General features: G+C 66.5%; 58 protein-coding genes (2 of these 58 running past the window's edge). 33 read left to right on the forward strand and 25 right to left on the reverse strand.

The genetic code is table 11. The features are described 5' to 3' along the window. The 4 genes from ACPT9U_RS02890 to ACPT9U_RS02905 all read left to right on the forward strand — a co-directional run. Positions 1-276, forward strand: the 3' portion of a protein-coding gene (locus ACPT9U_RS02890) for an MlaD family protein (protein WP_418362673.1). 663 nt of this gene lie to the left of the window's left edge; the window shows 276 of its 939 coding nt (coding positions 664-939); its start codon lies off the left edge, out of view; the stop codon is at positions 274-276. Positions 277-328: 52 nt separating this feature from the next. After that, a complete protein-coding gene (locus tag ACPT9U_RS02895) occupies positions 329-964 on the forward strand; it encodes an ABC-type transport auxiliary lipoprotein family protein (RefSeq protein WP_435749814.1) in 636 nt (211 codons plus the stop codon). A gap of 64 nt (positions 965-1,028) precedes the next feature. Beyond that, positions 1,029-1,829: an enoyl-CoA hydratase gene (locus tag ACPT9U_RS02900; RefSeq protein WP_435749815.1), complete on the forward strand. Its 801-nt coding sequence runs from the start codon at positions 1,029-1,031 to the stop codon at positions 1,827-1,829. Positions 1,830-1,876: 47 nt separating this feature from the next. Next, on the forward strand, positions 1,877-2,647 hold the full coding sequence (locus ACPT9U_RS02905; RefSeq protein WP_435749816.1) for a TatD family hydrolase: 771 nt from the start codon (positions 1,877-1,879) through the stop codon (positions 2,645-2,647). 1 nt (position 2,648) lies between these two features. Here the strand turns inward: ACPT9U_RS02905 and ACPT9U_RS02910 are convergent, their stop codons facing one another. Then, complete coding sequence (locus ACPT9U_RS02910) at positions 2,649-3,245, reverse strand: TetR/AcrR family transcriptional regulator (protein WP_418362677.1); 597 nt, start codon at positions 3,243-3,245, stop codon at positions 2,649-2,651. A 169-nt stretch (positions 3,246-3,414) separates the two neighbouring features. On the opposite strand from ACPT9U_RS02910, the gene ACPT9U_RS02915 reads away from it, so the two are divergent. The 4 genes from ACPT9U_RS02915 to ACPT9U_RS02930 are packed head-to-tail and all read left to right on the forward strand — an operon-like array spanning position 3,415 to position 7,615. After that, positions 3,415-4,164 (forward strand): electron transfer flavoprotein subunit beta/FixA family protein, encoded by a 750-nt coding sequence (locus tag ACPT9U_RS02915; protein WP_435749817.1) that lies wholly within the window; start codon positions 3,415-3,417, stop codon positions 4,162-4,164. Positions 4,165-4,166: 2 nt separating this feature from the next. Beyond that, the gene (locus ACPT9U_RS02920; protein WP_435749818.1) at positions 4,167-5,096 is read left to right on the forward strand and encodes an electron transfer flavoprotein subunit alpha/FixB family protein; all 930 of its coding nucleotides are present in this window, start codon (positions 4,167-4,169) and stop codon (positions 5,094-5,096) included. Positions 5,097-5,118: 22 nt separating this feature from the next. Beyond that, a complete protein-coding gene (locus ACPT9U_RS02925) occupies positions 5,119-5,784 on the forward strand; it encodes an energy-coupling factor ABC transporter permease (RefSeq protein ID WP_435749819.1) in 666 nt (221 codons plus the stop codon). Positions 5,785-5,818: 34 nt separating this feature from the next. After that, positions 5,819-7,615, forward strand: coding sequence for an acyl-CoA dehydrogenase (locus ACPT9U_RS02930; RefSeq protein WP_435749820.1), 1,797 nt, complete (start codon positions 5,819-5,821; stop codon positions 7,613-7,615). A gap of 173 nt (positions 7,616-7,788) precedes the next feature. Here the strand turns inward: ACPT9U_RS02930 and ACPT9U_RS02935 are convergent, their stop codons facing one another. From ACPT9U_RS02935 to ompR, 6 genes are read right to left on the reverse strand one after another with little or no spacing between them, the layout of a single operon-like run. After that, complete coding sequence (locus ACPT9U_RS02935; RefSeq protein ID WP_435749822.1) at positions 7,789-8,571, reverse strand: peptidylprolyl isomerase; 783 nt, start codon at positions 8,569-8,571, stop codon at positions 7,789-7,791. Positions 8,572-8,581: 10 nt separating this feature from the next. Beyond that, entirely contained in the window at positions 8,582-8,869 is a 288-nt protein-coding gene (locus ACPT9U_RS02940) for a BolA family protein (protein ID WP_435749823.1), read from the reverse strand. Continuing rightward, on the reverse strand, positions 8,866-9,165 hold the full coding sequence (locus ACPT9U_RS02945; RefSeq protein ID WP_435749824.1) for a YciI family protein: 300 nt from the start codon (positions 9,163-9,165) through the stop codon (positions 8,866-8,868). The genes ACPT9U_RS02940 and ACPT9U_RS02945 overlap by 4 nt, the downstream gene beginning before the upstream one ends. After that, complete coding sequence (locus ACPT9U_RS02950; protein ID WP_418362685.1) at positions 9,165-9,773, reverse strand: septation protein A; 609 nt, start codon at positions 9,771-9,773, stop codon at positions 9,165-9,167. Before ACPT9U_RS02950 ends, ACPT9U_RS02945 begins: the two co-directional genes overlap by 1 nt. Continuing rightward, positions 9,770-11,197, reverse strand: coding sequence for an ATP-binding protein (locus ACPT9U_RS02955; RefSeq protein ID WP_435749825.1), 1,428 nt, complete (start codon positions 11,195-11,197; stop codon positions 9,770-9,772). The genes ACPT9U_RS02950 and ACPT9U_RS02955 overlap by 4 nt, the downstream gene beginning before the upstream one ends. A gap of 10 nt (positions 11,198-11,207) precedes the next feature. Next, positions 11,208-11,987: an osmolarity response regulator transcription factor OmpR gene (gene ompR / locus ACPT9U_RS02960; RefSeq protein WP_435749826.1), complete on the reverse strand. Its 780-nt coding sequence runs from the start codon at positions 11,985-11,987 to the stop codon at positions 11,208-11,210. Between the two features lie 241 nt (positions 11,988-12,228). Here ompR and ACPT9U_RS02965 point away from each other — a divergent pair, with 241 nt between their 5' ends. The 4 genes from ACPT9U_RS02965 to ACPT9U_RS02980 all read left to right on the forward strand — a co-directional run bounded on the left by ACPT9U_RS02965 (position 12,229) and on the right by ACPT9U_RS02980 (position 14,743). Then, a complete protein-coding gene (locus ACPT9U_RS02965) occupies positions 12,229-12,600 on the forward strand; it encodes a hypothetical protein (protein ID WP_418362688.1) in 372 nt (123 codons plus the stop codon). A 129-nt stretch (positions 12,601-12,729) separates the two neighbouring features. Then, positions 12,730-13,422, forward strand: coding sequence for a tRNA (adenosine(37)-N6)-threonylcarbamoyltransferase complex dimerization subunit type 1 TsaB (gene tsaB, locus ACPT9U_RS02970; protein ID WP_435749827.1), 693 nt, complete (start codon positions 12,730-12,732; stop codon positions 13,420-13,422). Continuing rightward, a complete protein-coding gene (rimI, locus tag ACPT9U_RS02975) occupies positions 13,419-13,868 on the forward strand; it encodes a ribosomal protein S18-alanine N-acetyltransferase (protein WP_418362690.1) in 450 nt (149 codons plus the stop codon). Before tsaB ends, rimI begins: the two co-directional genes overlap by 4 nt. Then, complete coding sequence (locus ACPT9U_RS02980; RefSeq protein ID WP_435749828.1) at positions 13,868-14,743, forward strand: uracil-DNA glycosylase; 876 nt, start codon at positions 13,868-13,870, stop codon at positions 14,741-14,743. Before rimI ends, ACPT9U_RS02980 begins: the two co-directional genes overlap by 1 nt. Positions 14,744-14,860: 117 nt before the next feature. Here the strand turns inward: ACPT9U_RS02980 and lplT are convergent, their stop codons facing one another. Further along, positions 14,861-16,111, reverse strand: a complete 1,251-nt coding sequence (gene lplT / locus ACPT9U_RS02985) for a lysophospholipid transporter LplT (protein ID WP_435749829.1) — start codon at positions 16,109-16,111, stop codon at positions 14,861-14,863. A 235-nt stretch (positions 16,112-16,346) separates the two neighbouring features. Between lplT and ACPT9U_RS02990 the strand changes: the two genes are divergently transcribed. From ACPT9U_RS02990 to ACPT9U_RS03000, 3 genes are read left to right on the forward strand one after another with little or no spacing between them, the layout of a single operon-like run. Continuing rightward, a complete protein-coding gene (locus tag ACPT9U_RS02990; protein ID WP_435749830.1) occupies positions 16,347-17,264 on the forward strand; it encodes a LysR family transcriptional regulator in 918 nt (305 codons plus the stop codon). A 4-nt stretch (positions 17,265-17,268) separates the two neighbouring features. Further along, positions 17,269-18,684, forward strand: a complete 1,416-nt coding sequence (gene radA / locus ACPT9U_RS02995; protein ID WP_435749831.1) for a DNA repair protein RadA — start codon at positions 17,269-17,271, stop codon at positions 18,682-18,684. 50 nt (positions 18,685-18,734) lie between these two features. Beyond that, entirely contained in the window at positions 18,735-20,528 is a 1,794-nt protein-coding gene (locus ACPT9U_RS03000) for a M61 family metallopeptidase (protein ID WP_435749832.1), read from the forward strand. Between the two features lie 27 nt (positions 20,529-20,555). Here ACPT9U_RS03000 and ACPT9U_RS03005 read toward each other — a convergent pair whose 3' ends face one another. The 5 genes from ACPT9U_RS03005 to ACPT9U_RS03025 all read right to left on the reverse strand — a co-directional run bounded on the left by ACPT9U_RS03005 (position 20,556) and on the right by ACPT9U_RS03025 (position 24,597). Beyond that, complete coding sequence (locus tag ACPT9U_RS03005; protein WP_435749833.1) at positions 20,556-21,176, reverse strand: hypothetical protein; 621 nt, start codon at positions 21,174-21,176, stop codon at positions 20,556-20,558. A gap of 201 nt (positions 21,177-21,377) precedes the next feature. Further along, the gene (locus ACPT9U_RS03010; protein ID WP_435749834.1) at positions 21,378-22,961 is read right to left on the reverse strand and encodes a Y-family DNA polymerase; all 1,584 of its coding nucleotides are present in this window, start codon (positions 22,959-22,961) and stop codon (positions 21,378-21,380) included. After that, positions 22,862-23,746, reverse strand: a complete 885-nt coding sequence (gene imuA / locus ACPT9U_RS03015; protein ID WP_435749835.1) for a translesion DNA synthesis-associated protein ImuA — start codon at positions 23,744-23,746, stop codon at positions 22,862-22,864. Before imuA ends, ACPT9U_RS03010 begins: the two co-directional genes overlap by 100 nt. 25 nt (positions 23,747-23,771) lie before the next feature. Beyond that, the gene (gene lexA / locus ACPT9U_RS03020; protein WP_435749836.1) at positions 23,772-24,380 is read right to left on the reverse strand and encodes a transcriptional repressor LexA; all 609 of its coding nucleotides are present in this window, start codon (positions 24,378-24,380) and stop codon (positions 23,772-23,774) included. A 1-nt stretch (position 24,381) separates the two neighbouring features. Further along, positions 24,382-24,597, reverse strand: a complete 216-nt coding sequence (locus ACPT9U_RS03025; protein WP_435749838.1) for a hypothetical protein — start codon at positions 24,595-24,597, stop codon at positions 24,382-24,384. A gap of 192 nt (positions 24,598-24,789) precedes the next feature. Between ACPT9U_RS03025 and ACPT9U_RS03030 the strand changes: the two genes are divergently transcribed. The 3 genes from ACPT9U_RS03030 to ACPT9U_RS03040 are packed head-to-tail and all read left to right on the forward strand — an operon-like array spanning position 24,790 to position 27,800. After that, complete coding sequence (locus ACPT9U_RS03030; protein WP_418362700.1) at positions 24,790-25,287, forward strand: peroxiredoxin; 498 nt, start codon at positions 24,790-24,792, stop codon at positions 25,285-25,287. Next, the gene (locus ACPT9U_RS03035; protein ID WP_418362701.1) at positions 25,262-25,750 is read left to right on the forward strand and encodes an FKBP-type peptidyl-prolyl cis-trans isomerase; all 489 of its coding nucleotides are present in this window, start codon (positions 25,262-25,264) and stop codon (positions 25,748-25,750) included. The genes ACPT9U_RS03030 and ACPT9U_RS03035 overlap by 26 nt, the downstream gene beginning before the upstream one ends. After that, positions 25,722-27,800: an ABC transporter ATP-binding protein gene (locus ACPT9U_RS03040; RefSeq protein WP_435749839.1), complete on the forward strand. Its 2,079-nt coding sequence runs from the start codon at positions 25,722-25,724 to the stop codon at positions 27,798-27,800. Before ACPT9U_RS03035 ends, ACPT9U_RS03040 begins: the two co-directional genes overlap by 29 nt. 23 nt (positions 27,801-27,823) lie before the next feature. Here ACPT9U_RS03040 and ACPT9U_RS03045 read toward each other — a convergent pair whose 3' ends face one another. Next, positions 27,824-29,320: a transglycosylase SLT domain-containing protein gene (locus ACPT9U_RS03045; protein WP_435749840.1), complete on the reverse strand. Its 1,497-nt coding sequence runs from the start codon at positions 29,318-29,320 to the stop codon at positions 27,824-27,826. Positions 29,321-29,327: 7 nt separating this feature from the next. Continuing rightward, complete coding sequence (gene gloB / locus ACPT9U_RS03050) at positions 29,328-30,101, reverse strand: hydroxyacylglutathione hydrolase (protein WP_435749841.1); 774 nt, start codon at positions 30,099-30,101, stop codon at positions 29,328-29,330. A gap of 27 nt (positions 30,102-30,128) precedes the next feature. Between gloB and ACPT9U_RS03055 the strand changes: the two genes are divergently transcribed. Genes ACPT9U_RS03055 through dnaQ form a run of 3 tightly spaced genes read left to right on the forward strand, consistent with a single transcriptional unit; the run spans position 30,129 to position 32,048 of the window. Further along, the gene (locus tag ACPT9U_RS03055; protein ID WP_435749842.1) at positions 30,129-30,848 is read left to right on the forward strand and encodes a class I SAM-dependent methyltransferase; all 720 of its coding nucleotides are present in this window, start codon (positions 30,129-30,131) and stop codon (positions 30,846-30,848) included. Between the two features lie 2 nt (positions 30,849-30,850). Further along, positions 30,851-31,309, forward strand: a complete 459-nt coding sequence (rnhA, locus tag ACPT9U_RS03060) for a ribonuclease HI (RefSeq protein WP_418362706.1) — start codon at positions 30,851-30,853, stop codon at positions 31,307-31,309. A gap of 13 nt (positions 31,310-31,322) precedes the next feature. Then, entirely contained in the window at positions 31,323-32,048 is a 726-nt protein-coding gene (gene dnaQ / locus ACPT9U_RS03065; protein WP_418362707.1) for a DNA polymerase III subunit epsilon, read from the forward strand. Positions 32,049-32,072: 24 nt separating this feature from the next. Here the strand turns inward: dnaQ and ACPT9U_RS03070 are convergent, their stop codons facing one another. The 5 genes from ACPT9U_RS03070 to ACPT9U_RS03090 form a co-directional block, all read right to left on the reverse strand. Next, positions 32,073-32,480, reverse strand: a complete 408-nt coding sequence (locus ACPT9U_RS03070) for a CBS domain-containing protein (protein WP_435749843.1) — start codon at positions 32,478-32,480, stop codon at positions 32,073-32,075. 18 nt (positions 32,481-32,498) lie between these two features. After that, complete coding sequence (gene nqrM, locus ACPT9U_RS03075) at positions 32,499-32,696, reverse strand: (Na+)-NQR maturation NqrM (RefSeq protein WP_418362709.1); 198 nt, start codon at positions 32,694-32,696, stop codon at positions 32,499-32,501. 82 nt (positions 32,697-32,778) lie between these two features. Then, positions 32,779-33,549 carry a fused MFS/spermidine synthase gene (locus ACPT9U_RS03080; protein ID WP_418362710.1) on the reverse strand — a complete coding sequence of 257 codons (771 nt, stop codon included), beginning with the start codon at positions 33,547-33,549 and terminating at the stop codon, positions 32,779-32,781. Continuing rightward, a complete protein-coding gene (gene mutS / locus ACPT9U_RS03085; RefSeq protein ID WP_435749910.1) occupies positions 33,546-36,152 on the reverse strand; it encodes a DNA mismatch repair protein MutS in 2,607 nt (868 codons plus the stop codon). Before mutS ends, ACPT9U_RS03080 begins: the two co-directional genes overlap by 4 nt. A gap of 94 nt (positions 36,153-36,246) precedes the next feature. Beyond that, positions 36,247-37,059 carry an inositol monophosphatase family protein gene (locus ACPT9U_RS03090; RefSeq protein WP_418362711.1) on the reverse strand — a complete coding sequence of 271 codons (813 nt, stop codon included), beginning with the start codon at positions 37,057-37,059 and terminating at the stop codon, positions 36,247-36,249. A 133-nt stretch (positions 37,060-37,192) separates the two neighbouring features. On the opposite strand from ACPT9U_RS03090, the gene ACPT9U_RS03095 reads away from it, so the two are divergent. The 11 genes from ACPT9U_RS03095 (at position 37,193) to iscX (ending at position 45,799) form a co-directional block, all read left to right on the forward strand. After that, positions 37,193-37,930, forward strand: a complete 738-nt coding sequence (locus tag ACPT9U_RS03095) for an RNA methyltransferase (RefSeq protein WP_418362712.1) — start codon at positions 37,193-37,195, stop codon at positions 37,928-37,930. A gap of 143 nt (positions 37,931-38,073) precedes the next feature. Next, positions 38,074-38,829 (forward strand): serine O-acetyltransferase, encoded by a 756-nt coding sequence (cysE, locus tag ACPT9U_RS03100; protein WP_418362713.1) that lies wholly within the window; start codon positions 38,074-38,076, stop codon positions 38,827-38,829. A 260-nt stretch (positions 38,830-39,089) separates the two neighbouring features. Further along, positions 39,090-39,572, forward strand: a complete 483-nt coding sequence (iscR, locus tag ACPT9U_RS03105; RefSeq protein WP_418362714.1) for a Fe-S cluster assembly transcriptional regulator IscR — start codon at positions 39,090-39,092, stop codon at positions 39,570-39,572. A 29-nt stretch (positions 39,573-39,601) separates the two neighbouring features. Next, positions 39,602-40,765 carry a cysteine desulfurase family protein gene (locus ACPT9U_RS03110; RefSeq protein WP_418362715.1) on the forward strand — a complete coding sequence of 388 codons (1,164 nt, stop codon included), beginning with the start codon at positions 39,602-39,604 and terminating at the stop codon, positions 40,763-40,765. 54 nt (positions 40,766-40,819) lie between these two features. Next, entirely contained in the window at positions 40,820-42,031 is a 1,212-nt protein-coding gene (locus ACPT9U_RS03115; RefSeq protein WP_435749844.1) for an IscS subfamily cysteine desulfurase, read from the forward strand. A gap of 51 nt (positions 42,032-42,082) precedes the next feature. Beyond that, the gene (gene iscU, locus ACPT9U_RS03120; protein ID WP_418362716.1) at positions 42,083-42,466 is read left to right on the forward strand and encodes a Fe-S cluster assembly scaffold IscU; all 384 of its coding nucleotides are present in this window, start codon (positions 42,083-42,085) and stop codon (positions 42,464-42,466) included. 26 nt (positions 42,467-42,492) lie between these two features. After that, on the forward strand, positions 42,493-42,816 hold the full coding sequence (gene iscA, locus ACPT9U_RS03125; RefSeq protein ID WP_418362717.1) for an iron-sulfur cluster assembly protein IscA: 324 nt from the start codon (positions 42,493-42,495) through the stop codon (positions 42,814-42,816). Between the two features lie 10 nt (positions 42,817-42,826). Then, the gene (gene hscB / locus ACPT9U_RS03130) at positions 42,827-43,363 is read left to right on the forward strand and encodes a Fe-S protein assembly co-chaperone HscB (protein ID WP_435749845.1); all 537 of its coding nucleotides are present in this window, start codon (positions 42,827-42,829) and stop codon (positions 43,361-43,363) included. Between the two features lie 18 nt (positions 43,364-43,381). Beyond that, complete coding sequence (hscA, locus tag ACPT9U_RS03135) at positions 43,382-45,250, forward strand: Fe-S protein assembly chaperone HscA (RefSeq protein ID WP_418362719.1); 1,869 nt, start codon at positions 43,382-43,384, stop codon at positions 45,248-45,250. 11 nt (positions 45,251-45,261) lie between these two features. Next, positions 45,262-45,603 (forward strand): ISC system 2Fe-2S type ferredoxin, encoded by a 342-nt coding sequence (fdx, locus tag ACPT9U_RS03140; protein WP_418362720.1) that lies wholly within the window; start codon positions 45,262-45,264, stop codon positions 45,601-45,603. Between the two features lies 1 nt (position 45,604). Next, entirely contained in the window at positions 45,605-45,799 is a 195-nt protein-coding gene (gene iscX, locus ACPT9U_RS03145; RefSeq protein ID WP_418362721.1) for a Fe-S cluster assembly protein IscX, read from the forward strand. A gap of 111 nt (positions 45,800-45,910) precedes the next feature. On the opposite strand, the gene prmB is transcribed toward iscX, so the two are convergent. The 5 genes from prmB to dapC all read right to left on the reverse strand — a co-directional run bounded on the left by prmB (position 45,911) and on the right by dapC (position 51,500). Then, a complete protein-coding gene (gene prmB, locus ACPT9U_RS03150) occupies positions 45,911-46,858 on the reverse strand; it encodes a 50S ribosomal protein L3 N(5)-glutamine methyltransferase (RefSeq protein WP_418362722.1) in 948 nt (315 codons plus the stop codon). 153 nt (positions 46,859-47,011) lie between these two features. After that, entirely contained in the window at positions 47,012-48,151 is a 1,140-nt protein-coding gene (gene dapE / locus ACPT9U_RS03155; RefSeq protein WP_418362723.1) for a succinyl-diaminopimelate desuccinylase, read from the reverse strand. A 47-nt stretch (positions 48,152-48,198) separates the two neighbouring features. Further along, the gene (locus tag ACPT9U_RS03160) at positions 48,199-49,374 is read right to left on the reverse strand and encodes a PilT/PilU family type 4a pilus ATPase (RefSeq protein ID WP_418362724.1); all 1,176 of its coding nucleotides are present in this window, start codon (positions 49,372-49,374) and stop codon (positions 48,199-48,201) included. A 96-nt stretch (positions 49,375-49,470) separates the two neighbouring features. After that, positions 49,471-50,292 carry a 2,3,4,5-tetrahydropyridine-2,6-dicarboxylate N-succinyltransferase gene (dapD, locus tag ACPT9U_RS03165; RefSeq protein ID WP_418362725.1) on the reverse strand — a complete coding sequence of 274 codons (822 nt, stop codon included), beginning with the start codon at positions 50,290-50,292 and terminating at the stop codon, positions 49,471-49,473. A gap of 14 nt (positions 50,293-50,306) precedes the next feature. Beyond that, on the reverse strand, positions 50,307-51,500 hold the full coding sequence (gene dapC, locus ACPT9U_RS03170) for a succinyldiaminopimelate transaminase (RefSeq protein ID WP_435749846.1): 1,194 nt from the start codon (positions 51,498-51,500) through the stop codon (positions 50,307-50,309). Between the two features lie 126 nt (positions 51,501-51,626). On the opposite strand from dapC, the gene smc reads away from it, so the two are divergent. After that, positions 51,627-54,075, forward strand: the 5' portion of a protein-coding gene (smc, locus tag ACPT9U_RS03175) for a chromosome segregation protein SMC (RefSeq protein WP_435749847.1). 1,100 nt of this gene lie beyond the right edge of the window; only the first 2,449 of its 3,549 coding nucleotides appear in the window; its start codon is at positions 51,627-51,629; its stop codon lies beyond the right edge, outside the window.

A 54,075-nucleotide genomic window follows, 5' to 3' on the forward strand; every position in this document is an offset into this window, starting at 1 on the left:
GCCGCAGAGGTGAGTCCGGCGCTGGCCGACCTGCGCCGCCTGATGCAGCGCCTCGAGGTGGTTTCCTCCAGTCTGGACGAGGCCGCCACCTCGACTGCGCAGGGGCTGGCGGGTGAGACGCTGCCGCAGTTGAACACCTTGCTCCGTGAGCTCGTGGGCACTGCGCATCGGCTCGGGCGTTTTGCCGAGGAGATCGAAACCTCCCCGCAGATCCTGCTCACTGGCCGTGCTGCGGCCTTGCCGGGGCCGGGCGAGCCGGGGTTCGAAGGACGGTGATGATGTCAGTCTGCGTGCCTTCGTGTTCCGACCGAATTGCTATCAGGAACGCATGATGAATCTTCCCGCTCCGCTGGCTCGCACCCTGCTGATCGCGCTCTTCGCCTGGCTGCTCGGTGCCTGTTCCGCAATCGTGCCCAAGCCGGCAGTCATGGCGCAGTACGATCTCGGACCTTTCGCCCCGCGCGGTCTGGATGAGGCGTTTGCGCCCGTCCGGATCGAGGTGACGGCGGCGCCCTGGCTTGCGTCGTCTGCCATGCAGTACCGGCTCGATGCCTCCGATCCGGCCCAACGGCGGGTTTATGTGCATAGCCGCTGGGTGTCTTCGCCGCCGGCGATGCTGCGCCAGGCGCTTGCCCGCAGCCTGGGCTCGGTCGAGGGCCAAGGCGGGTGTCGCTTGCGCATTGAACTCGATGAGTTCATCCAGCGCTTCGACGATGCAGGCATGAGCCGGGCGGAGGTCCTTGTGCGCGCCAGTCTGCTGCCCGCGCGCGGTGATCGTATCCTCGCCGTGCGTGCCTTCGCGCTTGCGGCGCCCGCACCGAGCGCGGATGCAGCAGGGGGCGTACTGGCGCACCGTGAGGCGGTGGGTGGGCTCGTGCAGCGGCTTGAGGAGTGGATGCAGACCCTGGCGAGCGACATGACAGGCGGCACAGGATGCGGGGGGCTGGTGCAGCGGAGCGATTGACGTTAACGTTAACCTGCATCGGGGCGAAGGCTCCGGCACCTACAATTCCCGGAGGAGACCCATCATGACCGCACACGAAGAGCGTCCGAACGAACCCATCCTGCTGCGCCGCGACGAAGGTGGCATTGCTACGCTCACACTGAACCGGCCGCAGCAGTTCAACTCGCTGTCGATGGCGATGCTTGAAGCGCTGATTGGCGCCATCGACGACATCGCGCGGGACGAGAGCGTGCGTGCGGTCGTGATCGCGGGCGAGGGCAAGGCCTTCTGCGCCGGCCACGACCTCAAGGAAATGCGCTCGAGCCACGCGCTCGCCTTCCACCAGCAACTCTTCCGCCTGTGCGGCAGATTCATGATGAAGCTGACCGAGATACCGCAGCCGGTGATCGCCCGGGTGCACAGCATCGCCACCGCGGCTGGCTGCCAGCTGGTGTCGATGTGCGATCTGGCGGTGGCGTCCGAGAATGCGCGCTTCGCGGTGTCCGGAATCAACGTGGGCCTGTTCTGCGCTACGCCCAGCGTTGGCCTGTCGCGTAACGTCGGGCGCAAGGAGGCCTTCGAGATGCTCGTCACCGGCGACTTCATCGATGCTCGCGAGGCGCAGCGCCGTGGGCTGGTGAACCGTGTGGTGCCGCCCGATGAGCTCGATGCCGAGGTCGAGCGGCTGTGCGCGTCCATCCTCGCCAAGTCGCCGCTGGCGATCCGCATGGGCAAGCAGATGTTCTACAAGCAGCTCGAGATGGGACTCGATGCAGCCTATCAGCTCGCTTCCGAAACCATGGCGTGCAACATGATGTGCGAGGATGCGGGCGAGGGGATCGACGCCTTCGTGGCGAAGCGCAAACCCGAATTCCGTGGGCGCTGAAGGCGCAGCGTCGCGCAAGGGCCAGCCCGCTCCGGAGGGGGCAGTCGATGCTGATCGATTCGCACATCCACCTTGATGCTGCCGAGTTCGACCCGGACCGCACCGTGCTCATCGAGCGTGCGCGTGCGGTCGGGGTGCGCGGCTTCGTGGTGCCCGGCGTGGCGCGGGAAGGTTTCGCCGGGTTGCTGTCCCTGGCCGCCGCCCGCCGGGATGTGTGTGTCGCGCTCGGGATCCACCCTCTGTACGTGATGCGGGCCGCGATGGAAGACCTGGAGATCCTCGACGCCCATCTGGCGGCCGGCGAGGCGCATGCGGTGGGGGAGATCGGTCTCGATCACTTCGTCGCCGATGTCGACCCGGTGCGCCAGCTGGAATTCTTTCGTGCGCAGCTGCGTCTTGCACGCAGGCACGGACTGCCGGTGATCCTGCATGTGCGGCGGGCGGTGGACCCGATTCTGCGCGAGCTGCGCCGTGCGGGCATCTGCGGCGGCATCGCGCACGCCTTCAACGGCAGCCGGCAGCAGGCGGAGATCTTCATTTCGCTGGGCTTCAAGCTCGGTTTCGGCGGGGCGATGAGCTATGAGGGCTCCAGCCGGATTCGCACGCTGGCGCGCACGCTGCCCTTGTCCTCGATCGTGCTCGAGACCGATGCGCCCGATATTCCGCCAGCGTGGGCGCCTGGCAAGCGCAATCTGCCGGAAAACCTTGCCCGCTATGCACAGGTGCTCGCCGGGCTGCGGGACATCACGGAGGAGGAGGTAGTCGAGACCACCGGGCGCAACGTGCAGGAGACGCTGGGTGGCTGGCGCCCGCGCTGAGTCAACCCGTCTGGCGACAGGCGCTGGAGCGTGCGATGAGGTCGGCGATGTCGCGCTTGAGCCGCCCGACGTCGCTGTCGAATTTGTCGTAGATCATCAGCGAAACGCCGAACACATAGGCGTAGAGCAGCATGCAGCGGCTGGAGGCTTCTTCCATCGGCACCCCGCAGGCGAGGAAGAGGTCGCGCGCGCAGCGCAGGCGCACGTCGTCCACCTCGGCCACGATCGCCCCGGCTTCGGCGTCCCTGCGCGCCCAGTCACGGACAGCGAGTTCGATCATCATGCCGCGCCGGCTGCGGCTGGCGCTATACACGTCGATCACGTGGTAGATCTGCTCCAGCTCGCGACCAGGCTGCGCACGTGTCTGCTTGATGATGTCGCGGATGCGCCCGTCCTTCCAGTGCGTGAGTACGGCCATCAGCAGGTCGCGGCGGTCGGTGAAGTGCCAGTAGAAGCTGCCTTTGGTGACTTTCAGCCGTTTTGCCAGCACCTCCACGCGCAGGCCGGCGATGCCTTCCTCGGCGAGCACTTCGGTCGCGCCCGCGATCCACGCGTCGCGGTCGAGCTGGGTACGGGGTTTCTTGGCGCTTGTTTCCATACGCCGTAGTATTGACGATTCCGGGGCCATACGCTACCGTATGCGCGATACTTTTCCGTATGGCGATGTTGCCCTGCAGCAGTGCCATCGGTGGAGCGCGGTGACATAATCGATTCGTCCGGTCAGCAGAGCCGGTGTCCAGTCAGTAATCAGAGAGGAGTGCGGCAGAGTGAAAGTTCTCGTACCCGTCAAGCGTGTCGTGGATTACAACGTCAAGGTGCGCGTCAAGGCCGATGGCAGTGGCGTGGATCTGGCCAATGTGAAGATGAGCATGAACCCCTTCGACGAAATTGCCGTCGAGGAGGCCGTGCGCCTGAAGGAGGCCGGTGTCGCCACCGAGGTCGTGGCGGTCAGCTGCGGCGTGGGCGCCTGCCAGGAGACGCTGCGCGCGGCGATGGCCATCGGTGCCGATCGCGGCATCCTGGTCGAGACCGAGGTCGAGCTGCAGCCGCTGGCGGTCGCCAAGCTGTTGAAGGCGGTGTGCGACAAGGAGCAGCCGAGCCTGGTCGTGTGCGGCAAGCAGGCCATCGACGACGATGCCAACCAGACCGGTCAGATGCTGGCGGCGCTGGCGGGCTGGCCGCAGGCCACCTTTGCTTCGAAGGTCGCGATCGCCGACGGCAAGGCCTCGGTGACGCGCGAGATCGACGGCGGCCTGGAGACCTTGTCGGTCAAGCTGCCGGCGGTGGTGACCACCGATCTGCGTCTGAACGAGCCGCGCTACGCCACGCTGCCCAACATCATGAAGGCGAAGAAGAAGCCGCTGGAGACCGTCAAGCCCGAGGGTCTGGGCGTGGATGTGGCGCCCCGGCTGAGCACGCTGAAGGTGTCCGAGCCGCCCAAGCGCAGCGCGGGCGAACGCGTGGCGGACGTCGCGCAGCTGGTCGACAAACTCAAGAACGTTGCGAAGGTGATCTGAACATGACCATTCTCGTCATTGCCGAACACGACAACCAATCGATCAAGGCGGCCACCCTCAACACCGTGACCGCGGCCTCCCGGCTGGGGGGCGACCTTCACGTGCTGGTGGCCGGTGCGGGCTGCAGCGCGGCGGCCGAAGCCGCGGCCAAGATCGCCGGTGTGGCCAAGGTGCTGGTGTGCGATGCGCCGCAGTACGAAGCGCAGACGGCCGAGAACGTGGCCGAGCTGGTGAAGGGCCTCGCCGCCGGCTACAGCCATGTCCTCGCCCCGGCCACGCCGGCGGGCAAGAACATGCTGCCGCGCGTGGCTGCGCTGCTCGATGTGGCGCAGATCAGCGACATCGTCGCGGTGGAGTCTGCCGACACCTTCGTGCGCCCGATCTATGCCGGCAATGCGCTGGCCACGGTCAAGAGCGCCGATGCGGTCAAGGTCATCACCGTGCGCACCACCGCCTTCGACGCGGCGGGCGACGGCAATGCCGCGCCGGTCGAGGCCGTCGCCGCTGCGGCGGACCTGGGCGTGACCGCGCTTGTGGGGCGCGAGATCGTCAAGAGCGCGCGCCCGGAGCTGGGGGCGGCCAAGGTCATCGTATCGGGTGGTCGCGGCCTGGGCAGTGGTGAGAACTACCACCAGCTGCTCGAGCCGCTGGCGGACAAGCTCGGCGCGGCACTGGGCGCGAGCCGTGCGGCGGTCGATGCGGGCTACTGCCCGAACGACTACCAGGTCGGGCAGACCGGCAAGATCGTGGCGCCCCAGCTCTACATCGCGGTGGGCATCTCGGGCGCGATCCAGCACCTGGCCGGCATGAAGGACTCCAAGGTGATCGTCGCGATCAACAAGGATCCGGACGCGCCGATCTTCCAGGTAGCCGATTACGGTCTGGTAGGCGACCTGTTCCAGGTGGTGCCGGAACTGACCGGCGCGCTCTGAGCGGGTCCGCAGGGCAATCAGCATGGACCTCCCGGCCTCCCTCTATCCGGCGGCGTGGCAGGGGGGGCTGCTGATTGTCGCGATGCTCGGTCTGTACCTGACCGCGCGTCGTGCGCCATGGAGCAGGCTGGGCGAAGCCACGAAGCTGCATCTGGTGCTGGGCTTCGCGGTGGCGCTGACATTGGTGTGGAGCATGAAGGCAGGGGTTCAGCCGGGGCTGAACCTGCACCTGCTCGGCGCCATGGCGGCAACCCTGGTCCTGGGCGCGTGGCTTGCCGTCGTGAGCATGAGCCTGGCGCTGCTGGGGGTGCTCGCCAACGGGGGCATCGGGCTTGCGGACTGGCCGGTGAATTTCGTGCTGATGGCGCTGCTGCCCGTGCTCATCGCGAATGGGATCCGGCGCCTGGCCGAACGGGTGCTGCCCGCGCATTTCTTCATCTTCGTGTTCGTGGTCGGCTTCGCCGGCGCTGCGTTGACGGTGATGCTGCAGGGTGGGATCGCTGCGGCCTCGCTCGCCCTTGCAGGCGCGTACCCGGCGGGATTCCTGCTCGAAGAGTATCTGCCCTTCTTCCTGCTGCTCGGGTTTTCCGAGGGCTGGATCAGCGGCGCGGTGATCACGCTGATGGTGGTGTATCGGCCGGACTGGGTCGCTGCGTTCGACGATCGACGCTATCTGCTCAACAAGTAAGGCTTTCTAAACAATTTCGGAGCGCCAAAAAATCATGAGTCAATATAACGCCCCCATCCGCGACATGCAGTTCGTCATGCAAGAGCTTGCCGGACTGGACGAAGTGGTGAAGCTGCCGGGTAACGAGGAAGTCTCGGCAGATCTGGTCGATGCGATCCTCGAAGAGGCCGACAAGTTCGCCAGCGGCGTGCTGGCGCCCCTGAACTGGACGGGTGACCAGGAAGGCGCGAAGTGGAACGACGGCGAAGTGGCCACTGCACCGGGCTGGAAGGACGCCTACAAGCAGTTTGCCGAATCCGGCTGGACTGCGCTTGCCTGCGAGCCCGAGTACGGCGGTCAGGGCCTGCCGAAGTTGCTCGCCACGGCGGTCATGGAGATGTGGAAGTCGGCCAACATGGCCTTCTCGCTGTGCCCGATGCTTACCAACGGTGCGATCGAAGCACTGATGCTGCGCGGCAATGTCGAGCAGAAGAACATGTACCTGCCGAAGATGATCTCGGGTGAGTGGACCGGCACGATGAACCTGACCGAGCCCAACGCAGGCTCGGATCTTGCTGCGGTACGCACCCGCGCCGAGCCGCAGGGGGATGGCACCTACAAGATCTTCGGGCAGAAGATCTTCATCACCTACGGCGAGCACGACCTCACCGACAACATCATTCACCTCGTGCTGGCGCGGTTGCCGGACGCCCCCGAGGGCGTCAAGGGCATCTCGCTGTTCGTGGTGCCCAAGTTCATGGTGAACGCCGATGGGCTCCTGGGCGCCCGTAACGACGTGCACTGCGTGTCGATCGAGCACAAACTCGGCATTCACGCCAGCCCGACCGCGGTGCTCGCGTTCGGTGACAACGGTGGCGCGATCGGCACCCTGGTGGGTGAGCCGAACCGCGGCCTCGAGTACATGTTCATCATGATGAACGAAGCCCGCTTCGCGGTCGGCATGGAAGGTCTTGCACTCTCCGAGCGCGCCTACCAGCATGCGCTGCAGTACGCAAAGGAGCGCATCCAGGGAACCGAGGCCGGCGTGCGCGGTGGCCCCAAGGTCAGCATCCTCCACCACGCCGACGTCCGCCGCCTGCTCATGAACATGAAGAGCCGGACCGAGGCCATGCGTGCGCTCGCGTACGTGGTCGGCGCCGCAACCGATAAGGCACACAGCCACCCGGACGAAGCGGTGCGTGTCCAGAGCCAGGCTTTCGTTGATCTGATGATTCCGGTGGTGAAGGGCTGGTGCACCGAAAATTCGATCGACGTCACTTCGGACGGCGTGCAGGTTCATGGCGGGATGGGCTTCATCGAGGAAACCGGAGCGGCCCAGTTTTTCCGCGACTCCCGCATCACCACCATCTACGAAGGCACGACCGCGATCCAGGCCAATGACCTGATCGGACGAAAGATCGCTCGCGAGAACGGCGCCACCGTCGGAGCCGTGGTGCAGATGATGCGCGCCGTGGAAGCCGAACTCGAGGGCGTTCAGGATGCGTCCTTCGCCGCCATCGCGCGCTCGCTCAAGACGGGCATCTCCGCGGTAGAAGAGGCGGTGGCCTACATCCTTGCAACCTACGCCAAGGACATCAAGGCCGCTTCGGTCGGCTCGGTGCCGTTCCTGAAGCTGCTCGGTATCGTCACCGGCGGCTGGCAGATGGCCCGCGCTGCGCTGGTCGCCAAGCGCAAGCTCGAAGCGGGTGAGGGCGATGCGGGCTTCTACACGGCCAAGATCGTCACCGCACGCTTCTATGCGGATCATGTGCTGTCGCAGGCTTCGGGCCTGGCCTACACGGTGGTGAATGGTGCTGCAGGCGCGCTCGAGTTGAGCGAAGAACAGTTCTGATCCGCAGGGCCCCGGTCCTACCGGGGCCTTCGGTCGGATCGCTACCTGCAGAAGGGGCAAAAGGAAACGCCCGTCCGGCATGTACCGGGCGGGCGTTTCCTTTCCTGACCTAGGGGCAGGTTTCCCCGCCCCACAGCGTCATCTGCCAGCCCCGAAAGGGGCTGCCAGCGTACTTACTCGACCTTCGCCTTCTCGCGCAGTTCGAGAACGTGGCGCTCGACTTTCTGCTGTTGGAGGCGCTGCTCGAGTTGGGCCTTCACTTCCTCGAAGGGAGGCGCCTGTACGTCGCGGACGTCGTCGAGCTGAATCACGTGGTAGCCGAAGTCGCTCTTGACCGGAGTGCTGGTGTACTTGCCCTTCTCCAGCTTGACCATGGCTTCGGAGAACGGCTGCACGTACATGCCGGGGTTGCTCCAGCCCAGGTCGCCGCCGCGCTCACGCGAACCGGGGTCGCGCGAATCCTTGGCGACTTCCTCAAACGGCGTGCCGTTCTGCAGGCGGGCGATGATGGCCTTGGCTTCGTTCTCGGTTTCGACCAGGACGTGGCGCGGCTTATATTCCTTGTCGCCCATGCGGCCCTTGATCGCCTCGTATTCCTTCTTCAGGTCGGCTTCGCTGACCGGGTTGGTGCGCACGTATTCCTGCAGGTATGCGCGGATCAGGATGGCCTGGCGTGCCAACTCCATCTGCGCATTCACGTCTGCCTTCTTGTCCAGACCCTTTTTGCCCGCTTCCTGGCTCAGTACCTCGCGGCGGATGAGTTCCTCGCGCACCGCATTGCGGAGCTGCTCTCCCTCGGGAGCGCCCTGGGCACGCTGTTCGGCGAGCATGGCCTCAGCGCGGGCAGCGGGGATCATGGCCCCGTTCACCTTGGCGACAGAGTCGGCAGCGACGGCGGGAAGGGCGAGGAAGCCGGCGAGCAGGGTGATGGCGAGACGGCTCGGAAAATGTTTCATGGAGATTCCTTCAGTTTGCTTGTGAGTTGGCCTCGGTGGCCGAAAGCGCGCGAATGGCGAGGGCATGGACATCCCTCTTCATCATGTCGCCAAGCGCGTCGTAGATCATACGCTGTCGGAGCACTCTGCTACAGCCTTCGAATGCTTCCGACACGATGAAAACCCGGTAATGCCCACCTCCGTCGCGCGCGCCAGCGTGCCCGGCGTGGAGGGCGCTGTCATCCAGGATCTCGAGCTGCTGCGGCGACAACCGCTCGGCCAGGATCGTGTGGATGCGCGCAGCGGTCTCCGCGCTCATGGGAGGACCTTGCGGAAGGGGTGCACGCGCGTACGTGCGAATACGCCCTCGCGTACGTAGGGGTCTTCGGCGAGCCAGGCTTCGGCGCTGGCGAGCGAGTCGAACTCCGCCACGACCAGGCTGCCGGCAAATCCGGCCGGGCCTGGGTCGGGGCTGTCGATCGCCGGCATCGGGCCGGCCAGCAGCAGGCGGCCCGCGTCGCGCAGCGCTTCGAGCCTGGCGAGGTGCTCGGGGCGAACCGCCAAGCGTGTCTCCAGCGCCCCGGGCGCCTCCTCTCCGATCAGAGCGTAGTACATCAGTTGGTTTCCTCTTCCATGTAGCGGGACAGATAAAAGCCCTGGCCGAGCACGAAGGCAAGCATCAGCCCCATGCCGCCGAACATCTTGAAATTGACCCAGGTTTCCTCACTGAAACTGTAGGCGACATACAGGTTCAGCAGGCCCATCGCGATGAAGAAACCGGCCCAGGCGAGATTCAGGCGTCCCCAGATTTCATCGGGCAGCTTGATCTGCGCTTCGAGCATCTTGCGGATGAGGTTGCGCTGCAGCAGCGTGGCCGAGCCGAGTAGCACCGTGCCGAACATCCAGTACAGGGCGGTCGGCTTCCACTTGATGAAGGTCGGGTTGTGGAAGAACAGCGTCGCACCGCCGAAGACGACGATGATCGCGAGGCTGACCCAGAGCATGGTGTCGACCTTGCGGTGCTTGAGCCAAACGATCGCGATCTGCAGGAAGGTGGCGAGGATGGCCACGAAGGTTGCAATGAGGATCGGTGCCTGGGTGGGGGCGATGCCGTCGCCAAGCCAGCCGCTCGCGATGGCGTGGGTGGCTTCGGGGTTTGCGCCACCGATTTTGTAGGCGGCGAAGAAGAGGATGACCGGTAGCAGGTCGAAGAGGAATTTCATGATTTCTGACGATCGCCGTTCGTGACAGGGTGCATTCTATCGTGTTCCCCGACGCTCTCCGGCAGCGGCAGGCACAGGACGGCGCGCAGGCCGCCCCCCGGGCGCGCCAGCAGGTCGAGCCGCCCGCGGTGGGCACGCATCACCCGGTCCACGATGGCCAGCCCCAAACCGGCGCCCTTGGTGTTCGAGCGCGCCTGTTCGAGCCGGGTGAAGGGTTGGCGCAGACGTTCGACCTCATGCTCCGGAATGCCAGGTCCGCGGTCGGCGAGCTCGATGCATGCAAATCCGTCGGCACGGTCGACCTTCAGATCCAGGCCGGTGTTCCCTTCCGCGTAGCGCAACGCATTGTCGATCAGATTGGCTAGGGCGCGGCGGATCGAGAGGGCCCGCGCCGGGGCGATGACCGGCTCCGGCGCATCGAGGCGGATGTTGACGCCACGCAGGCGATAGGGCTCGCTGACTTCGCGTGCGAGCTGGGCGAGGTCGGTCGGGTGCGGGCTCTCCTGAGGGTCGCCACGGCCGAAATCGAGGAACTGCCCGATGATCCGGTCCATTTCCTCGATGTCGGTCACCATCGCGCTCACCTCGCTCTCCGGCGCGCCGGACATTTCGATGCCCAGGCGCAGGCGGGCGAGGGGGGTGCGCAGATCGTGCGACACGCCGGCGAGGATCAGGGCCCGGTCTTCGTCCATGCGCGCAAGGTTCCCTGCCATCTGGTTGAAGGCGCGGGCCACGACCGCAATCTCTTCGGCGCCATTGTCCAGGAGCGGAGGGGGGCGTTCCCCTTGCCCTACAAGGCGCGCCGCACCTGCGAGCTGTCGCAGCGGTGCGCTGATGTGGGCCACGATCAGGTACGCGCCGACCAGTGCAGCAAGCAAGGCGCCGCTGCCCCATCCAAGCCAGTTGAGGTTGTCTGGGCTGTCGATGCGCTCCGGAGGCAGCATGACCCAGTATTCGTCATGAGCGTCGTCCGGATCGAGCCGGAAGCTCACCCAGAAGCCGTCAAGCGACTTCCATCGGGTTGCAAATCGGGTGTGTTCGCCCAGTTGGCGGCGCACGTCCGCGGTCAGCAGCCGCATCGGGCGCGTATCGGGAAGCGGCATCAGCTCGTCACTGGCCTCGGCGGGGTAGATGCGGATTCCTTCCAGCGCGGCGAGCTCGATCAGCAGGTCCATGCGCCGTTCGAGATCGGCGTTGATCAGCGCGGTGCGGGTGAGGTTCACCACCGATACGACCATCTGCGCCACGTCGCGCGCGCGCGCAGGTTCCTGGAAATAGCGGAAGATCTGCGACCAGATACCGAGGGTGAGGATCAGCAGCAGCGCAATCAGCAGGAAGGTCTGGCCGAGCAGGGTCCGTGGCCGCGGGCTGGGACGGCGCTCGCCCGCCGTGCCCTGCGCGGCGGCAGCCTTGTGCCGGACCATTGCTGCCGGCTCAGCCTGCGGCCGAATCTTCGGCCTGGCCGGTGTCGGCGTCCTGCTCCTTCGTGTCCGCTTTCGGGTCGTCGGGCACGAAAACGTAACCGAAACCCCAGACGGTCTGGATGTAGCGCGGTTTGGCCGGGTCGTCCTCGACCAGCTTGCGCAGGCGCGAAACCTGTACGTCGATGGCGCGATCGAAGACGCCGTATTCCCGGCCGCGGGCCAGTTCCATCAGCTTGTCGCGCGACAGGGGCTGGCGCGGGTGGGTGAGCAGGACCTTCAGCAAGGAGAATTCGCCCGTCGTGAGCTGGATTTCCTCACCGTCACGCACCAGGATGCGAGTGCCCAGATTCACTGCCACGCGGCCGAAGGAGACCACCTCGTCTTCGGCAGCAGGGGCGCCCGGCAGCGTCTGTGGTTGCCTGCGCATGACGGCCTGGATGCGGGCGACGAGTTCTCGCGGGTTGAATGGCTTGGCGATGTAGTCATCCGCGCCCATCTCGAGGCCAACGATGCGGTCCACATCATCGCCCTTGGCGGTCAGCATGATGATCGGGATCTGGTTTTCCGCCGCGCGCAAGCGCCGGCAGATGGCCAGCCCGTCCTCGCCGGGCAGCATCAGGTCGAGCACGATCAGGTCGTAGTGCTCGCGGTGCAGCGCACGATCCATCATCGGCGCGTCTCCGACGGCCTTCACGGCGAATCCCTGTTCCTGGAGATAGCGCGAAAGCAGCTCGCGCAGGCGCGCGTCGTCGTCGACGACCAGGATGCGGTAGCGGTTTTTCAGGTTCATGCGTGAAATCCTAGCCTGACTCGCAGGGCCATGCCAGCACATCGCGCGGGTTGTGCTCCGTGCAGGCGGTAAGGCTTCGTAAGCCATGCACATGGCGGCAATATCACCTTACAAAAGTTCCTCTGGGAGGTGCCCGCGGGCTTCCTGCAGCCGCCGTATTCCCGTATGTTCGGGGCTGGACAGAAAACCACCCCGGTGGGGACGGACAGCCGCTTCGGCGCCGTCCGCACGGACACAGATCATGCGTCTTGCCGCCTTGCCCTCCCTGCGATCCAGCCCGCTGCCCTTTTCCGGCCGGTCGCGTCTTTGCAGCATCGCCGGGTTTGTCCTGCTCCTTGGCGTGAGCATGGGCGTTGACGCCCAGCCGGACGTGCCTGCCCGTTTCGCGCAGACGGCTGTTGATCCGTTGCCGCTGGAGCGCGTGGAGAAGCGGCCAGACTGGCGCCAGGTGCTGGACGGGCAGGCGTCCGACGGCGAGGCGGCCGAGTGGCAGAGCTCGCCGCAGCGGCGCCGCATGAGCCGCGAAGAGCGCGATCATCTGCGCAAGCATGTTCGCGATGCTGCGCGGGACGCCTACCCGGACGCCCCAGCGCGCGGCGCCAAGGGGCGCTGAGCGCGCGCTGCTGCTCGCCGGGCTGCCCTCGTAGTGAAACGGTCGGCCGGGCTGCGGCGCAGGCACAGGACGCCGGCACAGGAGATTCTCCGCGCTCGTCCTGCCACGTGCCGGTAGAATACCGGCCTCATGAAAGTCCTTTCCATCGAAACTGCCACCGAGCGCGGAAGCGTCGCCGTCCTGCACGACGGGGAACTCCTGGCGCGCCGCGTCGAGGGTGCAGCCAACCACTCCGAAGCCATCCTGCGCGATGTGCGCGCACTGCTCGCCGAGGCGGGCCTGGGCGTGGGCGATCTCGACGCCGTGGCCTTCGGCGCGGGGCCAGGAGCGTTTACTGGCGTGCGGCTGGCGTGTGGGATCGCGCAGGGCATTGCGCTCGCTGCGGATGTCGGGGTGGCCGCAGTCGGCAGCTTGCAGGCGCTTGCCCTGCAGACTGGTGCGGCGCGCGCCTTCGTGGCGACGGACGCGCGCATGGGTGAGATCTACTGCGGCGCGTTTGAGGTCGACACCGAAGGCGTGCCGGTACAGATTGGCGCCCTGCGTTGTGCAACGCCGGTCGAAATCGATCTGCCGGCTGGGAACTGGTTCGCCGTGGGTTCCGCGTTCAAGGTGTGGCCGGAGGTGCTGCAGGAGCGCTTCATGGGACGTCTGCTCGGCTGCGCACCCGAACACATGCCGCGGGCCGAGGAGGTTGCCCGCCTCGCGGCGGTGGCCGCGGCGCGTGGGGAACTCCTCGCGGCGGAACACGCTGCACCCCTCTATGTACGCGACAAGGTCGCCTTCACCACGGCGGAGCGGCTCGCGCGCGGAGGGCGGGCGTGACGCCGGTGCTGCGCTTCATCGCCCTCGATGCCGGTCATCTGGACTGGGTGGTGGAGCAGGAGCAAGCCTTGCAGGCACACCCGTGGACGCGCGGCAACTTCGAGGACTCGCTCGCTGCCGGACACGAGGCCTGGGGGCTGCTGGTCGATGAAGCCCTGGCCGGATACGCGATCGTTTTGCGCGTGCTCGATGAGGCGCACTTGCTGACGATCGGCATCGCCCCTGGCTTCCAGGGGCAGGGGCTCGGCACGCAGTTTGTGGAGCGCTTGAGCGTGCATGCGCGGGACGATGGGGCGGCAAGCTTCTACCTCGAGGTGCGTCCCTCCAACACGGCGGCACTTGCGCTGTATACGCGTTCCGGGTTCGTGGAGATCGGTCGGCGCAGGGGTTATTACCCGGCGCAGGACGGTCGGGAAGATGCAATCGTGATGAGACGCGCGCTCTGATGGCTGTTCGGACCTCGAGTTGGCCGGAGGCAGCGCTGCGCGAGATGAGGCTGGGGCCGCTCTGGCGCCTGCGCGCGCGGGCGGCGGCCGGCGCCGATGCGCGGCTGGGGCCAGAGGTGCCGGAAGAGGTGCCGGCAGATGTGTCGGAACACGTGTCGGAGCACGTGTCGGAAGTGGCTGCAATCTGTCCGCCCACCGCTTCGCAGGTCGTGCCCGGCAGGCCGCTTGTGCAGAAGTCCGAAGGTTTCGCGCGTTCGCCGAGCCCGTCGCTGCAGGCCCGGGATGATGGGCGCGCGAACCGGATCGCAATACTGGGGTGGGAAGCGCTTGAAGAGGACATCCGTGCCTGCCGTGCCTGCCCGTTGTGCGAGCGGCGCAGGCAGGCAGTGCCGGGGGTGGGCGATCGAAGCGCGCGCTGGATGCTGGTCGGAGAAGGGCCCGGCGCCGAAGAGGACCAGCGCGGAGAACCATTCGTGGGTCAGGCGGGCCGCTTGCTGGACAGCATGCTTGCGACGATCGGGCTGGCGCGCGGCGAGGACGTCTACATCGCGAACGCGGTGAAGTGCCGCCCGCCGCACAATCGCACGCCCGAGCGCAGCGAGATCGCTTCATGCCTGCCGTATCTGGAAAGACAGATTGCGCTCGTGCAGCCGCGCCTGCTGGTCGCGCTCGGGAGGCCGGCTGCACAGGCGCTCTTGCAGCGCGAGCTTGCGATTACTTCGGCGCGTGGCAAGCGTTTCGAGCACAACGGTGTCGCAGTCGTCGTCACCTATCACCCCGCCTATCTGCTACGCAATCCGCAGGACAAGGCGAAGGCCTGGGAAGATCTGTGCTTCGCGCGCCGCCTCATGGCCGAGTTGGGCGATCGGGTCTGAACGTTCTCAGAGCCTCGCTGCCTTGAGTGCGGGGCACGATCCGGCTGCCGGAAATCGGTGCTGCCCGGGGGCGGTGGCCGGAAGAAGTTCAGCCGGCGCTTGAGCGGAGTGGGGTGCTCAGTGCGTGCGGTCCTCGAGCAGGGCGACGTTGTCGAATTCGCGCTGATTGGCGTCGTGCCTGCGCATCACCAGCAGCATCGTTCCAGCGACGAAGGCCCCGAACATGACGATCACGGTGTTGATCGAAAGGCCCGACATGATCAGCAGCGCGTAGGTGCCGGTCATGACCAGGATCGACAGGTTCTCGTTGAAGTTCTGCACCGCGATCGAGTGGCCCGCACCCATCAGGATGTGGCCGCGGTGCTGCAGCAGTGCATTCATGGGCACGACGAAGAATCCCGCCAGTCCGCCAACCACGACCATCAGCGCCATCGCGATCCAGGCCTCGGTGACGCCGATCATGCTCATCACCACCACGCCCATAGCGATGCCGAGCGGGATCACCTGCACCGAGCGACGCAGCGAGACGTAGCGTGCTGCAAGCACCGAGCCGGTGGCCACGCCTAGCGCGACCACGCCTTGCAGCATCGATGCTTGCGAGAGGTTCAGGCCGAGGTTGTGTTCGGCCCACTTGATCACGATGAATTGCAGGGTCGCGCCTGCGCCCCAGAACAGCGTCGTCACCGCAAGCGAGATCTGGCCCAGCTTGTCGCGCCAGAGCAGGCGCAGGCAATGGTTGAAGTCGTGGATCAGGTAAAGGGGATTGCGCTTGAGCGGCTTGTGATCGACGCCGGTGTCCGGGATGTAGAAATTGAATGCCGCCGCGAGCAGGTATAACGTGCCCACGAACAGCACTGCGGCCGCGAATGGCGTGTGGGCGAACGGCAGGCCCAGCCCGCCAAGCAGGCCGGCCACGTCCTCGCGGATCATGATGCCGCCGAGCACCGTGCCGGCGATGATGGCTGCCACGGTCAGTCCCTCGATCCAGCCGTTGGCCACGACCAGCAGCCGGTGCGGCAGGTATTCGGTGAGGATGCCGTATTTCGCCGGGGAGTAGGATGCCGCGCCCAGGCCGATGATCGCGTAGGCAAAAAGCGGATGCGTGCCGAGAAAGAGCAGCAGGCAACCGCCGATCTTGATCGTGTTGCTGATCAGCATCACCCGCCATTTCGGCATCGAGTCGGCGAATGCGCCGACGAAGGCTGCGAGCAGCACGTAGGAGAGGGTGAAGAACAGCTTGAGCAGCGGCTCGAATTCAGAGGGGGCAGCCATGTCCCGCAGCATGGCGATCGCGATGATCAGCAAGGCGTTGTCGGCCAGCGCGGAGAAGAACTGCGCCGCCATGATGATGTAGAAACCGAGCGGCATCGGTGATCGGATCACGGGACTGGAGCGCGGGTTATATCACGAACGCCGGTACAGAGTGATGACTGCGCGCAAGGCGGCGGAGCACGCTCTCGCAGGCGCTACGCGGCGTGTATGCCATGCGTGTCGGAGGCAGGGCGGATCCGTACCGTGGACGCGGCCTTACGGGGTGCTGTGAGTCCCCCGAAAGGACCGCTTTGTGCTTTAATTCGCGAAATAAGTCATTCTTATACACACCATGGCAGATCGCAGACTTCAGGTATTCCACGCGGTGGCAAAGCACGGCTCGTTCACGCGCGCAGCCGAGCATCTCCACATGACGCAGCCCGCCGTCACTTTCCAGATCAAGCAGCTCGAGGAGCACTTCGATACCCGCCTGCTGGATCGCGGCCATGGAAAGATCACCTTGACGCCGGCAGGAGAGTTGGTGCTTGCCTACGCAGAGCGCATCCTCGGCTTGTCGGCGGAGCTCGATTCCCGGGTGTCGGAACTGACAGACGAACTGGCCGGCCAGCTCAAGATCGGCACCAGCACGACCATTGCCGCGTACTGGCTGCCGGAACTGCTCGAGGGATTCAAGCGGCGTTACCCGGGGGTTTTGCCGCGGGTGGTGGTGGGTACCTCGAAACTGACGGAGGACCGCGTCGCGGCGCGTGATCTCGACATCGGTCTCATTGAGATCGCCACCGAGCAGAACACCATCGAGCGCCGCAGTGCCGCGCGCGATGAGCTGCTGGTCATCTGCAGGCCCGACCATGCGCTGGCGAAGTTCGCCGAACTGACGGCCAAGGATCTGGTCGGGCATCCCTTCATCGACCGGGATCCGGGTAATGGCATTCGTCAGATCGCGGATGAGTTCTTCGAAGCGGCCGGGATCGCGGGCAGCGAGATCACGCTGTGCGCCGAGCTTGGCAGCCTGGCGACCGTGAAGCAGCTCGCGGCGGCTGGGCTGGGTTTCGCGATCGCCTCGCGGCGCGCGATCCTGCGCGATGTGGAAGAAGGGCGGCTGGTGGCCATCCCGCTCAAGCCGCGCCTATACACCCCGCTCGAAGTCATCCTGCCGCGTGACAAGTTCCGCTCGAGGCTGATCAACGCCTTTGCCGACTTCGTGTGCGAGGAGTTCGCGCGTATGGCCCGCGAGCGCGGCGAGGGCTGAGTCTTTGGCACGCAGCAAGACGGCTTTCGTGTGCACCGAGTGCGGTGCGCAGACCGTACGCTGGCAGGGGCAGTGCCCGCAGTGCCAGGCCTGGAACACCATGGTCGAAACCGTGCTCGAACCGGCGGCGCCGGCTGCGGGCAGCCGCTTTGCCGCCCTGGCCGGTGAAACCAGTCGGCTGCAGGTGCTCTCGATGCTCGAGCCGCGCGAAGAGCCGCGCCAGGCTACCGGCCTGGACGAGTTCGACCGTGTGCTCGGCGGCGGCCTGGTTTCCGGTGGCGTGGTGCTGATCGGGGGCGACCCAGGCATTGGTAAATCGACCCTGCTGCTGCAGGCCCTCGCCAACTTGGCGGGTATGGCTGCGGCGCCGGGCGCCGGTGCATCCCCTGCAAAGCAGGGTTCAGGCGTGGTGTATGTCAGTGGTGAGGAGTCCGGTGAGCAGGTCGCGTTGCGCGCCCAGCGCCTGCAGCTTGCGGCGACGCCGCTGCAGATGCTCGCCGAGATCAATCTCGAACGCATCCTCCACACCCTGCGCGAAGCACGCCCACGGGTGGCGGTGATCGACTCCATCCAGACCGTCTACTCCGAAGCCCTGCAGTCGGCACCGGGCTCGGTCGCCCAGGTGCGCGAATGCGCCGCCCAGCTCACCCGCTTCGCAAAGCAGAGCGGCACCAGCCTGATCCTCGTCGGCCACGTCACGAAGGACGGTACGCTCGCCGGTCCGCGGGTGCTTGAGCACATCGTGGACACCGTGCTGTACTTCGAGGGCGACACGCACTCCAGCTTCCGCCTGATCCGTGCCTTCAAGAACCGCTTCGGCGCGGTCAACGAACTCGGTGTGTTCGCCATGACCGAGCGTGGCCTGCGCGGCGTCTCCAACCCCTCGGCCATCTTCCTGTCGCAGCACGCGCAGCAGGTCGCCGGCAGTTGTGTGCTGATCACCCAGGAAGGAACCCGCCCGCTGCTGGTGGAGGTGCAGGCCCTGGTCGATTCCTCGCAGAGTCCCAACCCGCGGCGCCTGTCGGTGGGCCTGGAGCAGAACCGGCTGGCCATGCTGCTCGCGGTCATGCACCGCCATGCAGGCGTGGTGTGCTTCGATCAGGACGTGTTCGTCAATGCGGTGGGGGGCGTCAAGATCACCGAGCCGGCCGCCGACCTCGCGATCCTTTTCGCGATCGTCTCTTCCCTGCGCGATCGCCCGCTCAAGCGCGGCCTTGCAGTGTTTGGCGAGGTGGGTCTTGCCGGCGAGATCCGCCCTGCGCCGCGCGGACAGGAGCGTCTCAAGGAAGCCGCCAAGCTCGGTTTCGACACCGCGATCGTGCCGCGTGCAAACGCGCCGAAACAACCGATCGAAGGCATGGCGGTGATTCCGGTCGGGCGTGTGGAAGAGGCGCTCGAAGCCCTGCGCACCCTTGAATGAACCCTCCGGTGTAACCCGCCGGTCACCCGTGCGGTCCCAAGAGCGTCCTCATGAAACCTCCCGTCGAGTACCGCATCCGTCCGTCCAGGCCCGGCGCGCACCTGTTCGAGGTGAGCTGCACGGTGTTGGAGCCCGATCCCGGCGGGCAGGGCTTCAGCCTGCCGGCGTGGATTCCGGGCAGCTACATGATCCGAGAGTTTGCGCGCAACATCGTCCGCATCGAGGCGCTGGCCGATGACAAGCCCTGCGTGCTGGAAAAGGTCGACAAACACAGCTGGCGCACGCCAGCCTTGCGCGGGGTGAAGAAGCTGGCGGTGCGGTGCGAGATCTACGCCTGGGATCTTTCGGTGCGTACCGCCCACCTGGATACGACGCACGGCTTCTTCAACGGCACGAGCGTCTTCCTCGCGGTGGAAGGACGCACCGATGCGCCCTGCGCCGTCACGATCGATCGCCCGGAGGGCGTGCAGTACGCGGACTGGGCCCTCATCACCACGCTGCCGCCTGCAGAGGGCGTATCCACCGGGCGCTGCGATTTCGGGCGTTTTGTTGCCCCGGACTACGATGCATTGATCGATCACCCTGTGGAGATGGGCCGTTTCGCGCGGGCGCACTTCGAAGCCGGCGGGGTGACACACGAGATTGCGCTTACCGGGCGGCAGGATTGCGACGTCGAACGCCTGTGCAGCGATCTGGCGCGCATCTGCGCCTGGCAGATCGAGCTGTTCGGCGCACCTGCGCCGGTGACGTACTATGCGTTCCTGGTCATGGTGGTGGGCGAGGGTTATGGCGGGCTCGAACACCGTGCCTCCACTGCGCTGCTATGCAGCCGGGCCGACCTGCCGTGGAAGGGCATGGAAGGCCTGCCCGATGGCTACAAGAGCTTTCTGGGTCTGTGCAGCCACGAGTATTTCCACACCTGGAACGTGAAGCGCATCAAGCCGGCAGCGTTCACTCCCTACGATCTGACGCGCGAGAATCATACCCGTCTGCTGTGGGCCTTCGAAGGCTTCACTTCCTACTATGACGACCTGGCGCTGGTGCGTAGCGGCGTGATCGGGGTGGACGACTACCTGGCCCTGCTGGGCAAGAACCTCTCCGCGGTGATGCGTGGCAGCGGCCGGCTCAAGCAGAGCGTTGCCGAGTCCTCCTTCGATGCGTGGACGAAGTATTACCGCCAGGACGAGAACGCGCCCAACGCGATCGTCAGCTACTACGCCAAGGGCGCCTTGATCGCGCTCGCGCTCGACGTGCAGCTACGTGCCGGAAGCGCGGGTCGCTGCAGTCTGGACGACGTCATGCGCCTGCTGTGGCAGCGCCATGGCTGCACGGGCGTGGGCGTACCCGAGGACGGCATCTTTGCCGCGGTGCGCGAGGTCGGCGGCGAAGGACTCGGCACGCGGCTGGCGCGCTGGCTGCGGCAGGCGGTGGAGGGCTGCGAGGATCTGCCCCTGGCCAAGCTGCTCAAATCCATGGGCGTGGTGCTCGAGGCGACGCCTGCGGGCGCGGCGCCGGTGCTGGGCCTGAAACTGGCCCCGGGGGCGGGCGAGCCAAGAGTGGCGAGCGTGTACGACGACGGTGCGGCGCAGGCGGCGGGGGTATCGGCGGGCGACGTGCTGCTTGCGCTGGACGGGATTCGCATCGCCAGTGCCAAGGCACTGGACGACCTGCTGGTGCGCCGCCTAGCGGGGGAGAAGGCGAGGCTGCACGTGTTCCGGCGGGACGAGCTGATGGCGTTCACGCTCGAACTGGGCGAAGCGCCTGCGGACAAGTATGTGCTCTCACTGACGCCCAGGGCTGGCGCGGCGGCCGTCGCGCTACGCCGGGGCTGGCTGGGCAGCTGAGCGTGGCGGGTGCCGGGCGTGGGGGGCTCAGGGCTCGGCGGCAGAGCGGGTGAACAGCTTGCCACGCCAGTAGCGCCAGGCAAGAAACCCGAACAGGCCCGCCATGATCAGCCAGAAGCCCACACCCTGCCAGTAGGCAATCGGATCGGTGGCAAGGAAGTAGTCCCGCGGCGGGCGGACGAAATGGATGCTGCCGGTGGCGAGCGCATGCGCCGCCTTATATACCGCCGCCAGCGCTGGCGAGAACCAGACCAGCAGTGCGGCTGCGATGATCAGCCGGTCGAGTCCGGGGGAAGGACGACTGCGCGCGCTGTAGACGCTGCGCACGCCGAACCACACGGCCAGCAGCAGACCGATCACCACCGCGAGGGGGCCGATCGCCATGGTGGCGCCCAGCAGGGTGGCTGCGGCGAGGAAAGGGATGCCTTCGAGTTGCACGATCTCGGGCCACAGGCGTTCGAGCTGGGAGAACAGGAGCCAGGATGCGGGCAGCGCCACGAAGCTGACAAGCAGGCTGAAGAATGCACGCCTGCGCGCCACATCGCCGGGCGGATGCGCGCTCGGCAGCGCTGTGCCGGAGAAAGCGCCGCCCGGGGACGACGGGTTGGATGCGGGGGTATCGAGGGAAGCTGAGGGGCGTTGGGACATGGCAGAGCAGCGGGGCGCTGTGGAGAGGCAGGGGCTCGGGTGGTTGGGGGATTCAGGCAGGCGCAAGCGCCTGCTTGTGGACGCAGTTTTGGACGCAGTGTACTACCTGGGTGCGGCGTACGTGGGCGCGCTTTCCGTGCGCGGGCGCTTTTGCGGAGCGGATTCTGGCCGTGGATGCCGGGGTTGAGGCCTTGTAGGGGCTCATGCGAAGTATCCATGCAGGAACCAACGCCCGCCCCGATCCAGATCGCTGAAAATCCAGCACAGCACATGCCCGGGGTCGCGCGCGCGGTAATAGTCCCTGCGCACAGGCTGGCCGTCCCACCAGCCTGTTTCGATGCGCTCTGCGCAGCCGAGCAGAGTGAACCGCTCCGCGAGGATCGGGCGCGGTACGGGCAGCAACCACAGCGGACGCTCACGCGCGTGTGCAGCGGGGGGCAGGTGCGCCGTGGCGCGGTATGCGGGAACCGGCTCCCGGGCGGAGTGGGCGCGATCCGGCACGTGCACCTGCAGGGCTGCCTCCGGGCGGTGCTCGGGCCGGGTGCCCAGCCGGAGTACGCCGGAATCGCCCAAGCGTGCGCGCAGTCGGGCGAGGAGCAGAAAGGCGTCTGCCGCCTCCTGTCCGGTGTCACCAAACAGGTCGCCGCTGGGTGTACTGGCTTGCATGGTGCGATCTGCCCGCACACGCAGTGCGCAGACCTCGGCGGGCAGGGGCAGCGAGGCAAGGCGTTCGCGTGCGATCAGCGCAAAACGCTGGGCGTCCGCCGACGGCTGGCCGAAAAGAAGTTCGAGCACGGTGGTCGGTTCGTGCTCGTACTCCAGGCTCAGGGTGCAGGCGTCGAGGGCGGCATGGCGCGCCTGCAGCCATGCGGCAAGGCTGGCGAACAGCCTCCGGGCGGCGAAATGCAGCGCTTCGGCATGGTGCGTCGGCGCCGGGAGCGTCAGCGCATGGTCGAAACCCTGCGGGGGGTCGAACCAGGGGCGCAGGTCGGCGAGTGTGCCGCGTGCGCGTGCGAGCGCTTCGCTGACCGCTTGCGCCTGGCGACGGGCCAGTCCTGCGGCAGGCAGTGTTTGCACCTGGCCGAGGGTCTGCATGCCGAGACCGGCGAGAAGCTCGCAGGTCTCGGCGTCGCAGCCGCTGTCCGCGAGCACGCTCGGGGGGAGCTCGTCCAGGTGCCGGAGCCAGTCCTCCTGCTCATCGTCCGCATCCAGCCGGCCTGCGGCGCTGCGGGCGAACCAGTGGGCGGCGAGAGGCGTTGGCGCACAGGCGAGCCGTGCCTCGAACCCGAGCGTGCGCAGTGCCTGCTCCAGTTCGTGCGCGATCCGGTGCGTACCGCCGAACAGGCGTAGTGTTGTGGACACCTCGAGCAGCACAGCATCCGGTGGTGCCAGGCTGATGCGTGGGGTGAAGCGTGCAGCCCAGAGGGCGATCTCTTCCAGCGCGGCACGCTCGCGTGCCGGCGCGCGCGCGCGCAGCGAAAGCACGGGAAGCAGGCTCAGCGCACTGGCCGGGCGTAGCCCCGGCACGATGCCGAGCGCACGCGCAGGGGCATTCGCGGCGATCAGCTGCGCACGCGGGGGCGGAGAGGCGACTGCGAGCGGCTGCGGCGAGGACATGGCGCGGGTGAAGACCTGCAAGGGCAACTCGGGCAGTACGATGGCGAGCCACAGCATGGCGCGCAGGCTCAGCGGACCAGGGTCAGGGGGGGTGAAGTGGGGGCAGCCACCCCCGGCGACCCTGCGGTAGCCCGGGGCGGCCCGTTCCCAGGTGTCTCGTTCGCCCATGCTTCAGGTGCGGTCCCGGTGATCGGAGCGGCGGCAGGCGGCTCCGGCCCGCCGGCGGCATGCAGGTTCAACAACAACGGCTCCGCGAGAGGCGGGCCACGCCGCTTGAGCACATGGATCTGCAGGCCCTGATCATGTGCGGCAAGCGCCAGGCGCAGTGGCGCGGGCGATGAATGCTGCGCCGTGCTGTGCGGACGAAAAAGAAAAATGGGGGTGGCGCTTTCCTCGGCTGCGAGTTGCAGGCGTCTGAGTGCGGTGTTATCTCCCTGCAGGGCCCATGCAAGCACGCATGCGCAGTTGCCCGAAGCGGTCGCCTGGCGTGCGGCCCAGAGCAGATTCTGGCGGCTGCGGGTGCGCACCAGCAGCAGGCGTGACAGGGGTACGCCTGCGTGTGCCAGTGCAGGGGCGTAAGGCAGCAGGGGCGGAGCAATCCAGATCACCCATTGGGTCTGTGTCACGCGGCGCAACAGGGGCAGGAGCAGGGAGAGCTCCCCGACGCCGGGGCGGTTGCACAGCAGTTCGATCAGCGCGCCGGCTGGCCAGCCGCCACCCGGCAGCGCCGCATCAAGCTCGGCGAAGCCGCTCGGAAGCACCCGTGCCCGCCCCTGTGCAAGCTGGTTTGCTTGCCAGACACTGCCGGCCGGCAGCTTGGCGAGCGCATTGGCGAGCGCATCCGTGCCGGCGGACAGGGAAAGGGGCGAGGATGCAGAAGGGCGCACAGAGGGGGGCGCAGGCAGGGAGGCATGCTGCGGCGCGTCCCCGGCGTGGCGAAGCGGGATGGCCATGGTGGTCGCGCCATCGGAATCGACGTCAGTGATCCTTGCGGATCAGCCCGACCATGATGCCTTCGATCACCACGGGCGCCTGGCGGGTGTCGACGACGATGGGCGTGTAGTCCGGGTTTGCCGGCAGGAGTTCGACCACCGGGCCCTTGCGCTGCAAGGTTTTGACCGTGACGTCGTCGTCGACGCGGGCGACCACGATCTGGCCGTTGCGCGCCTCGGTACTGCGGTGCACGGCGATGAGGTCGCCGTCGAGGATGCCGGCATCGCGCATGCTCATGCCGCGCACGCGCAGCAGGTAGTCGGCCTTTGGCGAGAAGAGGGTAGGGTCGAGCTGGAAGCGCGCTTCGACATGCTCGGCGGCGAGGATTGGACTGCCCGCGGCAACCCGCCCAACCAGTGGCAGTCCGAGCGCCTCGGCGAGGCGGATGCCGCGGGCGCGGCCTTCCTCGAGCAGGATGGCGCCCTTGGCGGCGAGTGCGCGCAGATGGGTCTCGGCGGCGTTGGGCGAGCGGAAGCCGAAGGCGGTGCACACTTCGGCGCGCGTGGGCGGGCGGCCCTCGGATTCGACGGTGGCACGGATGAAGTCGAGGATTTCCTGCTGGCGTGCGGTAAGGTTTTCGCTACGGGCGCTCATGTCAGCCTCCAATGGATGGCTGTAATTTTAAACAGTTGTGCGCCGAGAGCAAGCGGTAAGGCAGAAACCAGAAACCGCAGTGGGCGCAATTCCAGCCCCCCGGGTGGTCCAGCACCATCGCATGCATGGTCTCGGGCAGGTTCTGGAAAGAACGGTGCGGGGCGGCTTTCGGCATGGTGCGGTTCTCCTGGCTGTTCGAGGCAATGATGCGCTGCATCTTGAGCCTGCGCCCGATATGGGCTATTGCTTCAGTCTCGGGCGTGGCTGCAGGTGCGCACCGAAACGAACCATACGACAAGGGACGCGTCTGCCTGCCCGGCTGGCGCAGTTTCCGGAAGCTGTCCTGGCCAGCGTCGGTAGTGTTGGCCGGGGCTCTCGGCTAGAATCCGCCCCTCATCACGGAGAACACATGCTCAAAAGCGGAGATACCGCCCCCGCCTTTACGTTGCCTGATGCCGACATGGAAATTTTCGACCTCGCGTCGGAGGTCGGCAAGCATCATGTCGTTCTTTACTTCTACCCCCGCGACAAGACCCCGGGCTGCACGCTCCAGGCCGCAGATTTCAGCGACCACGAGGACGAGTTCGCCCTTTTCGACTGCATCGTGGTCGGCGTGAGTCCGGACGATTGTCTGACGCACGCCGAGTTTCGTGACCAGGAAGGTTTGTCGATCCGTCTGCTCTCCGATGCGGATACCGAGGCGTGCCGTCTCTACGGTGTCTGGCAGGAACGGGAAGTCGACGGCGTGAAGAAGATGGGTGTGCGGCGATCGACCTTCATCATCGACAAGGAAGGCTGCATTCGCCACGCGCTCTACGATGTGACACCCCGTGGCCACGCCGCCGCGGTTTTCGAACTGGTCAAGGAACTGGAACCCCGAAATGCAAAACGAAATCGTAAAAAATAGCGTGGTCACGCTACAGTACACCGTGCGCGATCCGGAAGGCAGCGTCATCGACGACGGGCAGCACCCGCTGGTGTATCTGCATGGCGGCTACGACGGCATCTTCCCGGTGCTTGAAGAAGCGCTGCATGGCCGGAAGCTCGGTGAGCAACTGCAGGTCAAGCTGCAGCCCGAGGATGCCTTCGGCGACTACGACGAGGAGCTGGTCCTGGTCGAGGACGCCAAGCTCTTCCCGGACAACATCGAGGTGGGCATGAGCTTCGAGCGCGTCTCGGACGACGGCGAGGAAGACATGGTCTACCGCATCACCGACATCGCCGACGGCAAGGTCGTGGTCGATGGAAACCACCCGCTGGCCGGTGTGGCGCTGGTATTCGACATCACTGTCGCTGAAGTGCGGGCGGCCAGCGCCGAGGAGCTCTCCCACGGCCACGTTCATGGTCCGGGCGGACATCACCACCACTGATATCGCCGAATCTCCACTGCTTCAGGTCGCCGGCCTGAGCGTGGAGATTGCGCGCGCCGGCGGCGAGATTCGTCCTGTCGACGGCGTCGACCTCGAGATCCGCAGCGGAGAAACGCTCGCCCTGCTGGGCGAGTCCGGCTGCGGCAAGTCCATGACGGCACTGGCGCTGACCCGCCTGCTCCCCGATGGCGGGCGCATTGCGGGTGGCAGCGTCCGTCTGGGCGGAGAGAACCTGCTCGCGCTGCCCGAGGCGGCGATGCGCAAGGTGCGCGGCGGGCGCATCGGCATGATCTTCCAGGAGCCCGCCACCAGCCTCAATCCGGTGATGAGCGTGGGCGCGCAGATCGTCGAGGCGCTCGCGGCGCACGGCCTGCGCGGCGAGGCGGCGCGCGAGGAAGCCTGCAGGCTGCTCGAGGCGGTGGGTATTCCCGACCCCGCGCGGCGGCTGCGGGAATATCCCTTCCAGTTCTCCGGCGGCATGAAGCAGCGCGTGATGATCGCGATGGCGCTGGCCGGCCGGCCGCGCCTGCTGATCGCTGACGAGCCGACCACGGCGCTCGATGTCACCATCCAGGCGCAGGTGCTCGATCTGCTCGCCGACATCCAGCGGCGCGAAGGCATGGCCATGCTGCTGATCACGCACGATCTGGGCGTGGTGGCGCGCATGGCGCACAGGGTCGGCGTGATGTACGCCGGCCAGGTCGTGGAAACCGGAGCGCGGGCCGATTTCTTCACCGCGCCACTTCACCCCTATTCGCGCAAGCTCTTTGCCGCGCTGCCCGGCACCGAGAAGCGCGGCAGCCCGCTCGACGCGCCTGCGGGCAGCGTGCCGCCGCTCGATCGCAGCTTCGTGGGCTGCCGTTTCGCCGAGCGCTGTCCCATGGCTTTCGACCGTTGCGACGAGGAGTCGCCGGCGTGGCACCACGTGGGTGTGCAGGCGGTGCGCTGCCACCTGTACGAAGGGGTGAGCGTGCCGCGCGCGCTCGAGATGCAGGTTGCAGTGGGCGTGCCGGAGGCGCGCTCGGGGGGTTCCCAGGCGGTGCTCGAGGTGCGCGATCTGGCGGTGCATTTTCCGGTGCGCAAGGGACTGCTCCAGCGCCCGGTGGGCTACGTGCGAGCGGTTGACGGCGTCAGCCTGAGGCTGATGCCGGGGCGCACCCTGGCCCTGGTGGGCGAGTCGGGGTGCGGCAAGACCACAGTGGGCAAGGCGATCCTGCGCTTGATCGAGCCCAGCGCCGGCAACCTGCTGCTGGATGGCGAGGCCTATTCGGCCTTACCGCGGCAGGCGCTGCATGCGCTCAGGGGGGCGGTACAGATGGTGTTCCAGGATCCGTTCGCTTCGCTGAACCCACGCATGCGGGTGGGCGAGATCATCGCGGAGGGGCTACAGGCGCTGGGTGTCGAGACCGACCCCAATACATGTCAGGTGCGCGTCGCGGAACTGCTCGAGCGCGTGGGACTTTCGGGCGACATGCGCTGGCGCTATCCGCACGAGTTCTCCGGCGGGCAGCGTCAGCGCATCGCCGTAGCGAGGGCGCTGGCGGTTTCTCCGCGAGTGATCGTGTGTGACGAGCCGACGAGTGCACTCGACGTGTCGGTCCAGGCGCAACTGCTCAACCTGATGCGTGCCCTTCAGCACGAGCAGCAATTGGCCTACCTGTTCATCACACACAATCTCGCGGTGGTCGAGTACCTGGCCGACGACGTCGCGGTGATGTACCTCGGCCGGATCGTGGAAGAGGGGCCACTCGCACGCGTGCTTGGCGCGAGCGCCCATCCCTATACCCGGGCGCTTCTGGCAGCGGTGCCACGGCTGGGCGAAGAGGAGGAGAGGGGCGATGCTTCTGCCGAGGAGGAGCATGCAGCCCGTGCCGCGCAGATGATCGAGCTGCCGTCGCCCTTGAACCCGCCCGCGGGTTGTCATTTTCATCCGCGTTGCCCGCTGGCGAGCGACGTTTGCCGCGCAAGTTATCCCGGCACGACAGAACTTGGGCACGGACACCGTGTGCGCTGTCATTGGCCGCAAACCCAGCCGCAAACCCGGGTCTGAACGGCGCTCCGCGCAGCCGTGTGTCAGCGCGCCGCCTTGCGCTTGGCGCCCGACCTTGCCGTGTTGCGTGGCTGCGAGCGGGGCGACTTGAGCCCGGTGGCGCCTCCCTTCTTGGAGGGGGCGTTCAGCTTCAGTCCCTGCGGGCGAACGAGGGCTGCACGCAGGGGCAACAGGCTGACCACTTCCAGGGCCCCGTCCGGATCGACGCCGTCCGGTACCAACAGCGCGTAGCCCGGAGCGGGCTGGCTTCCTGGGGCAAGGCCGTTGAGCTTGAGCAGCTGGGCATGGCTGATGCCATGCCGTGCCGCCAGTGCCTGCAGGGTTTCACCCTTGGCCAGACGATGAATGCGCCAGCTCCCGTCCTCCTCGTCGAGTTCGGCCAGCCCTTCCTGCAATTGACTGGCACGGTCGGCCGGCACGACAAAGCTCTGTCCCGGCAGGGTGACGGCCGGGCGATTGAAGCCCGGGTTCAGGGCCAGGAATTCGTCCAGCGGCATGTCGGACAGCCGCGCTGCAGTAGCCAGATCGACGCCGATCGGCGCATCCACGCTGACGAAGTGCAGCTCGTTGGCGACATAAGGCAACTCGAAGTGGAACAGTTCTGGTTGCGCGACGATGTTCTTGATGGCCTGCAGCTTGGGGATGTATTTCTGCGTCTCTTCCGGCATGCGCAGGTGCTTGTACTCGAGCGGCAGTCCCTCTTCGGCATTGCGCTTGAGGGCGCGCTGCACCGAGCCTTCTCCCCAGTTGTACGAGGCAAGCGCGAGGTGCCAGTCGCCATGCATGTCGTAGATGCGCTGCAGGTAGTCGAGGGCTGCATTGGTGGAGGCGATGACGTCGCGACGCTCGTCGATCCAGTGGTTCTGCGCGAGGTTGTAATGCTGACCGGTGGATGGGATGAACTGCCAGAGCCCAGAGGCATGCGCGCGTGAGTAGGCCATCGGGTTATAGCTGCTCTCGATCATCGGCAGCAGGGCGATCTCGGTCGGCATGCCGCGCCGTTCGAGTTCGTCGACGATGTAGTAGAGGTAACGTCCGCCCCGTTCGAACACCTGCTTCAGGAAGCGGGGACGGTTCAGGTAAAAACTCTGCTGTTCCATGACGCGCGGGCTGTCCAGGTCCGGCATGCCGAAGCCGCGCCGGATGCGGTCCCAGATGTCGTTGGCGTCGCGGGTCAGGTCGAGGGTGAGCACGCGCGCGGCCGTGACGGGCGGCAAAAGCGCAGCGCGCTGACCAGTCGTAGCCGATGCAGTAGAAAGGTCGGCTGCGGGCGCCATGGGGGTGGGCAAGGCCCCGGCTGCATCCGGTGTCTGCGCACCGGGGGGCTGTGGGTCGGCGGCCTGCAGATCGGTGCGCTGCGGGTGGATGGCCTGGGCAGGCTGCGCGGCCTGCGCCCCGGCTTGCGCACCGCTGGCGGTGGCATGAAGGCAGAGGGCGGCGGAGAGCACAAGTGCGATGGCACGCAGCAGGGCGGACAGGGTCATCGGCCCCCGGCCATGGAGGGCATCCTTTGGCTTCATGTGCGGTTCAGAACTGATCCTTCCAGGCGCGCAAGGCGGCAAGACAGGCTTGCGCATCGGCGGGCCGGACGCCGCTGTGGGCCTGCACCGCGGAGAGAATGCCGGGGCGGTCGCAGCGCAAGAAGGGATTGATCTCGCGCTCGAGCCCGATCGTGCTCGGCAGGGTCGGTTCGCCGCGGGCCCGCAGCGCTTGACAGTGTTCGGCGTGCCGGTCGCGGGCAGGGTTGTCCGGCTCGGCGGCGCGTGCAAACGCAAGATTGGACAGGGTGTATTCGTGGGCGGCGCAGACGCGCGTCTCGGCGGGCAGCGCGGCAAGTCGTGCGAGTGCAGCACCCAACTGGGCCGGCGTGCCCTCGAAGAGGCGCCCGCAGCCAGCCGAAAAAAGCGTGTCGCCGCAGAACACCACGCCGGGTTCGATGTCCATGCTCAGGTAAGCGACGTGACCAGCGGTGTGCGCGGGGACCCCGAGCACGCGGAAGCGCGCGGCCGGGTGGACCAGGTGGATCTCGTCGCCCTCGGCGACCGGGTGGCTCACGCCCGTGATCGCCTCGGCCGCTGGTCCATGGACCGGCACCTGCCACGCGGAGAGGAGCCTGGCAAGACCGCCGATATGGTCGGCGTGGTGGTGGGTGATGAAGATCGCCGAGAGCGACAGGCCGAGGCGCTGCAGGGCCTCTTCAACCGGGGCGGCATCGCCCGGGTCGACCACCGCCGCATGACGGCCGTCGTGCATCAGCCAGATGTAGTTATCGCGGAAGGCAGGAAGAGGGATAATGTGCATCCGCGAATTGTGAGGACCTGAGTGACGATGTCAATCCTCCGGCTCGAGGAATGGCTGCAGACGCCGCAGGGGCGGTACCTGCTCGACTGGGAGCAGTCGGTGCTGGACCAGTGCCTGGCGGACCTCTTCGGCTACTACGCGGTGCAGGTCGGCCTGCCGGGCATCGATCTCCTGCGGGCGAATCGCATGCCGCAGCGCGTACGCTGCTGTGCCACCGACGCGGGAGCGGACGTGCTTGCGCAGCCTCATGCGCTTCCCCTCGCGAGTGGCAGTGTGGATCTGGTGGTGCTGCCGCATGTGCTCGAGTTCTCCCCCCATGCGCACACAATCCTGCGTGAAGTGGAGCGTGTGCTGGTTCCGGAAGGCAGCGTGATCGTGACCGGGCTGAACCCGCTTAGCCTTTGGGGGCTGCGCAGGATGATGGCACGGGCCGGTGCCGAATCTCCGTGGCGGGGGCGCTATCGCACGGTGATGCAGATCCGCGATTGGCTCGGTTTGCTGGGTTTCGAGATTCAGCACAACGCCTTCGGTTGTTACGCACCGCCGCTACGCAACCCGCGCTGGCGCTGCCTGGACCGGGCCGGTGCGCGCTGGTGGCCCGTGTTGGGCGCGGGCTATATGGTGCATGGGGTGAAGCGGGTGCAAGGCATGCGGCTGATCACCCCTCATTGGCGAGGCCGCAAGGCAAGTACGAAACGGCTTTCTCCCGTTGCGCAGCGCGACGGGAGCACGAGGACATTGCTTTAGACATGGAAGAAGTGGATATCTACACCGACGGCGCCTGCAGCGGCAATCCAGGGCCGGGCGGCTGGGGTGCGATCCTGCGTTCGGGTCCGCACGAGAAGGAGATCTGGGGGGGCGAGCCGGACACCACGAACAACCGCATGGAGCTGCTTGCGGTGATCCGGGCACTGGATGCGCTCAAGCGCCCGGTCACGGCGCGGGTCCACACCGACAGCCAGTACGTGCAGAAGGGAATCTCCGAGTGGATTCACGGCTGGAAGGCGCGCGGCTGGAAGACGGCTTCCAAGGAGCCGGTGAAGAACGCAGACCTGTGGCGTGCATTGGATGCGGCGGCGGCCCGCCACCAAGTGAAATGGCTTTGGGTGCGCGGCCACTCGGGCCATCCCGAGAACGAACGGGCCGATGCGCTGGCGCGGCGGGGCGTCGATGCGGTGCGCCGGAATGGCGCGTCGGCGCAGGGCTGAACGGAGAGCGGGAATGCGACAGATCGTACTCGACACTGAAACCACTGGCCTGGACTGGCGTAACGGAGATCGCGTCATCGAGATCGGCTGCGTCGAATTGCTCAACCGCAGCCTCACCGGGCGTCACTATCACGTGTATATCAACCCGGGGCGGAGCATCGACGCGGAGGCCGTCGCGGTGCATGGCATCACCGAGGAGTTTCTCGCCGACAAGCCCAAGTTCGCCGATATCGTCGCCGAGTTCGAGGACTTCGTCCGCGACGCCGAACTGGTGATCCACAACGCGAGCTTCGACGTCGGCTTCCTCGACTGCGAACTGGACCTGCTCGGGCGTGGAAAGCTCGCCGCGCTATGCGCGGGTGTGGTCGACACGCTCAAGATGGCCAAGGAGCAGAATCCGGGCAAGAAAGCTTCGCTCGATGCGCTGTGCGATCGCTACGAGGTCGACAATGCGCACCGCGAGTTGCACGGCGCGCTGCTGGACGCCGAGTTGCTCGCCGAGGTGTATCTGGCGATGACCCGCGGCCAGGAGAGCCTGATGATCGGGCTCGAAGACGAAGTGCCGATGCCGGAGTCCGATGCGGGCGGCGCACCGGCCGTGCGCCCGGCGCTCAAGGTGTTGCGTGCGACCGAGGACGAACTGAAGGCGCACGCCGAGGTCCTCGATGCGATCGCCAAGGCAAACAAGGGCGTATGCCTGTGGTTGCCGCCCGCAGAACAGGCGTCGCCCGCCGCTTGAAACAGCGCCGTCACGCGAGGGCGCTCAGCGCTCCTCGTTGCGCACCTTCTCGAGGCCTCTGAGGATGTCGCGGCGCGAAATCTGGCCCACCAGACGCGATCCTTCGCATACCGGCAGGCAGCGGTAGTGCTTGCTCAGGAACAGCTGGATCGCGTCGATCAGGCTGGCATCGCCCGAGATCGAAGTGACGTCGCGACTCATGAAGTCCTGCACCGTGCCTTCCTCGCGTCGGAAGTAGGAGGCATCAAGCGCAGCCTTCAGGCAGTCCTTCTCCGACAGAAAGCCGATCAGGCGACTGTTGTCATCCACTACGGGCGCGCCGCTCAGGCCATGCTTGAGCAGGGTGTGCACCGCCTTGAGCAGGTTGGTATCGGATTTGAAGGCGAGGTGGTCACCCACCATGTAGTCCTTGACAAGCAGGGAACTGAGCATGCTTTCTCCTGAGTGGAATCAGTGTTGTTCTTCGGTTTGGGCCGCGTCGAGGCGAGCCTGGCGCTTCGAACACGGGTTGCTGCAGCCGCAAGCGCCACCGCTCGCACCCAGCCCACCGCAACTGCCTGCAATGGGCTTGCGTCCGAACATGACGCCAATGGCCATGGCACCGATCACGATGCCGATCACGACGAAGGCGATCAGGAAGGTGTTCATGCGTTCAATCCTCTTTGCACAGGGCCTCGCGACCCGACGTTGAGGTGGACAATAACGCGCGCGAGGCGTTTATGGCCACGTTTTACAGTCGCAGTACGCCACCGGGCAAGGCGCTCGATGCCTCCAGACGGGTGACGGTAGGAAGCAGGTCCAGTCCCGTCTCGGCCTTGAGCGTTCGTGCGCGTTCCCGCAGGTCTTCGATGCTGCGCTCGATGGGCTCTCCATCGGCGCCGAAAGCCACGACGTTGCCGCTGTCGCAGGACGGAAAGGCAAGCGCGCGATCATCGAAGGCGCGCACGATGCGCTCGAGGCTCGCCTTGTAACCGCGCGAACGACCGAAGAGGTTCACCGCCATGATGCCTCGCTTCGACAGCCGCGCCCGCACTGCCTGGTGGAAGGGCTCGGTGTCGAGCACGCCCGCGCGCGCGTTGCGGTCGAAGCCGTCAACGAGCACGTAGTCCCACGCTTCGTCGTGCTCGAGCACGAACTGTGCACCGCAGCCGATGTGCACCGAGAAGCGCGCGTCCTCCGCCGGCAGCTTGAAGAACTGGCGCGCCGCGGCGACCACCGCGGGCGCGATCTCGACCACGCGGATCTTCGCCTGCGGCAGGTGGTGATGCACGAAGCGCGCCAGCGAGGCCGCGCCCAGGCCGATGATCAGCACCTTGCGCGGCCAGTGCGCGCCGTCGGCGGCGAGACCGTCGCGCAGCAGCAGTCCGGCCATCATCTCGCGGGTGTAGGCGAGCTCGAGCGCATGCGGCTTGCGGATGCGCATCGCGCCCTGGATCCAGTCGGAGCCGAAGTGCAGGTAGCGCACGCCGGCTTCTTCGGAGATCTCGATTGGCGGGTTCATGCGTTGTGGTCTCCGGCCAGGCGCTTGAGGGCGTAGAGGCGCTCGAGCGCCTCGCGCGGGGTGAGCGCGTCCGGGTCGATGTCGGCGAGCTCGGTGAGCACCGGGTGCGACAGCGGCGCGTCCTCCGGTTCAGGCAGCGCGGCGAAGAGGTCGGCCTGCGGGCCGGCCTCGATCTCGCGGTTCTCCAGCGCGCGCAGTCGCCGCTTGGCGTCGCGGATCACCGCGGCCGGGATGCCGGCGAGCGCGGCGACCTCGATGCCGTAGCTCTGGCTCGCCGGGCCTTCCTCCAGCGCGTGCAGGAAGACGATGCGGTGGCCGTGCTCGACCGCGTCCAGGTGCACATTCGCGCACTCGGGGTAGTCGGCGTTGAGCCGGGTGAGCTCGAAGTAGTGCGTGGCGAACAGCGTCAGCGCGCGCGACTTCTCCAGCAGGTGGCGGGCGATCGCGAAGGCGAGCGCGAGGCCGTCGAAGGTCGAGGTGCCGCGGCCGATCTCGTCCATCAGCACCAGGCTGCGTTCGGTGGCGCCGTGCAGGATGGCAGCCGCCTCAGTCATCTCGACCATGAAGGTCGAGCGCCCGGAGGCGAGGTCGTCGGATGCACCGATGCGGGTGAAGATGGCATCCAGCGGGCCGAGCTCTGCTGCATCCGCGGGCACGAAGCTGCCGACGTGGGCGAGCAGGCAGATGAGCGCGACCTGGCGCATGAAGGTCGATTTGCCGCCCATGTTGGGGCCGGTGATCATCAGCATGCGGCGCGTGGCGGCCAGGCGCGCGTCGTTGCGGATGAAGCTCTCGACCTGGCGCTCGACCACCGGATGACGGCCGCCGACGATGTTCAGGCCCGGCGTGTCGACGAAGCGCGGCTGCACGTAGCCGTAGCGCAGTGCGGCCTCGGCCAGCGCCGCGAGACCGTCGAGCAGGGCCAGCGCGCGCGCGATGCGCTGCAGCGCCGGGATGTGTGCGGCGAGCACGTCCAGCACTTGGTCGAAGAGGAGCTTTTCACGTGCCAGCGCACGCTCGTTGGCCGACAGCGCCTTGTCCTCGAAGGCCTTGAGCTCGGGCGTGATGTAGCGCTCGGCGTTCTTCAGCGTCTGGCGGCGGCGGTAGTCGTCGGGCACCTTGTCGGCGTTGGCGCGGCTGACCTCGATGTAGAAGCCGTGCACCTTGTTGAACTCGACCTTGAGCCCGGGGATGCCGCTGCGCTCGCGCTCGCGCGCCTCCAGCGCCATCAGGAACTCGCCGCAGTTGGTCTGGATGCCGCGAAGCTCGTCGAGCTCGGCATCGAAGCCGGGGGCGATCACACCGCCGTCGCGCACCATGGCGGCGGGTTCGGCGGCGATGGCCTGCTGCAGCAGCGCGAGCGGCTCGGGGGCGATGGCGAGCGCGCCGACGATCTCGGCGAGCAGCGGCGCGCGGCAGGGGGCGAGCGCGGCGGCGAGCTCGGGCAGCCGCAGCAGGCTCTCGCGCAGCGCGGAGAGGTCGCGCGGGCGGGCGCTGCGCAGCGCGATGCGGGCGGTGATGCGGTCGACGTCGGCCACGCCACGCAGCGCGCCGCGCACGGCGAAGGCGACGCGGCCGTCGCGCCCGGCCAGCGCGAACCCACCGGCGGCTGCGTCCGTGTGCTCGCTCATCTCGCTTTCGACCGTACCCACGAGTTCCGCCACCGCGGCATGGCGCGCGGCGGGTTCGGTGCGGTCGCGCAGCGGGTGGTGCAGCGCATGGCGCAGCCAGCGCGAGCCCATGCTGGTCACGCAGGTGTCGAGCAGAGAGAGCAGGGTGGGCGAGGGCTCGCCGCGCAGGGTCTCGGTGAGTTCCAGGTTGCGCCGGGTGGCGGCGTCCAGACGCAAGGTCTCCGATTCGCGCTCGACGACGAGGCTGGTGACGTGGGCGAGCGTCTGGCGCTGGGTGGCCTGGGCGTAATCGTACAGGGCCGCGGCGGCGCCGAGCGCCACCGGCAGGTCCTCGACGCCGAAGCCGGCGAGGTCGCGGGTGCCGAAGTGGGTGGTGAGCAGGCGCGTGCCGGTCTCGGCGTCGAACTGCCAGTCTGCCAGCCGGCGCTGCGCGGGGGCGAGCGCGTCGAGGAGCGGCAGGGCGAGGCCGTCGGGCACCAGCACCTCGGCCGGACGCAGGCGCTCGAACTGCGCCTGCAGCGCGTCCGACGGGCACTGCATGAGGCGGAAGTCGCCGTTGGCGAGGTTCAGCCATGCCAGCCCGAGCACGCCGCGGTGCAGGCTGGCGGCGAGCAGCAGGGAATCGCGGCGGTCATCGAGCAGCGCGGCGTCGGTCAGCGTGCCGGGGGTGACGATGCGGCTCACCGCACGCTCCATCGGTCCCTTGGTTGCGCCCGGCTCACCGACCTGCTCAGCGATCACCACCGATTCGCCGAGCCTGACCAGGCGCGCGAGGTACTGCTCGACTGCGTGGAAGGGCACGCCTGCCATGCGGATCGGCTTGCCACCCGACTGGCCGCGGGTGGTGAGCGTGATGTCGAGCAGGCGCGCGGCCTTCTCGGCGTCGTCGAAGAAGAGCTCGTAGAAATCGCCCATGCGGTAGAAGAGCAGGGTGTCCGGATGCTGCTGCTTGATCCGGAGGTACTGCTGCATCATGGGGGTGTGGGCGGCAATCTCCGCCTCGCTCAGGCTGGCCGGGCGCGCAGCCGCTTCGCCGCGCGATCGCTTGCTCGCTGCCAAGACGGCCTCAGGCCTGCATGTTGGCCGGGCGCCAGGCCTGAATGATGGGCAGCAGCTGGCCGAAGATCTTCGGCGTGGCGGCTACCACGTTACCGGAGGTGAGGTAGTTGCCCTCGCCCGACAGGTCCGACACCAGTCCACCCGCTTCCTGAATCAGCAGCACGCCAGCGGCCATGTCCCACGGCGACAGACCCATTTCCCAGAAGCCATCGAAACGGCCGGCGGCTACGTAGGCGAGGTCGAGCGAGGCAGCGCCCGGACGGCGGATGCCGGCGGTCTTCTGGGTGAGTTCCTTGAACATGCCCAGGTAGGCATCCACGTTGTCGGACTGGCGGAAAGGAAAGCCGGTGCCGATCAGGGCTTCGTTGAGGCGGGTGCGACGAGAGACGCGGATGCGGCGGTCGTTAAGGAAAGCGCCGCTGCCGCGCGAGGCGGTGAAGAGTTCGTTGGTATTGGGATCGTAGACCACGCCATGCTCCAGCACGCCGTTCTTCGTCTGCGCGATCGAGATCGCATACTGCGGGAAGCCGTGAATGAAGTTGGTGGTTCCGTCGAGCGGATCGATGATCCAGTTGAACTCGCTTTCCTGACCGTTCGCCGGCCCGGTCTCGCCGGACTCCTCTGCTAGAATCCCGTGCCCCGGGAAGGCGTCGCGCAGCACCTCGATGATGGCCTGCTCTGCGGCACGGTCCACTTCGGTGACGAAATCGTTGGGGGACTTGGACTGCACGGTCAGCAGGTCGAGCTGGTTCGCCGCGCGGTTGATGACGGACGCGGCGCGACGGGCGGCCTTGACGGCGATGTTCAGGGTGGGATGCATGCGGATCGGTCTCGGTTAAAGAATCGGGGCCTGCGACGTGCAGCGCGCGGGGCGTCAGGGACGCCTTGCCGTCTTATCGCCTTCACGTTCCGGGCAGGCAGCCCGGCAAATTCGGAAAACGCGGAATTTTAATATGAATCGCCCCCTTGCGCTCGACCGTATCCGTGTTGTCCTGTCGCGTACCAGCCACCCGGGAAACATCGGCGCTGCCGCTCGCGCGATGAAGACCATGGGTCTGCGCGACCTGTGGCTGGTGGCGCCGGAGTCGTTCCCGGATGAGGTGGCCACGGCCCGCGCCTCGGGTGCCGTGGACCTGCTCGAATCGGCCCACGTGGTCGGCAGCCTGCAGGAGGCGCTGGCCGACACCGTGTTTTCCGCCGCCCTGACGGCACGTCGGCGCGAGCTTTCGCTCCCGCGCCAGCAGGCAAGGGATGCCGCGCTGGAGCTGGTTTCGCGCACGCAGGATGGCGTGGTTGCACTGGTGTTCGGCAACGAGACCAGCGGCCTGACCAACGAGGAGGCCGCGCTGTGCAGCCTGCCGGTGACGGTCCCGACCGATCCCGACTTTTCTTCGCTCAATCTGGGGGCTGCCGTGCAGGTGTTGGCCTATGAGTTGCGGATGGCGGTACTCGGTGCCGAGGCTGCGCCTGCAGATCCGCAGCCGGAGCCCGCGACCCATGCCGATTTCGAGGGTTTCATGGCGCATCTCGAACGTGCCGTGACCGCAAGCGGCTTCCACGATCCCACCACGCCCAAGCGCTTGTTGCCGCGCATGCGACGACTCTTTAACCGAGTACGGCTCGAGCGCGAGGAGGTCGCGCTGCTGCGCGGCATGCTCACGACCTTTGAGACGCCGCGCAAGCGGGGCTGAGCACCCGGCTGCATGCCGTGCGCTGCGCAGACGGGGCTTTCTGCCGCTTGCGATAGTCGATTAAAATTGTCGGAAATTCAGCGCAGCCCTCGCTGTGCGACCTCCCTGCACGCTTTCTTGTCCCATCCTGGAGTTTCTCCATCATGTTCAGCCGCCTTCGAGAAGATCTGGCCAGCGTTCGCGAGCGCGATCCTGCCGCGCGCTCCACGCTCGAGGTGCTGACCTGTTATCCGGGTATTCATGCCCTGATGTTTCATCGCCTGGCACACGGTGCATGGCAGCGGGGCTGGCATTGGCTCGGGCGCTTTCTCAGCCATGTCGGGCGCTTCTTCACGGGCATCGAGATCCATCCCGGTGCAGTGATCGGGCGGCGGGTGTTCATCGACCACGGCATGGGGGTGGTGATCGGTGAGACGGCTGAAATTGGGGACGATTGCACGATCTACCAGGGCGTGACCCTTGGGGGGACGTCGCTGTATCGCGGTACCAAGCGTCACCCCACGCTCGGTCGCGGCGTCGTGGTCGGTGCAGGGGCAAAGGTGCTGGGCGGCTTCACCGTAGGCGAGGGGGCAAAGATCGGCTCGAACGCGGTGGTGGTGAAACCGGTGCCGGACGGGGCTACGGCGGTGGGAAACCCGGCACGCATCCTCGATCCGGAGCGGGATGCTGCACGCGAGCAGAAGGCGGAGGAGATCGGATTCAGCGCCTACGGTGTCACACGCGACATGGACGACCCGGTTGCGAAGGCTTTGCATGGTTTGCTGGATCATGCGGTGGAAACCGACCGCCGCATGCACGCCATCATCGCGCGCCTCGAGGCGCAGGGTGTCAAGCTGGATGACGTCGCCGAGGCGAGTGACGATTTCGACGCAGGTCGGCTGTCGAAGATGGTCGATTAGGCGGGTGGCGACTGTCGGGTGTCTGGACGCATAGGGACCGGGTCAGGCTGACGGCTGAGTAGTTGACCGTTTTTGTCGGGATAAGTATAGTCGAGCGAAATTGTAGGGTATTCGATGGAGTGAGCGCGGACACGGTTGTGCCGCAGTGCGCGGCTGATCTTGGGCCCTCTGCGGCTTCATCCCGGCTATGGCTGTTCGACTTTAGCTGTTCGAATTTCCCTGCCGCTTTTGCCCCCAGCAGATTTATTTCAGGAGCACGCATGAGACTGACGACCAAGGGCCGCTTCGCCGTTACGGCGATGATCGACCTGGCTTCGCGCGAAGCCGATGGGCCGGTCACGCTGGCCGGTATTGCAGACCGGCAGAAAATCTCGCTCTCCTATCTCGAACAACTTTTCGGCAAGCTGCGCCGTCACGACCTGGTGAGCAGCGTGCGCGGCCCGGGGGGAGGCTACCGGCTGGCGCGCGACATGGCGGAGATCACCGTGGCTGACATCATCGTCGCGGTGGATGAGCCGCTTGACGCGACCCAGTGCGGCGGCAAGGAAAACTGTCACGACGCCCATCGCTGCATGACGCACGACCTGTGGGCGAATCTCAACAAGCGCATGTACGCCTATCTGGATTCGGTAACCCTGGACGCTCTGGTGAATCGCCGCATCCTGCCGGACTCCGAAACCTCGGTGCTCAAGAACATGCACCGCCGAAGCATGGCAGCCACCCGTCAGGTCGCGGCGGTCTGAGCGCAGTCCGCATCCATTCACGACGTAGTATGCGCTTTACGCCCACTTACCTAGACTGGAACGCAAGCACGCCGCTGGACCCCGTAGTGCGCGAGGCGATGCTGCCCTGGCTGGGTGCGGCCGAGCCGGCACGCTTCGGCAACGCGTCCAGCCGTCACGAGTATGGTCGTCAGGCGCGTGCAGCCGTGGATGAGGCGCGCGCGCGCGTGGCGACGGCAGTCGGCGCACATGCGACCGAGGTGATCTTCACGAGCGGCGGGTCGGAGGCGAACAACCTCTTCCTCAAGGGCGCGGCCGGCGTCATGAAGCCGGGCCTGGTGGCCGTGAGCGGCATCGAACACCCTTGCGTGCGTGAGCCTGCACGACAGCTGCGGCGCAGCGGCTGGACGATGCGCGAGATCGCGGTGGACGTCCAAGGGCGCGTGGCACAGGAGGATTGGCAGACGGTGCTGTCCGACAAGCCGCGTCTGGTGTCGGTGATGCTGGCGAACAACGAGACCGGCGTGATTCAGGACATCGGTAGCCTGGCTGTAGAAGCTCGCGCTGCCGGCGCGCTGTTTCACTCGGATGCGGTGCAGGCGCTGGGCAAGATCGAGGTCGACTTTCGCGGCCTCGGTGTCCATGCGCTCACGCTTTCCGCGCACAAGATCGGCGGGCCGCTGGGGGCGGGGGCGCTCGTTGTGGACAAGCGTGTCGAGCTCGCGCCCTTGATCGCTGGTGGCGGTCAGGAGCGGGGGTTGCGCTCCGGCACCGAGAACGTGGCGGCGATCGTCGGCTTCGGCGCTGCCTGCGAGCTTGCTGTCGCGCGGCGCGAGGCGGAACATGCGCGCCTGACCACGCTGCGCGACGAGATCGAAGCTGCGCTGGCGGCGCGTGGTGCGCAGATTTTCTCTGCTGGCGCGCTGCGCCTGCCGAATACCGTATTCTTCGCCCTCGCCGGAATTGACGGTGAGACCCTCGTGGGCAAGCTCGACCGTGCGGGCTTCGCCTGTGCGAGTGGTTCCGCCTGTTCGAGCGCAAACCCCGAGCCTTCGCATACCCTGCTTGCGATGGGGGTGGAGCCCGGTCTTGCGCGCGGTGCGCTGAGGGTGAGTCTTGGTCGCGACACCTGCGAAGACGACGTGCGGCGTTTTGTGCAGACCTTTGTCCGCGTCGCAGACGAATTGAAGAACCTGGCGTCGGTGGCGCGCTGAACGACACGCCCCGGCAGACGTGATACACGAACAACGAACTTGCGGAGAGACGCAATGCTGAAGTTCCCCATCTACCTTGACTACTCGGCCACGACCCCGGTGGATCCGCGCGTCGCGCAGAAGATGATCCCCTGGCTCACCGAGCATTTCGGCAACCCCGCCAGCCGCTCGCACGCCTTCGGCTGGGAAGCCGAGAAGGCCGTCGAGGACGCGCGTGAACAGGTTGCCGCATTGGTGAATGCGGACGCCAAGGAGATCATCTGGACCTCCGGCGCCACCGAGTCGAACAACCTTGCGATCAAGGGCGCTGCGCACTTCTATCAGGGCAAGGGCAAGCACGTCATCACCGTCAAGACGGAACACAAGGCCGTGCTCGACACGGTGCGCGAGCTCGAGCGCGAGGGTTTCGAGGCCACGTATCTCGACGTGCAGGAGAACGGCCTGATCGATCTCGAGGTGCTCAAGGCGGCGATCCGCCCTGACACCATCCTGATCTCGGTAATGTTCGTGAACAACGAGATCGGTGTGGTGCAGCCGATCGCCGAGATCGGCGAGCTGTGCCGCGAGAAGGGCATCGTCTTCCACGTCGACGCTGCGCAGGCGACCGGCAAGGTGGACATCGACCTGGCCAGGCTCAAGGTGGATCTGATGAGCTTCTCGGCGCACAAGACGTACGGCCCCAAGGGCATCGGCGCGCTGTACGTGCGCCGCAAGCCGCGCGTGCGCCTGGAAGCGCAGATGCACGGCGGCGGCCATGAGCGCGGCCTGCGCTCCGGCACGCTCGCCACTCACCAGATCGTGGGGATGGGTGAAGCCTTCCGCATTGCACGCGAGGAGATGGCCGGGGAAAATGCGCGCATCACCAAGCTGCGCGACAAGCTGCTCGCCGGCCTGACCGACATCGAGGCCACCTATGTGAACGGCGACCTCGAGCACCGTGTGCCGCACAACCTGAACATCTCCTTCGCCTACGTCGAAGGCGAGTCGTTGATCATGGCGATCAAGGACATCGCGGTGTCGTCCGGTTCGGCGTGCACCTCGGCCAGCCTGGAGCCGTCCTATGTGCTGCGCGCGCTGGGTCGCAACGACGAGCTTGCGCACAGCTCGATCCGCTTCACCATCGGCCGCTTCACCACGGAAGAGGAAGTCGACTTCACGATCGACCTGCTGCACAAGAAGATCGGCAAGCTGCGCGAGCTCTCCCCGTTGTGGGAGATGTACAAGGACGGCGTGGATCTTGACGCCGTGCAGTGGGCGGCGCACTGATCGGTACGCGCGCGGTCGAAGCAACAGAGACAACCCCAGCAGGAGAAAAACATGGCATACAGCGAAAAGGTCCTGGACCACTACGAGAACCCCCGCAACGTCGGCTCCTTCGGCAAGGATGAGGAAGGCGTGGCGACCGGCATGGTCGGCGCGCCCGCCTGTGGCGACGTCATGAAGCTGCAGATCAAGGTCGGCAAGGATGGCGTGATCGAGGACGCCAAGTTCAAGACCTATGGCTGCGGCTCGGCGATCGCATCGAGCTCGCTCGTCACCGAGTGGGTCAAGGGCAAGACCATTGATCAGGCGCTCGAGATCAAGAACACCCAGATCGCCGAAGAGCTGGCCCTGCCGCCGGTGAAGATCCACTGCTCGATCCTCGCCGAGGACGCGATCAAGGCCGCCGTGGCCGACTACAAGAAGAAGCACGACGCCTGACCGGCTCGTTCAGTACAGGAGGAATCATGGCCGTCACGCTTTCCGAATCCGCCGCCCGGCATGTGTCCACTTTCATTGCCAAGCGTGGCAAGGGGCTGGGCATCCGTCTCGGCGTGAAGACCTCGGGCTGCTCGGGCATGGCCTACAAGCTCGAGTTCGTCGACAACACCGAGGACGAGGACCTGGTCTTCGAGAGTCATGGCGTCAAGGTCGTCATCGACCCGAAGAGCCTGTCTTACCTCGATGGCACCGAACTGGACTTCGTCAAGGAAGGGCTCAACGAGGGCTTCAAGTTCAACAACCCGAACGTGAAGGATCAGTGCGGGTGCGGCGAAAGCTTCAACGTCTGAGCCGCGCGCGATGAGCATCGACCTGACGCAGGACTTCTTCGCGCTGTTCGGGCTGCCGCGCCGTTACGCGCTCGACGAGGGTGCGCTCGAGGCCGCCTGGCATACGCTGCAGTCCCAGGTGCACCCGGACCGGCACGTACACCTGTCGGACACCGAGAGGCGCCTGTCGATGCAATGGGCGACGCGGGTGAACGAGGGCTTTCGCACCCTGCGCAAGCCGCTCGCGCGCGCGCAGTACCTGCTCGAGCTGGCCGGAGTCGATGCCGCGCTGGAAACCAACACCGCCATGTCGCCCGAGTTCCTGATGGAACAGATGGAGTGGCGCGAAGCGGTGGAAGAAGCCCGCATCGCCGCCGACGCGGGCGAGCTCGAGGAGCTGCACCGCCGCCTGCTCGGTCATGCGCGTGAGGTGCGCGGCCATCTGGCCGAGCAGCTCGACACACGACACGACTACGAAGCGGCTGCCGACACCGTGCGTCGGCTGATGTTCGTGGACAAACTCCAGCAAGAAATCGACGAGGCCCTGCTGGCCCTCGAAAACGAGTAAGCACGGAACGAAGACCCGATGGCCCTGCTGCAAATCGCTGAACCCGGCATGTCCGCCGAGCCGCACAAGCACCGGCTCGCGGTGGGCATTGATCTGGGGACCACCAATTCGCTCGTCGCCACAGTGCGCAACGGCATTGCCGTCTGCCTGCCGGACGAGACGGGCCGCACCATGCTGCCGTCCGCGGTCCGCTACCTCACCGAGGGGGGGGTCGAGGTTGGCCTTGCGGCGCTCAAGGCGCAGGCGGTCGACCCGCGCAACACCATTGTCTCGGTCAAGCGCTTCATGGGGCGTGGCCTCAAGGACGTCGCCCACATCGAGGCCGTACCCTACGACTTCGAGGACGCCAAAGGCATGCTGCGCCTGCGCACCGTGCAGGGCGTGAAGAGCCCGGTGGAGGTATCTGCCGAGATCCTGCGCCTTCTGCGCGAGCGCGCGGAGGCCAGTCTGGGCGGTGCGCTCGTCGGCGCCGTCATTACCGTGCCGGCCTACTTCGACGACGCCCAGCGCCAGGCTACCAAGGATGCCGCGCGCCTGGCGGGACTGGACGTGCTGCGTCTGCTCAACGAGCCCACCGCTGCTGCAGTGGCCTACGGTCTCGACAATGCGGCCGAAGGCGTCTATGCCGTGTACGACCTTGGCGGCGGCACCTTCGACCTCTCCATCCTCAAGCTTTCGCGTGGCGTGTTCGAGGTGTTGTCCACGAACGGCGACGCGGCCCTCGGCGGTGACGACTTCGATCATCGCCTGTTCTGCTGGATTCTCGACAAGTCCAAGATCTCGCCGCCGTCCCTGCAGGATGCGCGTCGGCTGCAGATGAAGGCGCGCGAAGCGAAGGAACTGCTCACCAGTTGCGAGGAGGCGCCGGTGCATGTACGCCTGGCTTCGGGCGAGGAGGTGGACCTGGTGGTCACGCGCGAAGAGTTCGCCGAGATGACCGCCAACCTCGTGCAGAAGACGCTGACGCCGGTGCGCAAGGCGCTGCGCGACGCCGGACTCGCCCCGGATGAAATCAAGGGTGTGGTCATGGTCGGCGGGGCAACGCGCATGCCGCACATCCAGCGCGCGGTGGCGAACTACTTCGGCCAGGAACCGCTCACCAACCTCGACCCCGACAAGGTCGTTGCGCTGGGCGCCGCGATGCAGGCGAACGTGCTCGCGGGCAACCGTGCCGGAGAGGACGACTGGCTGCTGCTCGACGTCATTCCGCTCTCGCTCGGTCTGGAGACGATGGGTGGGCTGGTCGAGAAAGTCATCCCGCGCAACTCCACGCTGCCGATCGCGCGTGCCCAGGAATTCACCACCTTCAAGGACGGCCAGACCGCGATGGCTTTCCATGTTGTGCAGGGCGAGCGCGAGCTCGTGTCAGACTGCCGCTCGCTCGCGCGTTTTGAGCTGCGTGGCATCCCGCCGATGGTGGCGGGGGCGGCACGTATCCGGGTCACCTTCCAGGTGGACGCCGATGGTCTGCTGTCGGTGTCTGCGCGCGAGATGTCCTCTGGGGTGGAGGCGAGCGTGCTCGTAAAGCCGTCCTACGGCCTGTCCGACGACGAGATCGCGGAGATGCTGCGTTCCGGCGTCGATCACGCCGGCGACGATATGCTGGCACGTGCGCTGCGCGAACAGCAGGTTGAGGCCGACCGGGTGATCGAGGCGGTCGCCGCAGCGCTCGACAAGGACGGCGAGTTGCTCGACGTTGAGGAGCGCGCGCGCATCGACGCCGTGCTGGCAAGCCTGCACCAGCTTCGCGCTGGCGAGGACCATCGCGCGATCAAGGCCGGCATCGACGCCGTTGCCCGCGCCACCGACGAATTTGCCGCCCGCCGTATGGACAACAGCATTCGCAGCGCGCTTGCTGGCCATAAGGTGGATGAACTGAATTTCTGAAGCACGAAACCATGACCCAGATCATCGTCCTGCCCCACGTCGAACTCTGCCCGGATGGTGGCGTCATCGACGTCGCACCCGGTACCACCATCTGCGACGGCCTGCTGGATCACGGCATCGAGATCGAACACGCCTGCGAGAAATCCTGTGCGTGCACCACCTGCCACGTGATCGTACGCGAAGGCTTTGATTCGCTGAACGAAGCCACCGAGGATGAGGAAGACCTGCTCGACAAGGCCTGGGGCCTGGAGCCGAACTCACGCCTGTCCTGCCAGACGGTAATCGCTGACACGCCGCTGGTGGTCGAGATCCCGCGCTATACCATCAACATGGCTCGCGAAGGAAAGCACTGACATGAAGTGGACAGAGGTTCAGGAAATCGCCATCCAGCTCGCTGACGCGCATCCAGAGGTCGATCCGACAAAGCTGAATTTCGTCGACCTGATGAACTGGGTCATGGCGCTGCCCGAGTTCGACGACGACCCAAAGCGCTGCGGCGAGCGCATTCTCGAGGGCATCCAGCAGGCCTGGATCGACGAAGTCGCCTGACCGCCGCAGCGACGACGTCAGCACCAAAAGCGATATCAGCGCGGCCGCCACCGCAGCGTCTCCCCGGCATATCGACCGGGGGCGCGTTGCGGTTTTTCTGCAACGCCCGATTCAGAGCTCCGAACCCGGCAGATCCTCGCGCCTGAGCAGAAAGACCATGTCGTCTCCGCCCCGGGTGGAGAGCCAGTTGAAGGGCAGGTCGGGGAAGGCCTCTTCGACGATTGAACGGTTGTGTCCGACCTCGACTGCAAGGAGTCCGCCCGGGTTCAGGTGCGCAGCAGACTCGGCGATCAGGCGCCGCACCACATCCAATCCATCGTCGCCCGAGGCGAGCGCCATCTGCGGCTCATGCAGGTATTCCGGCGGGAGCGCGTCCATGGCCTCTGCGGTGACGTAGGGGGGATTGCTCAGGATCAGATCGAAGCTGCGCCCCTGCAGGGCTGAGAACACGTCGCTGCAGACGAGTTCGACGCGCTCTTCCAGTCCGTAGTCCTCCACATTGATGCGTGCGACCTCGAGCGCATCCGCGGAAAGGTCTGCACCCACCACCGCAGCGTGCGGGAAGGCGTGTGCCATCAGGATCGCGAGGCACCCTGAGCCGGTGCACAGGTCAAGCACACTGCCCACGGCCTCCGGGTCTTCCACCCAGGGTGCCAGCCCGTCCTCGAGCAACTCGGCGAAGAAGGACCGGGGCACGATCACGCGCGGGTCCACCGTGAAGCGGAAATCTCCCAGCCAGGCTTCACCCAGGATGTAGGCGGTCGGCAAGCGTTCGTCTGCGCGTTGTTCGATCGCCTGCAGCAGGTCGAGGCGTTCTTCCCCAGGAATGCAGGCATCGAGGAAGGGTTCAAGACGATCGAGGGGCAGGGCGAGCGTGCCGAGGATCAGCCATACGGCCTCGTCGAAGCTGTCCTGTACGCCATGGCCGCAGAAGATGCCGGCGCGGTTGAAGCGGGTAACTGCGTAGCGCAGCCAGTCGCGGACGGTGACGAGCTCGGCAAGGGGACCGTGCTCATGTTCGTGATCGTGCTCGTCTTCCGGGTGTTCGTCGTGGTGCATCAGGGCCTCTTGGGTTCGGTGTGCGTCGCATGATCGCCACGCACGGGATTTCGTGGGAGCGGGCTTGCCCGCGAAAGGTGTGCAGTGGGCTGAAGGCGTTACGGGGTGGCGATGTCTGGCCGGGGGCTGGTTCCTGGATTCGCCGTCGTCACATCAGGCCGTCAGCAGTCCCTCCAGGGTTCGCTCGTAGACCACCGAAAGCGGTTCGATCGCATCGAGGGAAACGCATTCGTTCACCTGGTGAATGCTTGCATTGACCGGGCCGAACTCGACCACTTCCTTGCAGATCTCGGCGATGAAGCGTCCGTCGGAGGTGCCGCCGGTGGTTGACAGCTCGGTTTCCACTCCCAGCGTATCCAGGATTGCCGCCGATAGCGCGCCGACCAGCCTGCCTCGCCCGGTGATGAAGGGTTTTCCCGACAAGTGCCAGTCGACCTCGTAGTCCAGTCCGTGGCGGTCGAGTACATCATGCGTGCGGGCCTTGAGGGTTTCGGCGCTCGACCCGGAGCTGAAACGGAAGTTGAACATCACCTCGCACACGCCCGGGATGACGTTGTTGGCGCCGGTTCCTGCGTGGATGTTGGACACCTGCCAGGTGGTGGGCGGGAAGAACGCGTTGCCCTCGTCCCAGGTGGTCGATGCCAACTCGGCCAGCGCTGGTGCGAAAAGGTGGATCGGGTTGCGCGCGAGCTGTGGATAGGCGACGTGCCCCTGCTTGCCCTTGACGCGCAGCGTGCCCGAAAGCGAGCCACGCCGGCCGTTCTTGATCATGTCGCCCAAGGTCTTCACCGAGGTTGGTTCGCCAACGATGCAGTAGTCCAGGCGCTCGCCACGGGCAGCGAGCGCCTCCACCACCTTGACCGTACCGTGGGTGGCGATGCCTTCCTCATCGGAGGTCAGCAGCAGCGCGATGCTGCCGTCGTGGGCGGGGTGCTGCGCCACGAAGCGCTCGATCGCGGTCACGAATGCCGCGAGCGAGGTCTTCATGTCGGCAGCGCCCCGTCCGTACAGCATGCCCTCGCGCTCGGTGGGTGCGAAGGGCGGAGTGGTCCAGGCCTCGGCCGGTCCGGGAGGTACCACGTCGGTGTGGCCAGCGAAGCAGAGCACGGGCGTCGCGGTTCCGCGCCGCGCCCACAGATTGCTGACGCCGCCGGTGTCGATGCGCTCGATCGTGAACCCGAGCGGGCGCAGCCGGTCGGTGATCAGTTCGAGGCAGCCTGCATCGTCGGGCGTGACCGATGGGCGAGCGATGAGCGCACGGGCCAGGGCCCGCGTGGAAAGGTCTTCTGTCATGGGGGTCTCGGGCACGACCGGCAGTGCGGTCGCGCCTCAGTACGTGCTCAGTTGTTGTTCAGGTCGAGCGTGAACTCCTGGAACGAGGCGCCGTCCGGCGAACTCGCTTCGAAGTCCATCGCTTTCGGCGTCCGAACCTGTGTCGACTTCAACTCTGCGCTCTGGATCTGCGCGTTGTTGATCAGCCAGTGCAGGTTCGTGGGCGAATCGGCGTTGGCCAGCGCCTCTTCCAGCGTGACCTGCTTTTCGCTGTAGAGCCGGTACAGTGCCTGTTCGAAGGTCTGCGAGCCGGGCGCCAGCGATTGCTCCATGGCCTCCTTGATGCCGTTCAGTTCGCCACGTTCGATCAACTCGGCAGTGTGGCGGGTGTTCATCAGGATCTCCACTGCGGGAATGCGCTTGCCGTCGGGCTTGCGCACCAGCCGCTGGGAGACGATGCAGCGCAGGGCGACGGCGAGGTCCAGGTAGAGCAGCTGACGGTTCTCCAGCGGGAAGAAGTTCACGATGCGGTTGAGGGCATGGTAGGCGTTGTTCGCGTGCAGCGTTGCGAGGCAGAGATGGCCCGTCTGCGAATACGAGATCGCTGCCTGCATGGTTTCCCGGTCGCGGATCTCACCGATCAGGATGCAGTCCGGGGCCTGGCGCATGGCATTGCGCAAGGCCTCGTTCCAGCTCTTGGTGTCGATGCCGACCTCGCGCTGGTTCACCACCGACTTGCGGTGTCTGAACAGGTACTCGATCGGGTCCTCCACCGTGAGGATGTGACCGCTGCGGCTCCCGTTGCGGTGGTCGAGCATGGAGGCCAGCGTGGTGGATTTGCCCGAGCCGGTCGCCCCTACCACGAGCACGAGGCCGCGCTTTTCCATCACCACTTCATTGAGCACCGGCGGCATCCCCAGGCTCTCGATGGTCGGGATATCGCTCTGAATGTAGCGCACCACCACTGCCATCGAGTTGCGTTGCCAGAACACGTTGACCCGGAAGTTGCCCAGGTCCCGACGACCGAAGGAGAGGTTGAGTTCCCGATCCTTTTCGAGGGTGGTCATCTGCGCCGGGGTGATGGCCTCGGTCAGCATGCGCTGGATCATCAGCGGATCCATCATCTGCTGATTGATCGGCATGGTGTGCCCCTGGATCTTGATGTGGATCGGGGCGCCTGCAGTGATGAAGAGGTCCGAGGCCTTTTTCTCGGCCATTAGCTGGAAGAGACTGTCGAAAATCATGGCGTCAAGGCCCCGGACAAAAGATCGTGAGCATCGCAGGAGCGCCTCTTCCGCGCACGCAAGGTCATCGCGGCAGAGGCGCTCCTACGGAGTGAATCAAGCGCCGCGAAGCAACTCGTTGATGCCGGTCTTGGCGCGCGTTTGGGCGTCCACCTTCTTCACGATCACCGCGCAGTACAGGCTGTACTTGCCGCAGGCCGAGGGCAGACTGCCGGGCACCACGACCGCGCCCGCCGGCACACGGCCGTAGGTGATTTCGCCGGTTTCGCGATCGTAGATCTTGGTGCTCATGCCGATATACACGCCCATCGACAGCACCGCGTTCTCCTCGATGATCACGCCTTCCACCACCTCGGAACGCGCGCCGACGAAGACGTTGTCCTCGATGATCACCGGGCCGGCCTGCACCGGTTCGAGCACGCCGCCGATGCCGACACCGCCCGACAGGTGCACGTTCTTGCCGATCTGCGCGCAGGAGCCGACCGTGGCCCAGGTGTCGACCATGGTGCCTTCATCGACGTAGGCGCCGATGTTCACATAGGACGGCATCAGCACCACGTTCCTGCCGATGAAGCTTCCCTTGCGTGCGACGGCCGGCGGCACCACGCGGAAGCCGCCTTCGCGGAACTGCTCTGGCGTGTAGTCGCCGAACTTGGTCGCCACCTTGTCGAAGAAGTTGAGGCCGCCGGCCTGTACCACCTCGTTGTCACGCAGGCGGAAGGAGATCAGCACGGCTTTCTTGATCCACTGGTTGACCACCCACTGGCCGTCCTTCTTCTCGGCCACGCGCAGCGTGCCGGCGTCCAGGCCGGCAATGACCTCTTCCACCGCATTGCGGATCTCGGCCGGGGCGGAGGCGGGCGACAGGCTGGCGCGGTTTTCGAAAGCGTCGTCGATGATCGGTTGCAGAGCGTGCATGTGGGAAATCTCTCTCAGAGTGTTTTGCAGAAATCGATGATGCGCTCGGCCGCCTCGACGCACTCGTGCGTGTCGGCCACCAGCGCGATGCGTACGAAGCCGGCGCCCGGATTTACGCCATCGGCTTCGCGGGCGAGGAAGCTGCCCGGCAGGACCGTTACATTATATTCAGCCTGCAGACGGCGGGCGAACTCGGTGTCCGGGATCGGTGTGCGCACCCAGTAGTAGAAGCCGGCGTCCGGCAGCGACACCGGCAGCCAGGGCTGCAGCATGGGCGTGATGCGGGCGAACTTGTCGCGGTAGAGGCGGCGGTTCTCCTCGACATGCTCCTCGTCGTTCCACGCCACCACCGAGGCGGCCTGCACTGCCGGGTTGAGCGCGCAGCCGTGGTAGGTGCGGTACAGCAGGAAGTCCTTCAGGATCCGCGCATCGCCTGCCACGAAGCCAGAGCGCATGCCGGGCACGTTCGAGCGCTTCGACAGGCTGGAGAACATCACCACGTTGCGAAAATCCGTGCGCCCCAGGCGCCAGGCCGCCTCCAGGCCGCCGATCGGCCTGGCGTCGTCGTCGAAGTAGATCTCGGAATAGCACTCGTCGGCAGCGATCACGAAGCCGTAGCGGTCAGACAGCTCGAACAGCGTCTTCCACTCCTCGAGCTTCAGCAGCCGCCCGGTGGGGTTGCCCGGCGAACACACATAGACGAGCTGGACGTCGCGCCAGACGGCCTCGTCGATGCTGCCGAAATCCGAGCCGAAGCCGTTCTCGGGCAGGTTGTTGATGAAGATCGGCTCGGCGTTGGCGAGCAGGGCCGCCCCTTCGTAGATCTGATAGAAGGGGTTCGGGCACAGGACCTTGGCGCCGGGTTTCGTGCCATCGACCACGCACTGCGCGAAGGCGAACAGTGCCTCGCGCGTGCCCGCGACCGGGATCACCTGCGTTGCCGGGTCGATCTTCGGCAAGCCAAAGCGGCGTTCGAGCCAGTGCGCGATCGCGCCCCGTAGCGCGTCACTGCCGAGCGTGGCGGGGTAGCTCGACAGGCCGCCAAGGTTGTCGGCCAGCGTCTGGCGGATGAAGCCCGGCGTCGGGTGCTGCGGCTCGCCGATCGACAGCCGGATCGGCTTCAGGTGCGCGGGCGGCTCGATGCCTGCGAACAGCGCGCGCAGTTTCTCGAAGGGGTAGGTCTGCAGGCGGGCAAGATTCGGATTCACTTTGATACGGATCGGGTACGCGCCGTGCGCGTCCGCGCGAAGTCGGGAAGGGTGGAAATGGTATCATGAGCAGCCTTTCCGACCGCCCTGCGGCGCGTTCGCGCGCGCTCTCCGCCTGGTTCCGACGTGCGTCTCTCCAAGCTCAAACTCGCCGGTTTCAAGACCTTCGTCGACCCGACCACGGTGCTTACGCCCGGCAACCTCGTCGGCGTGGTGGGACCCAATGGCTGCGGCAAGTCCAACATCATCGACGCGGTACGCTGGGTGCTGGGCGAAACGCGGGCCTCCGCGCTGCGCGGCGAGTCGATGCAGGACGTGATCTTCAACGGCTCGACGACGCGCAAGGCGGTATCGCGTGCGAGCGTGGAGCTGGTGTTCGACAATGCCGAGGGCAAGGCTGCGGGGCAGTGGTCGCGCTACGCCGAGATTTCGGTCAAGCGCGTGCTCGACCGTTCGGGCGAGTCGACCTATTACATCAACAACGTGCACGTCCGCCGCAAGGACGTCATCGACCTGTTCCTCGGCACCGGCCTGGGTCCGCGCGCCTACGCGATCATCGAGCAGGGCATGATCTCTCGCATCATCGAGGCGCGCCCGGAAGAGATCCGTGGCTTCCTCGAGGAGGCGGCGGGCGTCACCAAATACCGTGAGCGGCGCAAGGAGACCGAGGGGCGGCTGCGTGACGCGCGCGACAACCTGGCCCGCCTGGACGACATCCGCATGGAGCTGGGCGAGCGCATCGGCCACCTCGAGGGGCAGGCCGAAGTGGCGGCTCGGTACCAGCAGCTCAGCGCCGTCCACACCGAGCGGCAGCAGTTGCTCTGGTTGCTCAAGCGCAACGAGGCACGTGATGCGCACGCGCGGATCGCGGCCGAGCTCGGTGAAACCGCCCGCCGGGTCGAGCTCGACAGCGAGCGTCTGCAGAGTCTGGAGACGGCAATCGAAACCTGCCGCGACGCCCACTTCCAGGCGTCGGAGTCGGTCCATGAAGCGCAGAACGACCTGTTCGCCGTCAGCGCCGAGGTGAGCCGGCTCGAGACCGAGCTCCAGCACCTGGGCGAGGCGCGCAAGCGGCTCGAAGCGCGCATCACTCAGCTCGGGCTTGACCATGCGCACTGGCAGGCGCGCCGCGAGGGACTGGCGGGCGACCATGAGCGCTGGTCGGAACTGGCGCTCAATGCGGCGATGCGTGCGGAGCAGGCCGAGGCGCGCCATGCGGAGATCGCCGACCGTGTGCCGGAGCTTGATGCGGCACGCCAGGCGGCGGATACGACGGTCGCTGCAGCCCGCCGCGAACTGGCGCAGACCGAACAGCAGCTGCGGGTGGAGGAGGCGAACCGCGCGAGCGCTCACCGCGCGCTCGAGGCCCTGCAGCAGCGGCGCGGCCGGCTCGAGGCCGAGCGCGCCGCGATTACCGGTCCGGACGCGTGCGCATTGCTCGAGCGCGAAGCGCGGCTGGAGGCGCTGCAGGAAGCGTCCGAGCAGGCGCACCAGGAGCTGGGCGCTTTGCAGGCGCGCCTGCCGGATGCGCAGGGGGCGCTCAAGACGGCGCTCGAGCGAGAACGCGCTGCGCAGCGCAACCTCACCGAACTGCGCGCGCGGCGGGACGCGCTGGTCCAGTTGCAGGCTCGGGTGCAGGCACAGGGCAAGCTCGGGGACTGGCTCAAGCGTCACCGACTCGAGCAGCTCCCGCCGCTGTGGGAGCTCCTGCAGGTGAAGGCCGGCTGGGATGCCGCGGTCGAGGCCGTGCTGCGCGAAAGATTGTCCGCGCTGATCGCGCCCGATGAAGCAGCCGCGCGGTCCGCCGCGCACAGCCTGCTCGACGAGGCCCCGCCGGAATCGGTCGCGATCGGTCTCGGGCTGGCGCAGCAGGTCGCAGATTCGCCCGCGAACGCGGTGGTCTTGGCAGGGACCGTGCCGCTCGGCACGCTGGTGACCTGCATACGGGCAGAGCTCGCACCATTGCTGGAGGATCTGCTTGAAGGCTGCTACGCGGTCGAGGCCCTCGGCCCGTGGATTGCCCGCCATGCAGAGCTTCCCGTGGGCGTAAGGCTGGTCGGTGCGCAGGGTCAGGTGCTCACGCGCGCAAGCCTTTCGTACCATGCGCCCGACACCCGCACGCACGGCGTCATCGAGCGCCAGCGCGAGATCGAGAGTCTTGCCCATGCGCAGCAGACACTGGAGGAAGAGGCGCTGATCGCGCATGACGCGCTGCACGCGGCCGAGGCCGCGGCGAGTGATGTGCAGGAGCGCATTGGCGCGCTGCGCAAGGACGCGCAGGCGGTGCAGTCGCAGGTCCATGCCGAGCAGGTCGAGGTGCTCAAGCTCGCGCAGGCCCGCAGTCGGGCCGAAGAGCGCCGCAGCCAGCTGGTGCGCGACCTGGAGGATGTATTGCATCTCGAAGGCACCGAGCGAGAGCACCTCACGCGGGCCGAGCTGGAGCAGGCGCGCGCTGCAGAGCTGGCGGCGCTTCAGCGTGAGCGGCTGGAGGCTGCCAGCGAGATCCTGCGCGATCGGGAGCAGGCGCTGCGCGAGGCGCGCGCGCTGGAACAGTCTGCGGGCCGGGAGCTTCAGG

It is taken from the genome of Thauera sp. AutoDN2 (assembly GCF_051280715.1).
Classification (GTDB): domain Bacteria; phylum Pseudomonadota; class Gammaproteobacteria; order Burkholderiales; family Rhodocyclaceae; genus Thauera.

Bases quoted from the DNA above. Each gene is read 5' to 3' on its own strand.
- ACPT9U_RS02895 (WP_435749814.1), top strand. From the start codon at position 329: ATGATGAATCTTCCCGCTCCGCTGGCTCGCACCCTGCTGATCGCGCTC.
- ACPT9U_RS02900 (WP_435749815.1), top strand. From the start codon at position 1,029: ATGACCGCACACGAAGAGCGTCCGAACGAACCCATCCTGCTGCGCCGC.
- ACPT9U_RS02905 (WP_435749816.1), top strand. From the start codon at position 1,877: ATGCTGATCGATTCGCACATCCACCTTGATGCTGCCGAGTTCGACCCG.
- ACPT9U_RS02910 (WP_418362677.1), bottom strand. From the start codon at position 3,245: ATGGAAACAAGCGCCAAGAAACCCCGTACCCAGCTCGACCGCGACGCG.
- ACPT9U_RS02920 (WP_435749818.1), top strand. From the start codon at position 4,167: ATGACCATTCTCGTCATTGCCGAACACGACAACCAATCGATCAAGGCG.
- ACPT9U_RS02925 (WP_435749819.1), top strand. From the start codon at position 5,119: ATGGACCTCCCGGCCTCCCTCTATCCGGCGGCGTGGCAGGGGGGGCTG.
- ACPT9U_RS02930 (WP_435749820.1), top strand. From the start codon at position 5,819: ATGAGTCAATATAACGCCCCCATCCGCGACATGCAGTTCGTCATGCAA.
- ACPT9U_RS02935 (WP_435749822.1), bottom strand. From the start codon at position 8,571: ATGAAACATTTTCCGAGCCGTCTCGCCATCACCCTGCTCGCCGGCTTC.
- ACPT9U_RS02940 (WP_435749823.1), bottom strand. From the start codon at position 8,869: ATGAGCGCGGAGACCGCTGCGCGCATCCACACGATCCTGGCCGAGCGG.
- ACPT9U_RS02945 (WP_435749824.1), bottom strand. From the start codon at position 9,165: ATGTACTACGCTCTGATCGGAGAGGAGGCGCCCGGGGCGCTGGAGACA.
- ACPT9U_RS02950 (WP_418362685.1), bottom strand. From the start codon at position 9,773: ATGAAATTCCTCTTCGACCTGCTACCGGTCATCCTCTTCTTCGCCGCC.
- ACPT9U_RS02955 (WP_435749825.1), bottom strand. From the start codon at position 11,197: ATGGTCCGGCACAAGGCTGCCGCCGCGCAGGGCACGGCGGGCGAGCGC.
- ompR (WP_435749826.1), bottom strand. From the start codon at position 11,987: ATGAACCTGAAAAACCGCTACCGCATCCTGGTCGTCGACGACGACGCG.
- ACPT9U_RS02965 (WP_418362688.1), top strand. From the start codon at position 12,229: ATGCGTCTTGCCGCCTTGCCCTCCCTGCGATCCAGCCCGCTGCCCTTT.
- tsaB (WP_435749827.1), top strand. From the start codon at position 12,730: ATGAAAGTCCTTTCCATCGAAACTGCCACCGAGCGCGGAAGCGTCGCC.
- ACPT9U_RS02980 (WP_435749828.1), top strand. From the start codon at position 13,868: ATGGCTGTTCGGACCTCGAGTTGGCCGGAGGCAGCGCTGCGCGAGATG.
- lplT (WP_435749829.1), bottom strand. From the start codon at position 16,111: ATGCCGCTCGGTTTCTACATCATCATGGCGGCGCAGTTCTTCTCCGCG.
- ACPT9U_RS02990 (WP_435749830.1), top strand. From the start codon at position 16,347: ATGGCAGATCGCAGACTTCAGGTATTCCACGCGGTGGCAAAGCACGGC.
- ACPT9U_RS03000 (WP_435749832.1), top strand. From the start codon at position 18,735: ATGAAACCTCCCGTCGAGTACCGCATCCGTCCGTCCAGGCCCGGCGCG.
- ACPT9U_RS03005 (WP_435749833.1), bottom strand. From the start codon at position 21,176: ATGTCCCAACGCCCCTCAGCTTCCCTCGATACCCCCGCATCCAACCCG.
- ACPT9U_RS03010 (WP_435749834.1), bottom strand. From the start codon at position 22,961: ATGGGCGAACGAGACACCTGGGAACGGGCCGCCCCGGGCTACCGCAGG.
- imuA (WP_435749835.1), bottom strand. From the start codon at position 23,746: ATGGCCATCCCGCTTCGCCACGCCGGGGACGCGCCGCAGCATGCCTCC.
- lexA (WP_435749836.1), bottom strand. From the start codon at position 24,380: ATGAGCGCCCGTAGCGAAAACCTTACCGCACGCCAGCAGGAAATCCTC.
- ACPT9U_RS03025 (WP_435749838.1), bottom strand. From the start codon at position 24,597: ATGCAGCGCATCATTGCCTCGAACAGCCAGGAGAACCGCACCATGCCG.
- ACPT9U_RS03030 (WP_418362700.1), top strand. From the start codon at position 24,790: ATGCTCAAAAGCGGAGATACCGCCCCCGCCTTTACGTTGCCTGATGCC.
- ACPT9U_RS03035 (WP_418362701.1), top strand. From the start codon at position 25,262: ATGCAAAACGAAATCGTAAAAAATAGCGTGGTCACGCTACAGTACACC.
- ACPT9U_RS03040 (WP_435749839.1), top strand. From the start codon at position 25,722: ATGGTCCGGGCGGACATCACCACCACTGATATCGCCGAATCTCCACTG.
- ACPT9U_RS03045 (WP_435749840.1), bottom strand. From the start codon at position 29,320: ATGAAGCCAAAGGATGCCCTCCATGGCCGGGGGCCGATGACCCTGTCC.
- gloB (WP_435749841.1), bottom strand. From the start codon at position 30,101: ATGCACATTATCCCTCTTCCTGCCTTCCGCGATAACTACATCTGGCTG.
- ACPT9U_RS03055 (WP_435749842.1), top strand. From the start codon at position 30,129: ATGTCAATCCTCCGGCTCGAGGAATGGCTGCAGACGCCGCAGGGGCGG.
- rnhA (WP_418362706.1), top strand. From the start codon at position 30,851: ATGGAAGAAGTGGATATCTACACCGACGGCGCCTGCAGCGGCAATCCA.
- dnaQ (WP_418362707.1), top strand. From the start codon at position 31,323: ATGCGACAGATCGTACTCGACACTGAAACCACTGGCCTGGACTGGCGT.
- ACPT9U_RS03070 (WP_435749843.1), bottom strand. From the start codon at position 32,480: ATGCTCAGTTCCCTGCTTGTCAAGGACTACATGGTGGGTGACCACCTC.
- nqrM (WP_418362709.1), bottom strand. From the start codon at position 32,696: ATGAACACCTTCCTGATCGCCTTCGTCGTGATCGGCATCGTGATCGGT.
- ACPT9U_RS03080 (WP_418362710.1), bottom strand. From the start codon at position 33,549: ATGAACCCGCCAATCGAGATCTCCGAAGAAGCCGGCGTGCGCTACCTG.
- mutS (WP_435749910.1), bottom strand. From the start codon at position 36,152: ATGCAGCAGTACCTCCGGATCAAGCAGCAGCATCCGGACACCCTGCTC.
- ACPT9U_RS03090 (WP_418362711.1), bottom strand. From the start codon at position 37,059: ATGCATCCCACCCTGAACATCGCCGTCAAGGCCGCCCGTCGCGCCGCG.
- ACPT9U_RS03095 (WP_418362712.1), top strand. From the start codon at position 37,193: ATGAATCGCCCCCTTGCGCTCGACCGTATCCGTGTTGTCCTGTCGCGT.
- cysE (WP_418362713.1), top strand. From the start codon at position 38,074: ATGTTCAGCCGCCTTCGAGAAGATCTGGCCAGCGTTCGCGAGCGCGAT.
- iscR (WP_418362714.1), top strand. From the start codon at position 39,090: ATGAGACTGACGACCAAGGGCCGCTTCGCCGTTACGGCGATGATCGAC.
- ACPT9U_RS03110 (WP_418362715.1), top strand. From the start codon at position 39,602: ATGCGCTTTACGCCCACTTACCTAGACTGGAACGCAAGCACGCCGCTG.
- ACPT9U_RS03115 (WP_435749844.1), top strand. From the start codon at position 40,820: ATGCTGAAGTTCCCCATCTACCTTGACTACTCGGCCACGACCCCGGTG.
- iscU (WP_418362716.1), top strand. From the start codon at position 42,083: ATGGCATACAGCGAAAAGGTCCTGGACCACTACGAGAACCCCCGCAAC.
- iscA (WP_418362717.1), top strand. From the start codon at position 42,493: ATGGCCGTCACGCTTTCCGAATCCGCCGCCCGGCATGTGTCCACTTTC.
- hscB (WP_435749845.1), top strand. From the start codon at position 42,827: ATGAGCATCGACCTGACGCAGGACTTCTTCGCGCTGTTCGGGCTGCCG.
- hscA (WP_418362719.1), top strand. From the start codon at position 43,382: ATGGCCCTGCTGCAAATCGCTGAACCCGGCATGTCCGCCGAGCCGCAC.
- fdx (WP_418362720.1), top strand. From the start codon at position 45,262: ATGACCCAGATCATCGTCCTGCCCCACGTCGAACTCTGCCCGGATGGT.
- iscX (WP_418362721.1), top strand. From the start codon at position 45,605: ATGAAGTGGACAGAGGTTCAGGAAATCGCCATCCAGCTCGCTGACGCG.
- prmB (WP_418362722.1), bottom strand. From the start codon at position 46,858: ATGCACCACGACGAACACCCGGAAGACGAGCACGATCACGAACATGAG.
- dapE (WP_418362723.1), bottom strand. From the start codon at position 48,151: ATGACAGAAGACCTTTCCACGCGGGCCCTGGCCCGTGCGCTCATCGCT.
- ACPT9U_RS03160 (WP_418362724.1), bottom strand. From the start codon at position 49,374: ATGATTTTCGACAGTCTCTTCCAGCTAATGGCCGAGAAAAAGGCCTCG.
- dapD (WP_418362725.1), bottom strand. From the start codon at position 50,292: ATGCACGCTCTGCAACCGATCATCGACGACGCTTTCGAAAACCGCGCC.